59 protein-coding genes and 1 tRNA gene (2 of these 60 cut by a window edge) are annotated in these 54979 nt (G+C 63.2%); 22 read left to right on the forward strand and 38 right to left on the reverse strand.

Translation table 11 applies throughout. The features are described 5' to 3' along the window. From cysG to mnmA, 12 genes are all read right to left on the reverse strand, one after another. Positions 1-108, reverse strand: partial view of a siroheme synthase CysG gene (cysG, locus tag AC1RRE_RS12585; protein WP_492981528.1) — the start only. It extends 1260 nt beyond the left edge of the window; only the first 108 of its 1368 coding nucleotides appear in the window; it begins with the start codon at positions 106-108; its stop codon lies beyond the left edge, outside the window. Then, positions 80-2752: a nitrate reductase gene (locus AC1RRE_RS12590; protein ID WP_492981529.1), complete on the reverse strand. Its 2673-nt coding sequence runs from the start codon at positions 2750-2752 to the stop codon at positions 80-82. Before AC1RRE_RS12590 ends, cysG begins: the two co-directional genes overlap by 29 nt. A 1-nt stretch (position 2753) precedes the next feature. Further along, positions 2754-3089: a nitrite reductase small subunit NirD gene (gene nirD, locus AC1RRE_RS12595; RefSeq protein WP_492981530.1), complete on the reverse strand. Its 336-nt coding sequence runs from the start codon at positions 3087-3089 to the stop codon at positions 2754-2756. 19 nt (positions 3090-3108) lie between these two features. Continuing rightward, positions 3109-5556, reverse strand: coding sequence for a nitrite reductase large subunit NirB (gene nirB, locus AC1RRE_RS12600; protein WP_492981531.1), 2448 nt, complete (start codon positions 5554-5556; stop codon positions 3109-3111). Positions 5557-5601: 45 nt separating this feature from the next. Then, positions 5602-6402: an ABC transporter ATP-binding protein gene (locus tag AC1RRE_RS12605; protein ID WP_492981532.1), complete on the reverse strand. Its 801-nt coding sequence runs from the start codon at positions 6400-6402 to the stop codon at positions 5602-5604. 18 nt (positions 6403-6420) lie between these two features. Continuing rightward, the gene (locus AC1RRE_RS12610; RefSeq protein ID WP_492981533.1) at positions 6421-7755 is read right to left on the reverse strand and encodes a CmpA/NrtA family ABC transporter substrate-binding protein; all 1335 of its coding nucleotides are present in this window, start codon (positions 7753-7755) and stop codon (positions 6421-6423) included. Between the two features lie 10 nt (positions 7756-7765). Next, positions 7766-8629: a nitrate ABC transporter permease gene (gene ntrB, locus AC1RRE_RS12615; protein WP_492981534.1), complete on the reverse strand. Its 864-nt coding sequence runs from the start codon at positions 8627-8629 to the stop codon at positions 7766-7768. A 29-nt stretch (positions 8630-8658) separates the two neighbouring features. Beyond that, positions 8659-9957: a CmpA/NrtA family ABC transporter substrate-binding protein gene (locus AC1RRE_RS12620; protein WP_492981535.1), complete on the reverse strand. Its 1299-nt coding sequence runs from the start codon at positions 9955-9957 to the stop codon at positions 8659-8661. 372 nt (positions 9958-10329) lie between these two features. Then, a complete protein-coding gene (locus AC1RRE_RS12625; RefSeq protein ID WP_492981536.1) occupies positions 10330-10917 on the reverse strand; it encodes an ANTAR domain-containing response regulator in 588 nt (195 codons plus the stop codon). Positions 10918-11018: 101 nt separating this feature from the next. Continuing rightward, positions 11019-11435, reverse strand: a complete 417-nt coding sequence (locus AC1RRE_RS12630; protein ID WP_492981537.1) for a DUF3830 family protein — start codon at positions 11433-11435, stop codon at positions 11019-11021. A gap of 28 nt (positions 11436-11463) precedes the next feature. Continuing rightward, a tRNA-Met gene (locus AC1RRE_RS12635) sits at positions 11464-11539 on the reverse strand. A gap of 83 nt (positions 11540-11622) precedes the next feature. Further along, positions 11623-12792 (reverse strand): tRNA 2-thiouridine(34) synthase MnmA, encoded by a 1170-nt coding sequence (mnmA, locus tag AC1RRE_RS12640; RefSeq protein ID WP_492981538.1) that lies wholly within the window; start codon positions 12790-12792, stop codon positions 11623-11625. Between the two features lie 342 nt (positions 12793-13134). Here mnmA and AC1RRE_RS12645 point away from each other — a divergent pair, with 342 nt between their 5' ends. Both AC1RRE_RS12645 and AC1RRE_RS12650 read left to right on the forward strand, forming a co-directional pair. Further along, on the forward strand, positions 13135-13707 hold the full coding sequence (locus tag AC1RRE_RS12645; RefSeq protein WP_492981539.1) for a hypothetical protein: 573 nt from the start codon (positions 13135-13137) through the stop codon (positions 13705-13707). A gap of 14 nt (positions 13708-13721) precedes the next feature. After that, positions 13722-14807: a hypothetical protein gene (locus AC1RRE_RS12650; protein ID WP_492981540.1), complete on the forward strand. Its 1086-nt coding sequence runs from the start codon at positions 13722-13724 to the stop codon at positions 14805-14807. A 39-nt stretch (positions 14808-14846) separates the two neighbouring features. On the opposite strand, the gene AC1RRE_RS12655 is transcribed toward AC1RRE_RS12650, so the two are convergent. Continuing rightward, a complete protein-coding gene (locus tag AC1RRE_RS12655; RefSeq protein WP_492981541.1) occupies positions 14847-17696 on the reverse strand; it encodes a bifunctional diguanylate cyclase/phosphodiesterase in 2850 nt (949 codons plus the stop codon). A gap of 422 nt (positions 17697-18118) precedes the next feature. Between AC1RRE_RS12655 and AC1RRE_RS12660 the strand changes: the two genes are divergently transcribed. Then, positions 18119-18712: a PAS domain-containing protein gene (locus tag AC1RRE_RS12660; RefSeq protein ID WP_492981542.1), complete on the forward strand. Its 594-nt coding sequence runs from the start codon at positions 18119-18121 to the stop codon at positions 18710-18712. A 5-nt stretch (positions 18713-18717) separates the two neighbouring features. Here the strand turns inward: AC1RRE_RS12660 and AC1RRE_RS12665 are convergent, their stop codons facing one another. Together AC1RRE_RS12665 and AC1RRE_RS12670 are read right to left on the reverse strand one after the other, a co-directional pair. Next, the gene (locus tag AC1RRE_RS12665; protein WP_492981543.1) at positions 18718-20715 is read right to left on the reverse strand and encodes a hybrid sensor histidine kinase/response regulator; all 1998 of its coding nucleotides are present in this window, start codon (positions 20713-20715) and stop codon (positions 18718-18720) included. A 203-nt stretch (positions 20716-20918) separates the two neighbouring features. Beyond that, the gene (locus AC1RRE_RS12670; protein WP_492981544.1) at positions 20919-21320 is read right to left on the reverse strand and encodes a VOC family protein; all 402 of its coding nucleotides are present in this window, start codon (positions 21318-21320) and stop codon (positions 20919-20921) included. A 233-nt stretch (positions 21321-21553) separates the two neighbouring features. On the opposite strand from AC1RRE_RS12670, the gene AC1RRE_RS12675 reads away from it, so the two are divergent. Next, positions 21554-22792, forward strand: a complete 1239-nt coding sequence (locus tag AC1RRE_RS12675; RefSeq protein WP_492981545.1) for an MFS transporter — start codon at positions 21554-21556, stop codon at positions 22790-22792. Here the strand turns inward: AC1RRE_RS12675 and AC1RRE_RS12680 are convergent. Then, the gene (locus AC1RRE_RS12680) at positions 22773-23132 is read right to left on the reverse strand and encodes a DUF1304 domain-containing protein (RefSeq protein ID WP_492981546.1); all 360 of its coding nucleotides are present in this window, start codon (positions 23130-23132) and stop codon (positions 22773-22775) included. The genes AC1RRE_RS12675 and AC1RRE_RS12680 overlap by 20 nt on opposite strands. A gap of 184 nt (positions 23133-23316) precedes the next feature. On the opposite strand from AC1RRE_RS12680, the gene AC1RRE_RS12685 reads away from it, so the two are divergent. Then, positions 23317-23640, forward strand: a complete 324-nt coding sequence (locus AC1RRE_RS12685; protein WP_492981547.1) for a hypothetical protein — start codon at positions 23317-23319, stop codon at positions 23638-23640. A gap of 104 nt (positions 23641-23744) precedes the next feature. After that, positions 23745-24116, forward strand: coding sequence for a DUF3606 domain-containing protein (locus AC1RRE_RS12690; protein WP_492981548.1), 372 nt, complete (start codon positions 23745-23747; stop codon positions 24114-24116). Positions 24117-24140: 24 nt separating this feature from the next. On the opposite strand, the gene AC1RRE_RS12695 is transcribed toward AC1RRE_RS12690, so the two are convergent. After that, positions 24141-24890 carry a sulfite exporter TauE/SafE family protein gene (locus AC1RRE_RS12695; protein WP_492981549.1) on the reverse strand — a complete coding sequence of 250 codons (750 nt, stop codon included), beginning with the start codon at positions 24888-24890 and terminating at the stop codon, positions 24141-24143. A 123-nt stretch (positions 24891-25013) separates the two neighbouring features. On the opposite strand from AC1RRE_RS12695, the gene AC1RRE_RS12700 reads away from it, so the two are divergent. Then, the gene (locus tag AC1RRE_RS12700; RefSeq protein WP_492981550.1) at positions 25014-25640 is read left to right on the forward strand and encodes a glutathione S-transferase family protein; all 627 of its coding nucleotides are present in this window, start codon (positions 25014-25016) and stop codon (positions 25638-25640) included. A gap of 2 nt (positions 25641-25642) precedes the next feature. On the opposite strand, the gene AC1RRE_RS12705 is transcribed toward AC1RRE_RS12700, so the two are convergent. Continuing rightward, on the reverse strand, positions 25643-27019 hold the full coding sequence (locus tag AC1RRE_RS12705) for a serine hydrolase domain-containing protein (RefSeq protein WP_492981551.1): 1377 nt from the start codon (positions 27017-27019) through the stop codon (positions 25643-25645). Between the two features lie 211 nt (positions 27020-27230). Here AC1RRE_RS12705 and AC1RRE_RS12710 point away from each other — a divergent pair, with 211 nt between their 5' ends. Then, positions 27231-28028 (forward strand): fumarylacetoacetate hydrolase family protein, encoded by a 798-nt coding sequence (locus tag AC1RRE_RS12710; RefSeq protein ID WP_492981552.1) that lies wholly within the window; start codon positions 27231-27233, stop codon positions 28026-28028. A 60-nt stretch (positions 28029-28088) separates the two neighbouring features. Here the strand turns inward: AC1RRE_RS12710 and der are convergent, their stop codons facing one another. From der to AC1RRE_RS12725, 3 genes are read right to left on the reverse strand one after another with little or no spacing between them, the layout of a single operon-like run. Beyond that, on the reverse strand, positions 28089-29501 hold the full coding sequence (gene der, locus AC1RRE_RS12715) for a ribosome biogenesis GTPase Der (protein ID WP_492981553.1): 1413 nt from the start codon (positions 29499-29501) through the stop codon (positions 28089-28091). Between the two features lie 8 nt (positions 29502-29509). Continuing rightward, positions 29510-30844, reverse strand: a complete 1335-nt coding sequence (locus tag AC1RRE_RS12720; RefSeq protein ID WP_492981554.1) for a PQQ-like beta-propeller repeat protein — start codon at positions 30842-30844, stop codon at positions 29510-29512. Between the two features lie 15 nt (positions 30845-30859). Then, complete coding sequence (locus AC1RRE_RS12725; protein ID WP_492981555.1) at positions 30860-31510, reverse strand: tetratricopeptide repeat protein; 651 nt, start codon at positions 31508-31510, stop codon at positions 30860-30862. 250 nt (positions 31511-31760) lie between these two features. Between AC1RRE_RS12725 and AC1RRE_RS12730 the strand changes: the two genes are divergently transcribed. From AC1RRE_RS12730 to AC1RRE_RS12745, 4 genes are all read left to right on the forward strand, one after another. Beyond that, a complete protein-coding gene (locus tag AC1RRE_RS12730) occupies positions 31761-32426 on the forward strand; it encodes a hypothetical protein (RefSeq protein WP_492981556.1) in 666 nt (221 codons plus the stop codon). A 39-nt stretch (positions 32427-32465) separates the two neighbouring features. Then, the gene (locus tag AC1RRE_RS12735; protein ID WP_492981557.1) at positions 32466-32633 is read left to right on the forward strand and encodes a hypothetical protein; all 168 of its coding nucleotides are present in this window, start codon (positions 32466-32468) and stop codon (positions 32631-32633) included. Between the two features lie 121 nt (positions 32634-32754). Further along, positions 32755-33651, forward strand: coding sequence for a hypothetical protein (locus tag AC1RRE_RS12740; RefSeq protein ID WP_492981558.1), 897 nt, complete (start codon positions 32755-32757; stop codon positions 33649-33651). Positions 33652-33787: 136 nt separating this feature from the next. Further along, on the forward strand, positions 33788-34645 hold the full coding sequence (locus AC1RRE_RS12745; RefSeq protein ID WP_492981559.1) for a dienelactone hydrolase family protein: 858 nt from the start codon (positions 33788-33790) through the stop codon (positions 34643-34645). Between the two features lie 71 nt (positions 34646-34716). Here AC1RRE_RS12745 and AC1RRE_RS12750 read toward each other — a convergent pair whose 3' ends face one another. Together AC1RRE_RS12750 and hutH are read right to left on the reverse strand one after the other, a co-directional pair. After that, on the reverse strand, positions 34717-34986 hold the full coding sequence (locus AC1RRE_RS12750; RefSeq protein WP_492981560.1) for an HU family DNA-binding protein: 270 nt from the start codon (positions 34984-34986) through the stop codon (positions 34717-34719). 157 nt (positions 34987-35143) lie between these two features. Further along, the gene (gene hutH, locus AC1RRE_RS12755; protein ID WP_492981561.1) at positions 35144-36676 is read right to left on the reverse strand and encodes a histidine ammonia-lyase; all 1533 of its coding nucleotides are present in this window, start codon (positions 36674-36676) and stop codon (positions 35144-35146) included. A 181-nt stretch (positions 36677-36857) separates the two neighbouring features. Here hutH and AC1RRE_RS12760 point away from each other — a divergent pair, with 181 nt between their 5' ends. From AC1RRE_RS12760 to AC1RRE_RS12785, 6 genes are all read left to right on the forward strand, one after another. Then, positions 36858-37811 (forward strand): ABC transporter substrate-binding protein, encoded by a 954-nt coding sequence (locus tag AC1RRE_RS12760; protein ID WP_492981562.1) that lies wholly within the window; start codon positions 36858-36860, stop codon positions 37809-37811. A gap of 89 nt (positions 37812-37900) precedes the next feature. Then, entirely contained in the window at positions 37901-38617 is a 717-nt protein-coding gene (locus AC1RRE_RS12765) for an ABC transporter permease (protein WP_492981563.1), read from the forward strand. Next, entirely contained in the window at positions 38614-39402 is a 789-nt protein-coding gene (locus AC1RRE_RS12770) for an ABC transporter ATP-binding protein (protein ID WP_492981564.1), read from the forward strand. Before AC1RRE_RS12765 ends, AC1RRE_RS12770 begins: the two co-directional genes overlap by 4 nt. Before the next feature lie 149 nt (positions 39403-39551). Beyond that, positions 39552-39761: a dodecin family protein gene (locus AC1RRE_RS12775; protein ID WP_492981565.1), complete on the forward strand. Its 210-nt coding sequence runs from the start codon at positions 39552-39554 to the stop codon at positions 39759-39761. Positions 39762-39801: 40 nt separating this feature from the next. Then, positions 39802-40221: a GNAT family acetyltransferase gene (locus AC1RRE_RS12780; protein ID WP_492981566.1), complete on the forward strand. Its 420-nt coding sequence runs from the start codon at positions 39802-39804 to the stop codon at positions 40219-40221. 75 nt (positions 40222-40296) lie between these two features. Further along, a complete protein-coding gene (locus AC1RRE_RS12785; RefSeq protein WP_492981567.1) occupies positions 40297-41169 on the forward strand; it encodes an NAD-dependent epimerase/dehydratase family protein in 873 nt (290 codons plus the stop codon). On the opposite strand, the gene AC1RRE_RS12790 is transcribed toward AC1RRE_RS12785, so the two are convergent. From AC1RRE_RS12790 to AC1RRE_RS12820, 7 genes are all read right to left on the reverse strand, one after another. After that, on the reverse strand, positions 41166-41678 hold the full coding sequence (locus AC1RRE_RS12790; RefSeq protein ID WP_492981568.1) for a DUF1993 domain-containing protein: 513 nt from the start codon (positions 41676-41678) through the stop codon (positions 41166-41168). The two genes, AC1RRE_RS12785 and AC1RRE_RS12790, sit on opposite strands and share 4 nt — an antisense overlap. 107 nt (positions 41679-41785) lie before the next feature. Continuing rightward, entirely contained in the window at positions 41786-42139 is a 354-nt protein-coding gene (locus AC1RRE_RS12795) for an ArsC family reductase (RefSeq protein ID WP_492981569.1), read from the reverse strand. A gap of 33 nt (positions 42140-42172) precedes the next feature. Then, complete coding sequence (locus tag AC1RRE_RS12800; protein WP_492981570.1) at positions 42173-42613, reverse strand: MaoC family dehydratase; 441 nt, start codon at positions 42611-42613, stop codon at positions 42173-42175. Positions 42614-42746: 133 nt separating this feature from the next. Beyond that, positions 42747-43244: an SRPBCC family protein gene (locus AC1RRE_RS12805; protein WP_492981571.1), complete on the reverse strand. Its 498-nt coding sequence runs from the start codon at positions 43242-43244 to the stop codon at positions 42747-42749. 10 nt (positions 43245-43254) lie between these two features. Beyond that, positions 43255-43788 carry an SRPBCC family protein gene (locus AC1RRE_RS12810; protein WP_492981572.1) on the reverse strand — a complete coding sequence of 178 codons (534 nt, stop codon included), beginning with the start codon at positions 43786-43788 and terminating at the stop codon, positions 43255-43257. Positions 43789-43817: 29 nt separating this feature from the next. Further along, positions 43818-44315: an SRPBCC family protein gene (locus tag AC1RRE_RS12815; protein WP_492981573.1), complete on the reverse strand. Its 498-nt coding sequence runs from the start codon at positions 44313-44315 to the stop codon at positions 43818-43820. Next, a complete protein-coding gene (locus AC1RRE_RS12820; RefSeq protein WP_492981574.1) occupies positions 44312-44650 on the reverse strand; it encodes an ArsR/SmtB family transcription factor in 339 nt (112 codons plus the stop codon). The genes AC1RRE_RS12815 and AC1RRE_RS12820 overlap by 4 nt, the downstream gene beginning before the upstream one ends. 136 nt (positions 44651-44786) lie before the next feature. Between AC1RRE_RS12820 and AC1RRE_RS12825 the strand changes: the two genes are divergently transcribed. After that, a complete protein-coding gene (locus AC1RRE_RS12825; protein WP_492981575.1) occupies positions 44787-45566 on the forward strand; it encodes a potassium channel family protein in 780 nt (259 codons plus the stop codon). 6 nt (positions 45567-45572) lie between these two features. On the opposite strand, the gene AC1RRE_RS12830 is transcribed toward AC1RRE_RS12825, so the two are convergent. Then, on the reverse strand, positions 45573-46205 hold the full coding sequence (locus tag AC1RRE_RS12830; RefSeq protein WP_492981576.1) for a PadR family transcriptional regulator: 633 nt from the start codon (positions 46203-46205) through the stop codon (positions 45573-45575). Between the two features lie 80 nt (positions 46206-46285). On the opposite strand from AC1RRE_RS12830, the gene AC1RRE_RS12835 reads away from it, so the two are divergent. Together AC1RRE_RS12835 and AC1RRE_RS12840 are read left to right on the forward strand one after the other, a co-directional pair. Beyond that, complete coding sequence (locus AC1RRE_RS12835; protein ID WP_492981577.1) at positions 46286-46822, forward strand: GNAT family N-acetyltransferase; 537 nt, start codon at positions 46286-46288, stop codon at positions 46820-46822. Beyond that, positions 46819-47277 carry an anthrone oxygenase family protein gene (locus tag AC1RRE_RS12840; protein WP_492981578.1) on the forward strand — a complete coding sequence of 153 codons (459 nt, stop codon included), beginning with the start codon at positions 46819-46821 and terminating at the stop codon, positions 47275-47277. The genes AC1RRE_RS12835 and AC1RRE_RS12840 overlap by 4 nt, the downstream gene beginning before the upstream one ends. A 3-nt stretch (positions 47278-47280) precedes the next feature. On the opposite strand, the gene AC1RRE_RS12845 is transcribed toward AC1RRE_RS12840, so the two are convergent. After that, on the reverse strand, positions 47281-47679 hold the full coding sequence (locus tag AC1RRE_RS12845) for a RidA family protein (protein ID WP_492981579.1): 399 nt from the start codon (positions 47677-47679) through the stop codon (positions 47281-47283). Positions 47680-47690: 11 nt separating this feature from the next. Next, a complete protein-coding gene (gene purT, locus AC1RRE_RS12850) occupies positions 47691-48875 on the reverse strand; it encodes a formate-dependent phosphoribosylglycinamide formyltransferase (RefSeq protein ID WP_492981580.1) in 1185 nt (394 codons plus the stop codon). 173 nt (positions 48876-49048) lie between these two features. On the opposite strand from purT, the gene AC1RRE_RS12855 reads away from it, so the two are divergent. After that, the gene (locus AC1RRE_RS12855; RefSeq protein WP_492981581.1) at positions 49049-49519 is read left to right on the forward strand and encodes a VOC family protein; all 471 of its coding nucleotides are present in this window, start codon (positions 49049-49051) and stop codon (positions 49517-49519) included. Between the two features lie 37 nt (positions 49520-49556). Here AC1RRE_RS12855 and AC1RRE_RS12860 read toward each other — a convergent pair whose 3' ends face one another. From AC1RRE_RS12860 to AC1RRE_RS12880, 5 genes are all read right to left on the reverse strand, one after another. Continuing rightward, positions 49557-51185, reverse strand: a complete 1629-nt coding sequence (locus tag AC1RRE_RS12860; RefSeq protein WP_492981582.1) for an ABC-F family ATP-binding cassette domain-containing protein — start codon at positions 51183-51185, stop codon at positions 49557-49559. Positions 51186-51195: 10 nt separating this feature from the next. Next, positions 51196-52755, reverse strand: coding sequence for a glutamine-hydrolyzing GMP synthase (guaA, locus tag AC1RRE_RS12865; protein WP_492981583.1), 1560 nt, complete (start codon positions 52753-52755; stop codon positions 51196-51198). 52 nt (positions 52756-52807) lie between these two features. Beyond that, positions 52808-53305: a tetratricopeptide repeat protein gene (locus AC1RRE_RS12870; protein WP_492981584.1), complete on the reverse strand. Its 498-nt coding sequence runs from the start codon at positions 53303-53305 to the stop codon at positions 52808-52810. 105 nt (positions 53306-53410) lie between these two features. Then, positions 53411-53887, reverse strand: coding sequence for a tetratricopeptide repeat protein (locus AC1RRE_RS12875; protein WP_492981585.1), 477 nt, complete (start codon positions 53885-53887; stop codon positions 53411-53413). A 36-nt stretch (positions 53888-53923) separates the two neighbouring features. Further along, positions 53924-54979 carry the 3' portion of an RsmB/NOP family class I SAM-dependent RNA methyltransferase gene (locus AC1RRE_RS12880; RefSeq protein WP_492981586.1) on the reverse strand. Its footprint extends 225 nt past the window's final position, so the window shows 1056 of its 1281 coding nt (coding positions 226-1281); its start codon lies beyond the right edge, outside the window; it ends in the stop codon at positions 53924-53926.

Here is a 54979-nt window from a genome sequence, read left to right on the forward strand (position 1 = left end):
GACGACAACCGCGCGCTTGCCCTGCAGGTCGAGGAAGACCGGCAGCTTGGCCAGTTGGCCGATCCGCTGTGTTCCGGCCTCAGCCGGCTTTCTGGATGCGGGCTGCATCAATGATCCTCCGGATTTCGCTGCGGCAGGACCCGCAATTCGTGCCGGCCTGCGTCGCTGCGCCGACCGCTTCGACCGTGCGGCAACCATCGGCGGCGGCGCGGGCGATCTGGTTGCTGCCAATATCGAAGCAGGCGCAGACGATGGCCCCGCGATCAGGTTGCGACGCGCCGGCACGACCGGCCAGCAGCCGCAGGCGGTCGGACGGCCCGTTCATCTGCAAGCGAAGCTGCTCAACCGCCCAGGCGCGCGACACGGCAACCGGCGCAGGCCCGGTGAATAGCGCACCGACCAGCTGACTGTCGCGGAAGGCGGCAAAGCGGCTTAAGCCCGCTGCCGCATCGTGATAGGCTAGCAGCTCGACCGAACTGTCGTCGCCGATGCGGAACAGCTTGCGTGCATAGGCCGCCCAGTCCTCGGGCAGCACCTCATCGGCCAGCTCCAGCCGCCAGCCGTCTTTCGCGCGCGCCAGCGCCCAGTAGCCGGCATCGATATCGGCGGGCTTGGCGGTCATCACCGCAAAGCCGTACCAGGCCGCAGCAAAGGACCGCAGCGCAACGGCAGAAAATTTCAATTCCGGCTGGCCGGAGACCGGATCGGTGGCCGGATTGACCAGTACGTCGACACGGCCTTGCGAGGCGAACTGGTCGGTCCAGTGTAGCGGCGCGAAGATTGTGCCGCGCTTCTGGTCCGGCGTCACCAGCACGCGCGCCACCATGCGGCCGCGCGGATTCTCGATCACGGCAAGGCCCGCAGCCGATACGCCATAGCGCGTGGCATCGTCGGGATGCACTTCCACAAACGGCTCGGCGATATGGCCCATCAGGCGCGGCGACAAGGCCGTGCGCGTCATGGTGTGCCACTGGTCGCGCACGCGGCCGGTATTGAGCACCAGCGGCAGCCCACCCGTCACCTGCTCCATCGGCGGCTTCCAGGCCGTGGCGATGAAACGCGCCCGGCGATCCGGTGTATAGAAACGACCATCGGCGAAGAAGCGCTGCTCACGCGTCCCCGCCCCGGCCGCACGCGGCCACTGGAACGGCGGCATGGCATCATAGGCGGCAGCCGAGACATCGCTGAGCGCCGAGATATCAAAGTCCCGGCTGCCATCGTTTTCCGCGCCGCTGAGCTGCGCATATTCACGGAAGATGTCGGCTGGCGTCTCGTAACGGAAGAAATCCTTCCAGCCCATGCGATGCGCCACCTGGGTATAAATCCACCAGTCCGGCTTCACATCGCCGGGCAGCGGCAGGAAACTGCGCTGGCGCGAGATGCGGCGTTCGGAATTGGTCACCGTGCCATCCTTCTCGCCCCAGGCGGCGGCCGGCAGCAGCACATGGGCATGGCGCGCCGTATCGGTGACCGCCATGACATCGGAGACGACCACGAACGGGCAGGCTTTCAGGGCCTCCTGCACATCATCGGCCTCGGGCAGGCTGTCGACCGGATTGGTGCCAGCGATCCACACAGCCTTGATGCGGCCATCCTTCACGGCGCGGAACAGATCGACGGCCTTCAGGCCCGGCCTGTCGGCGATGGCAGGGGAATGCCAAAAGCCCTGAACGATGCGGCGATGATCCGCGTTGGCCAGTTCCATATGGCAGGCAAGCTGGTTGGCCAGGCCGCCCACCTCGCGGCCACCCATGGCATTAGGCTGACCGGTGATCGAGAACGGACCGGTGCCGGGATAGCCGATGCGGCCGGTAAACAGGTGGCAGTTCAGAATCGCGTTGACCTTGTCGCTGCCGCTACTCGACTGGTTCACGCCCTGCGAAAACCCGGTAACGACGCGGTCGGTGCGCGCAAACAGATCGTAGAAACGACGCAGTTCACTTTGGCTCAGGCCGGTAATCTCGGCCACCTCCGACAACGAAAGCCCACGTGCCGTCGACAGTGCCAGATCGGCGCCGGTGGTATGAGCCCTGACGAAAGCGGCATCGATCTTGCCGGCATCCTGCAGATGAGCGAGCAGGCCGTTGAACAGCGCCACATCCGACCCCGGATTGAGCGCCAGATGCAGATCGGCCGAACGCGCCGTCATGGTGCGGCGCGGATCGATCACCACCACCATCATTTCCGGACGCGCAGCCTTGGCGGCCGACAGGCGCTGGAACAGCACCGGATGACACCAGGCCAGATTGGAGCCGACCAGAACCACCAGATCGGCCTGCTCGAAATCCTCGTACAACCCCGGCACGGTATCGGTGCCGAAGGCGCGCTTGTGGCCGGCCACGGCCGAAGCCATGCAAAGCCGCGAGTTGGTGTCGATGTTGCCCGAGCCGATGAAGCCCTTCATCAGCTTGTTGGCGACGTAATAATCTTCGGTCAGCAGCTGGCCCGAAACATAGAAGGCAACCGAATCCGGACCATGCCGGGCAATCGTCTCGGCAAACACCGCAGCGACGCGATCCAGTGCGGTGTTCCAGTCAGCCTGGCGGCCATCGACCACAGGATGCAACAGCCGCTCGTCCAGCTGCAGCGTTTCGGCCAGCGCCGAGCCCTTGGAACAGGTGCGGCCGAAATTGGCCGGGTGATCGGCATCGCCCTTCACCGTCACCGCGCCGGCCGTGTCACGCGTCACCTTCAGACCGCAGCCCACCCCGCAGTAGGGACAGGTGGTGCGCGTTTCGGTGATCGCGTTCATGTCAGGCTGCCTGCACGGCCATACCGGGCCATGACAACAGGATGCGGCCGTCCTTGAGCTGGACAGCGATGGTTCGCGTGCACCCCTCGTCCGCGCCCTGGGCCTGACCGGTCTTCAGGTCGATCAGCCAGTTATGCAGCGGGCATGTGACCGCATCGCCCTGAACAATGCCCTGCGACAGCGGGCCGCCCTTGTGCGGGCATTTGTCATCCAGCGCGAACAGCCTGTCATCAGCGGTACGGAACACGGCGATGTCGCCACGCGATGTCTTTACCACGCGGGCACCGCGCGGGGGCACATCGTCCAGCATCCCGATATCTAGCCAGTCGTTGCTCATTTTCATCACCGCCCCTTCCCTACTCGGCTGCCTGCGCGACGCGCAGATCGGCGAGCGGCTTGAACTCATGCGCGAACTCGCCCTGCACACGCTGCGCCCAAGGGTCGACCTGGGCGAAGACCTGCGAATGGTCGAAGCGCGCCGCCAGTGCCTTGCGGCGTTCCACATCCTCGATTATCTGCTGCTTCACTGTGTCGAGACCGACGCGATGCAGCCATTTGTGGATGCGGTCCAGGTAATGCGCCTGTTCGCGATAGAGCTGCATGATAGCGCCGGTGAATTCCATCACCTCGGCCTCGGTCTCCACCTTGTGGAACAGGATGGTCTGCTTCACCTCGAGACCGGCGGCGCCGGCGATATGCAGCTCGTAGCCGGAATCGACGCAGATGATGCCGATATCCTTGACGGTCGCTTCGGCGCAGTTGCGCGGACAGCCCGAGACACCGAGCTTCACCTTGTGCGGCGTCCAGCTGCCCCAGGTGTATTTCTCCAGCTTGATGCCAAGGCCGGTGGAATCCTGGGTGCCGAAGCGGCACCATTCCGTGCCCACGCAGGTCTTCACCGTGCGCAGCCCCTTGGCATAGGCATGGCCTGACACCATGCCGGCGGCATTGAGATCGGCCCAGACACCGGGCAGGTCTTCCTTCTTCACACCCAGCAGATCGATGCGCTGGCCGCCGGTCACCTTCACGGTGGGAATATTGAACTTGTCGGCGACATCGGCGATCGCGCGCAATTCCTTGGCGCTGGTTACGCCGCCCCACATGCGCGGCACAACCGAATACGTACCGTCCTTCTGGATGTTGGCATGGGCGCGCTCGTTGATGAACCGCGACTGGTTGTCATCCACATATTCGCCAGGCCAGGTGGCGATCAGGTAGAAGTTCAGCGCCGGACGGCATTTGGTGCAGCCGCAGGAGGTTTTCCACTCCAGCTCCTGCATCACGGCCGGAATCGACTTCAGTTCTTTGGCGATGATCAGGCGACGCACGTCGTCATGACCAAGGTCGGTACAGCCGCACATGCTTTTGACTTCGGCCGGCTTGTAGCTGTCGCCCAGCGTGAAGCCGATCAGCTTTTCCACCAGTCCGGTGCAGGAACCGCAGGAGGCCGAGGCCTTGGTGGTGGCGCGCACTTCGTCCAGGCTGGTCAGGCCCTGGCTGGTGATGGCCGAAACGATCTTGCCCTTGCACACGCCGTTGCAACCGCAGATCTCTGCCTCATCCGGCAAGGCTGCAACGGCCGCCATAGGGTCCAGGGGGGACCCTCCGGCGTAGCCCTGACCGAAGATCAGGGTTTCTCGCAGATCGCTGATATCCTTCTGTTCGCGCAGCAGCTGGAAGAACCAGGCACCATCCTCGGTATCGCCGTAGAGCACTGCGCCGATGATCTGCTGGTCCTTGATCACCAGCCGCTTGTAGACGCCGCGGCTGGCGTCGCGCAGCACGATCTCCTCGCGATCCTTGGCCTCGCCGAAATCACCGGCCGAGTAGAGGTTGATGCCGGTGACCTTCAGCTTGGTGGCGGTAACCGAGCCGTTATAGGCAGCCGGTTCGCCGATCAGGGTCTTGGCCAGCACGCCGGCCATGTCATACAGCGGCGCGACCAGACCATAGGTGGCGCCGCGATGTTCGGCGCATTCGCCCAGCGCGAAGATGTCGGGATCGGAGGTGCGCATCTGGTCATCGACCACAATGCCACGATTGATGGTCAGGCCGGCATCCTTGCCGATGGTGGCATTGGGCTTGATGCCCACGGCCATGACGACCAGATCGGCGGGGATCACCGTGCCGTCCTTCAGCTCCACGCCCTCGACCTTCTTCTCGCCCAGGATGGCCTTGGTATCAGCGCCGGTCATCACCTTGATGCCACGCTCCTCGATAGCCTTCTTCAGCAGGTAGCCAGCGGCAGGATCGAGTTGGCGCTCCATCAGCGTCGGCATCAGATGCAGCACCGTAACCTGCATGCCCTGCTCGGCCAGGCCGGCTGCTGCTTCCAGACCCAGCAGGCCGCCGCCGATCACCACGGCATTGCCGCGCGCCTTCGAAGCCAGGATCATCGCATCGACGTCATCGAGATCGCGGTAGGACAGCACGCCCGGCAGCTTGTGGCCCGGCACCGGAATGATGAAAGGCACCGAACCCGTGGCGATTACCAGCTTGTCGTAGGGCTCGGTCAGGCCGTTATCGGTGGTGATGGTCTTGGCCGCGCGGTCGATGCCGGTGACGCGGGTGCCCTTGTGCAGGGTGATGCCGTTCTTGATGTACCAGCCGTCGCCATGAATGACGATCTGTTCGTAGGTCTTCTCGCCCGACAGCACCGGCGACAGCATGATGCGGTCGTAATTGACGCGTGGTTCGGCGTTGAAGATCGTCACGTCGTAGCGACCCGGCGCCTTCTCGAACAGGTTTTCCAGCATGCGCCCGGGCGCCATGCCGTTGCCGATAATCAGGAGTCTCTCAGCCATTGTCTTCACTCCGTCGCTACTGACGACGTCCTCTGTTACGCGTGATCAGGCTGCGTGCACGGCCGGGGCACGGTGGCGCGCATACAGGAATTCCATGATCTGCTTGCGGCAACGTGCATATTCCGGATCGGTGGCCAGCGTCAGCCGGTTGCGCGGGCGCTCCAGCTTCACGTCCATGATCTCGCCGATGGTGGCGGCGGGGCCGTTGGTCATCATCACCACGCGGTCGGACAGCAGCACGGCCTCGTCCACGTCATGGGTGATCATGATCACGGTATTCTTCAGCTTGGCGTGCAGCTCCATGACCGTGTCCTGCAGGGTCGCACGGGTCAGCGCGTCCAGCGCACCGAAGGGTTCGTCCAGCAGCAAAACCTTGGGCTCCATGGCCAGGGCACGGGCGATGCCGACGCGCTGCTTCATGCCGCCCGAGATTTCCTGCGGGCGCTTGTCCAGCGCGTGATCCATGCCGACCAGCGCCAGGTTATGGCGGGTCCAGTCGTCGCGCTCGGCCTTCGACTTGGTCCTGGAATGCACCTTGTCGACCGCCAGGCGCACGTTGTCGTAAACCGTCAGCCAGGGCAGCAGCGAGTGATTCTGGAACACCACCGCGCGATCCGGACCGGGATCGGCCACTTCTTTTCCCTGCAGCAGCACGCCGCCGGTGGTAGCGCGCTGCAGGCCGGCCACGATGTTGAGCAGCGTCGACTTTCCGCAACCCGAATGGCCGATCAGGGCGATGTATTCACCGCTGTCGATCTGCAGCTGGATATCGCGCAGCGCGACGAACGGTCCGTTGGCGCCCTGGAAGGTCATGCCGATGTTTTCAAAGCTGAGATAGGCGGACATGGGGACTCTCCTGCTGGTCTACTGATTGGCGGTGGCGCGACGCGGGGCCGGCTGTTTCGGCTGGCCGTCGTGAACAATGGCGGGGGCTGCGGCGCGTGCCGAAGACACATAGCTGCCGTCGAAAAACAGGTCCGGTCCCATCTCGATCGGCGCGCTGGCCTGCGCCAGCGTCCACGGGCCGGCATGCAGGCCCTCCGGCTTGCGGTCGATCAGCGGGAACGGACGATCCAGTGCGGCGGCGGCCTCGCGATACAGATCGGTGCGATAGACCGCATCAGCCACGGCGGCGATGTCGGTGGTGGGATCAATCAGCTTCCAGCGCCGCATTTCGCTCAGATACCATTCGGCCTGGTTGCGCCAGGGGAAGTTGGCAGCATAACGGCTGAAGACGTGGAAGTCGGGCATATGCTCAGGATTGACGTCCAGGCCGTAGCGCACGATGCCCAGCATGCCCATACGGATCGCTTCGGCAGCCTGCGGGCCGATATATTCCGGCCGCGCCATGATCTCGACGCCCTCGAGACGGTTCTCGGGGCGGTCCAACCATTCCGCCGCCTCAATCAGGGCCATCAGCATCGCCTTGTGAATGAGTGGATTGCGCTCGACCCAGTCGCGGTTGCAGACGATCACCTTTTCCATGCGGTTGTTCCAGATCTCGTAGCCCGAGATCAGTATGCGGCCCACGCCGCGCAGCACAGCGAGCGAATTCCAGGGATCGCCGACACAGAAGCCATCGATCTCACCCGCCGCCAGACGGTCGGTCATCTGTGGCGGTGGCACCACCACCAGGTTGACGTCACGATCCGGATCAATGCCGGCCGAGGCCAGCCAGTAGCGCAGCTGGATCTGGTGCGAGGAATAATTGAACACAGTGGCGAAGGTCAGTGGCGCGCGACCGGCCTTGCGGTCAGCGGCAATCAGGCGGCGCAGCACATTGCCGGCTTCCTGGCGCATCTCCGGCAGCGCCGGCTCGATCTCCAGCAGGCGGTTCCACAGCTTCGACGAAATCGTGACGGCGTTGCCATTCAGCGCCAGCACGAAGGACGTGACCTGCGGCTTCTTCCAGCCGCCGGCGCCCACGGTGGAGGCCAGCGGCATCGGTGCCAGCATATGCGCGGCATCCAATGCCCCGAGCGCCACCTTGTCGCGCATGTTGGCCCAGGAGGGCTCACGCATCAGTGTGACGTAGAGGCCATGGCGTTCGAAAAAGCCCTTCTCGCGGGCAACGATCAGCGGCGCGCAATCGGTCAGTGCAATGAAACCGACCCGCAAGGCAGCCAGTCTTGGGCCAAGATGGGGGGCCGCCGAACTGGCGGCCCCGCCTGCCTTGGTCTTTCCCGGGCTGCGCGCCATCCCCCTGCTCCTAGTGCGAAGAATAGCCGCCGATGCGGCTGCCGATGAAGCCGATCATGCGGTCGAGCATGAAGCCGACCAGACCGACATAGATAAGCGCCAGGATGATCTCGCTGATCAACGAGCTGTTCCAGGCATCCCAGATGAAGAAGCCGATCCCGACGCCGCCGATCAGCATTTCGGCGGCAACGATGGCGAGCCAGCTCAGGCCGATGCCGATCTTCAGGCCGGTGAACATGAACGGCACGGTGGCCGGCAGCATGACCTTGAAGAAGAACTCGAAACCGTTAAGCCGCAGCACCCGCGCGACGTTGCGGTAATCCTGCGGAATGTTGCGGATGCCGACCGCCGTATTAAGGATGATCGGCCAGATCGCCGTGATGGTGATGACGAAGATGGCCGATGGATCGGCATGGCGGAAAGCGGCCAGCGACAGCGGCAGCCAGGCCAGCGGCGGCACCGTGCGCAGCACCTGGAAGATCGGGTCGAGACCGCGGAAGGCCAGCGTCGACTGTCCGATCAGCACGCCCAGCCCGATGCCGATGACGGCGGCAAGCGCGAACCCGATGGCGACGCGCTTCAGGCTGGAGGCGATATGCCAGAACATGCCCTTGTTGAGGCCGCCCTTGTCGAAGAACGGATCGATGATCAGTTCCCAGGTATCAGCCACCACCTTGGACGGCGGCGGCAGCGTGGCCTTCGGGCTGGAACAGGCGATTTCCCAGACGGCCAGCGCCAGGGCCAGGAACAGCAAGGGCGGCAGCACGCGGGTGGCGAAGAGCTTCAGCGCGCTCATCGCACGCGGGCCCCAGGTGGCGAGAAAACTCTCGCCACCCAGATCCGCCTTGCTCAGTACGTCGGTTTTGACTGCCATGGACAGCTCCTTGTCGTGGGCTGACATCATCAGACCCGCGTGATCGCCAGGCTCTTCAGATAGCCGGCCGGATCAGCCGGATCGAAGACCTTGCCATCGAAGAAGGTTTCCTTGCCGCGCGAGGTCGACTTCGGAATATCCGCATCGGCCACACCGATCGCCTTGGCGGCGTCACGCCACAGGTCCTCGCGGTTCACTTCCTTGATCAGCGCCTTGACGTCGGTATCGCCTGGCAGATAGCCCCAGCGCATGTTCTCGGTGAGGAACCACAGCTCGTGGCTCTGGAAGGGATAGGAGGCGAAGTCGCGCCAGAACTTCATCACCAGCGGGCTTTCCGGACCCACGGTGACCTTGCGGCCATCGCCATAATCGATGCGGCCCATCTGGCGATCAAGGATGTCCTCCACCGGCACCTTGAACCAGTCGCGGCCGCCGACGATCTTGCACAGCTCGGCCTTGTTCTCGGTCTTGTCGCACCACTGCTGGGCTTCCAGCACGGCCATCAGCATGGCCTTGGCCGCCTTCGGATTCTTCTCGACCCAGTCGGCGCGCACGCCGAGCGACTTTTCCGGATGATCCTTCCACAGTTCGCCGGTGGTCAGCGCGGTGAAACCGATATCCTGGTTCACGAGCTGTGACGGCCAGGGCTCGCCCACGCAGAAGGCCTCCATGGTGTTGACCTTCATGTTCGCCACCATCTGCGGCGGCGGCACGGTGATGGTCGAGACATCCTTCTCGGGATCGATGCCGTTGGCCGCGAGCCAGTAGCGGATCCACATGTCATGCGTGCCGCCGGGGAAGGTCATCGCGCATTTGATGTCCTTGCCTTCGGCCTTGGCCTTGCGGAAAGCGGCGCCCAGCGCCTTTGCATCAGAGGTGATGCCGAGCTTGGCGTAGGTCTTGGAGACCGAGATGGCCTGGCCGTTGGTGTTCAGGCGCGCCAGCATCGCCATCGGCACCTTGGACTTGGTGATCTTGCCCGCCGCGATCAGATAGGGCATGGGAGTGAGGATATGCGCGCCGGTGATGCCGCCGCCCGCCTCGCCGAGCTCGATGTTGTCGCGCGTCGCGCCCCAGGAAGCCTGCTTGTCGACCACCATGTCGGGCAGGCCGTATTTGGCGAAGATGCCCTTCTCCTTGGCGATGATCAGCGGCGATGAATCAGTGAGCGCGATGTAGCCGAGCTTGGTGCCCTTGACCTCGGGGCCTGCAGCCTGCGCGAACGCGCCGCCGGGAAACTGGATACGGGCTGCAGCCAGCAGCGCGGCGGTGCCTGCTGCACCCTTGAAGAGCTGACGACGATTAAAGCCTTTGGACTTCGTGACCATGGACCCCTCCGTTTTTGTTTCACCGCGCCCTGTTGATCGCGGCGGCCATAAAAAAAGCGCCCAGCAACGGAGGCCTCGAAAACCGAGACCGCATTGCCGGACGCCTTTGTCCGTTCACGACCGAAGCAGCACTGCCTGGGGAGGCTTAAGCTGGGAGGTCGCTACACCCGGATGCGCCATTGCACCCGGTATCCGGGTTGATCAAAGCAGGAAGTGTGCCAGTGCGAAGGCGCCAGAGATTTCCCGATTTTCCATGGCGATACAGGCCGCTACCGAGTCGGGCCTTGGATGGTGCATTGCACAAATTTCAGGCGACAAAAACTGCATGCCGCAAAAAAGGGCAGCAGCGCTGTCTCAAGAGATGTCCCGGGACTATTTGCTTTTCAGGATGTCGGCAAAGGCCAGAAGGGCTTCGGCCACGTCCACCAGGCGCTGCTGGCGATCCATGGCGAGCTTGCGCAAGGCCGCATAGGCCTCGTCTTCGCTGATCCCGCGTTCACGCATCAACAAACCCTTGGCCCGGTCGATGGTCTTACGGTCATGTAGCGTGGCCTTGGTCTTTTTCAACTCGTCGCGCAGCGCCTGGAATTCACGAAACCGCGCGATGGCGACATCGACGATGGGCTTCACGCGGTTCACGTTGAGCCCGTCGATGATATAGGCCGAAACCCCGGCCTGCATGGCTTCATTGATCATCGTCTCGTCCGACTGGTCGACGAACATGACGATCGGCCGCGGCTGGTCGGCATTGATCTGGCGCATGCTTTCGATGGTGTCGCGCGACGGGCTTTCCATGTCGACGATGATCACGTCAGGGCCGATTTCCTGCACGCGTTTGGCGCTGAGTTCGCGCGGCGCAAGCTGGGCGATCAGGTCGTAGCCCTGCCCCTGCAGCGCCTCGGCCAGCACCACGGACCGCTCCGGGTCCTCGTCGATCAAAAGAATGCGTACGCCGGCCACACCATCACCTCTGCCGGTATACTAAGCAAAACACGTACCGGTTCGGCAGGTTGCTTTATGACAACCTGCTCAGGCCATAACCCATTGGTAGGGCGTAGAACTCAGGCCAGCTCGAAGCGGATCGGCTGCGCGCCCTTGAGCAGCGTGGAGCGGCCCATCGCCACCAGGTTTTCCAGCCCGTCGGTAATGGTGATGAAGTGGTTGCCGGCCAGCTGGCCGACCTTGGAGGCGAAATGCACGGCGCCATAGGCGACGAGGATTTCGGTTTCCGAGATGCCGCCGGGATACAGGATGATCTGGCCGGGCGCGGGATAGCTGGTGTGGTTCTCGTACTCCAGACCGAAGTCGTAGTCGCCGAGCGGAATCCAGCAGCCCTCACCGCTCCAGCGCACATGGATGATCTTTTCCACATAGGGCAGGACGGCGCGGAAGGCGGCCACCGTCTTGGGCGCGAGGGCGGTTTCGAAACGCGCCCCGAAGGTGAAGTCGCCGGCGGTGATCTTGAGCTTGTCGGACATGGGAGGCTCCCCTCGAAGAGAGGGGAAATGGTGGCTGGAGGCGGATTTGAACCGCCGACCCAGGGCTTATGAGTCCCTTGCTCTACCAACTGAGCTATCCAGCCACACCACGTCCCCGTGGGTCACGGAGGCCGCATGGAATACGGGGGCGGCCCAAAGATGTCAAGCGCGCCGCAAGCCTATGATATCAGGCGGCTAATTCCTTGCCGCCGGCCCGCGCGATCCAGCCCCCGCCGAGCAGGCGTTCGCCGGCATAGACCACGCCGGCCTGGCCCGGCGCGACGCCGAATTCCGGCGCGCTGAGCTCCAGCCGGGCGACACCATTCCCGGCATCGAAAATCGTGGCGGCGACGGCGGGCTGCGCCGAGCGCAGCTTCACGGTCACGTCCAGCCCCCCGGCCGGGATCGCCTCGCCCAGCCAGTTCAGCTCGCGCAGCATCACGGTGCTGCGCGCCAGCGCCTGCTTAGGCCCGACGACGACGCGGCGCTTGCCCGCATCGATGCGGATGACATACAGCGGCTCGGCCGCCGAGATGCCGATGCCCTTGCGCTGGCCGACGGTGAAATGAATCACGCCGTCGTGCTTGCCAAGCACATTGCCCTGCACATCCACGATCTCGCCGGCATCCATCGCCTCGGGGCGCAGCTTCGCGACGACCGAGGCATAATCGCCATTGGGCACGAAGCAGATATCCTGGCTGTCCGGCTTGTCGGCGACAATGAGTCCGAACTCTTCGGCCAGTGCGCGCACGGCGGGCTTCTCCAGATCGCCCAGCGGGAAGCGCAGGTAATCGAGCTGCGCCTGCGTTGTCGTATACAGGAAATAGCTCTGGTCGCGGCGCGGATCGTGGCCGCGCTGCAGTTCAGCCTTGCCCGTCTCCACGCTGACGACGCGCTTCACGTAATGGCCGGTGGCGAGGCAATCGGCACCGAGATCGCGCGCGGTTTCCAGCAGGTCGCGGAACTTGACGCGCTGGTTACAGCGGATGCAGGGGATCGGCGTCTCGCCCTGCACATAGCTTTCGGCGAATTCATCCATCACCGACTGGCGGAAGCGGCTTTCGTAATCCAGCACGTAATGCGGAATGCCGAGGCGATCCGACACCATGCGCGCATCATGGATATCCTGGCCGGCGCAGCAGGCGCCCTTTTTCGCTATCGCAGCGCCATGATCGTAAAGCTGCAGCGTGATGCCGATGACCTCGAAACCTTCCCGCTTCAACATGGCGGCGACCACGGAGGAATCGACCCCGCCCGACATCGCCACCACGACGCGCGTTTCCGCAGCCGGCTTGGCGAAGCCCAGGCTGTTAAGAGGCTGGCTGTTCAGCGCGGAAGTATTAACGGCGGCCGTCATGCGGCGGGACTATAGCGCCCGCCGGCCGCCCGGCAAGCCGATTGCTGCGGGCCCGCTGCGGGCCATTCCGGTCCGCTGGCGCCCACTGGCGCCCGTTGCGGTTCACTGGGGCCCACGGGAGCCCATTGCGGTTCATTCGGGTTCACTGGCGTTCATTCCGGTTCGTTTGGCTTCATTCGCGTTCGTTTGGCTTCGTTTGCGTTCGTTTGCGTTCGTTTGCGTTCGTTTGGCTTCGTTCGGCTTCGTTTTGGTTCGTTTCGCTTCGTATGACGTCCCCGCCCAATAATCAGCCAACGGATCATTTCTGACTTGAATCTAGTCAAAGAGAACATATAATGAACAATGCAAACTTTCAAGGGCACTATGTCAGACAAGCCTCGTCATCAAACCGCCCGCTTCAGATTTAAAGGGCCGACAGATTTGCTCCAGAAGCTCGACCACGACAGAGAGCGCTTACAGGAAGCAAGTAAAATTAGTCGTGAAGTTTCAGCCTACGCTGCATTCGACTGCGCGGTCAGTGGATGGAGTTTAGTGGACTGGACGTATGAGTATCTTATGGACATTGATCCAATAAAACTCGAAAGGCTTTGCCCAAGCAAAACACTGGCTGACTTCATCCAAGTGATGAAGCAACTCATTCCACAACTTGAGGCTTGCCGTTTAATTGCTACAGGAGCCAAGCATTTTGTTGTGAATTCATCGAACGACAAAACGCTCTATACATCGATCTCTTCCGCAGGTAGCTCCGCGTTTACAGCAGGGCACTCTACGGCTGGCGATCCTCTCAAAACATACGAACACTGGCCTTCGATAATTTCAAACGGTGAACCACAATTCGCCGACGAGCTATTCGCTGATGTCTGGCTTGGTTGGAGCAACTTTCTGTTGATTCACCAAATCGATCAACGCGATTAGGAGAATCGTACAGTATGCTTTTATTACCCTGCCGCCATCTCAGTATATCTGTCAGCCGCCCGGCCTCAAGCGTCTATGCCTTCCTGGCCGATCCGGCGAACTGGCCGAAATGGGCCGCCGGCCTTGGCCGGCTGCACCAGCTCGATGATGGCCGCTGGGTGACCGAGCAGGCGGAAGGTTTGATGAGGGTGCAGTTCAGCCCGCGCAATCCCTTCGGCATCCTCGACCACACAGTCATCACGCCGGACGGCATACAGATTTATGTGCCACTGCGCGTGATCGAGAATGGCGACGGCGCAGAAGTGATCCTGACGCTGTTTCGCCTGCCCGGGATGGACGATGCGAAGTATGCGGCGGATGCGGAGATGGTGATGAAGGATTTGGAGAAACTTATGTACCGCCAAGAATTACCGCATATCTACGAGTTATACGATCTTCTGCCCCAACCCCTGACACCAGAGACGTACTTCCAAAACCTCGAAGAGAGCCTTTCTAGAATCCCGCAGAAGCTACGGCAATACAGAGATCTTGAGAAAGACCTGGCCAACCTCGATCAGACCGCATGGAATTTTCTGAAGTCAGAAGTGAAGCCTCTTCTTCAAAGAAAACATGAAAGACGTGGCTGGTATCAATTGTTCGATAAGCTCAATCAAGCAAAAGCATATAGCTATCTAAAGTTCACCGGCCACGAAAATATTAAGTTCATTCCACCATCACCCAGAGATGGCAAAAAAACACCAGACTTGGACGCTACCAAAGGCGCTGATCGCGTCTTGTGTGAAGTAAAGACGATAAACGTGTCTGATATTGAGGCTAATCGCAGACACTCTGGCGGCGTCTCTACCGTAGAAGATCAATTGAGCATAAATTTTTTCAACAAACTTACAGACAACTTAAATAAAGCTGAAATGCAAATAGCAGAATTCGACTCCGCGCATGCACTGAGACTTATTTATGTCATTGTCAATTTCGATGACTTGCTACACGAGTATTCTGATCGTTATCGCGAGCAGATCAACGAACACATGGCTAAGAATCAAAAATCCGGCCTAACAATCGTTTTCGACTGGAGGCCGCCTTTCGGCAATGCCGTCATTTAGAAAAGCTTATCGAAGCGACCAGAATAGCACTCCTCTCATTCACCCCTTCAAAAACTTCCCTTCATAATCCCCGGCCGGCTGCGGTTTCGCGAACAGGTAGCCCTGCGCCTCGTCGCAGCCCAGCGCCTTCAGCATCTCGACATCCTCCTGCGTCTCCACGCCTTCGGCCACGACGCGCAGGCCGAGGTTATGCGCCATCGAGATAATCGAGGCGACGACCGAATGCGCCTCGCGGCTCTTGCCCATCTGGTGCACAAACGAGCGATCGATCTTCAGCGCATGCACCGGCAGCGTCACCAGATAGTTCAGTGAGGAATAGCCGGTGCCGAAATCGTCGATATAAATCTTGCAGCCGAGCTGGCGCAGGCGGTCGAGCACGCGCTTGGCCGCTTCCGGGTCATCCACCAGCGCGCTCTCGGTCAGTTCGATCTCGATCAGCCTGGGTTCCACGCCCCAGGTTTCCAGCAGCGCCTGGAAGGTATCGAGGAAACGCGGATCGTAGAGATTGCTGGCCGAGAGATTGACCGCCACCGGCAGCACACGGCCGTCTTTCGCCCAGCTATGCTGCTGACGGATCGCAATCGCGATCACCAGCTCTGTCATTGAACGGATCAGGCCGGTCTCCTCGGCCAGCGGCACGAATTTCACCGGCGGCAGGAAGCCGCGCTTGGGGTGGTTCCAGCGGATCAGCGCCTCGGCGCCGCTCAAATTCCCCGTCTGCAGGTCGATCTTGGGCTGATAATGCAGTTCGAGTTCGCGTCGGGTGATCGCGGTGCGCAACTCGGCCGCGATGGCCAGGCGTTCGGGGTTCTCGCGCTCGGTGGCCCCTTCATAGATGAAGATGCCGGAATCCTTGCGCGCGCCGCCGCGTGCCGCAATCGCCGCGCGGCGCAGCAGCGCATCGGCATCGTCGCCATGGCCGGGGAAATAGCTGATGCCGATGGAGGCCGCGATGTCGAGCTCGGCCTCCGCCACCATCACCGGGTCCTGGAACACGCCAAGCGCCGTGCGCGCCAGTTTCATGGTCTGCTCCGGGCTCACATGATCCACGGCCAGGCCGAATTCGTTGGGCGCCAGCCGCGTCAGATACGGCTTGACCTCGGGGATGGCCGAGAGGCGGTCGGCGATCTGCTTCACCGCCGCCAGGCTGGGATTGTAGCCAAAGCCGTCGAACACCTCCTGCAGGCGCGGCATATGGATCACCATGATGGCCAGCGGCTCGTTGCGCTCGGTAGCCGACTGAATCCGTTCGGACAGGCTGCGCAGGAAGGACACGCGATTGGGCAACCCGGTAAAGCGGTCATGGGTCAGCACGTAATCGGCGACGCGCTCGCTTTCCTTCTGCTTCACGGCGGCGCGCGCGATCTGGATGCCGAAGGAAAGATCGGCGGCCATTTCATCCAGCAGGTTCACTTCCGACTCATCGAAAGCATCTTCCTCGGCCGCGATCAGCGTAAACGTCCCGATGACGGCATCCTCCACCTTCAGGGGCAGCGAGATGATCGAGCCGAACTGGCGTTCCACGGCGGCCGCGCGCCAGGGTGCGAAACGCTCGTCCTTGGCCATGCTGCGGATGATGTTGTGAGTCTCGTCGCGGATGGCGCCGCCGACCGAGCCGCGGCCGCGGTCGGTATCGGCCCAGGTCAGCTTCAGCGATTCGATGAAGCCGCGATCCTCGCCATAGCGCGCCACCGTGTCGATGGTCTTGCTCTCGTCATGGCGCATGTAGTTCACGAAGGCCAGACGGTAGCCGCCCTGCGTCACCGCCACCTTGCACATCGCTTCCAGCAGCGAGGGCTCGTCGGGCTCACGCAAAAGAGTGCGGTTGCCCGCACTCAGCGTGCGGAAGGCGCGCGTGAGGCGCTGGCCGTAATTGGCAAGCTCGTCCAGCTTGGCCGCCAGCCGGCCGATCACCTGGCTGCCATGACCGATGCCGGTGCGCGCGGCCCAGTTGCCCTGGCCGATCATCTCGGCTGCCGTCACCAACTGGCCGATGGGCTGGATGATCAGGCGGCGCGAGCCGAGCCAGCCGAACAGCGCGGTGACCAGCACGGTGGCGATCAGGGCGACCAGGCCGGCCTGCAGCGCCGTGTAGCCGGCCGTCTCCACCTCGGCGGTGGGAATGCCGACGCGGACATAGAGATTGGCATCGGGCACCTGGGCATAGGCGACCATGCGCGCCACGCCATCCAGCCCGGCAGACTCCATGAAGCCCTTCGGCTGCCTGGCAATCGTGGCGCGGAAGGCCGCGGCTTCCAGGATTTCGCGCCCAACGTATTTCTCGGGCTCGGGCACGCGGGCCAGCATGCGGCCATTGGAATCCGACAGGCTGACCACCGAATTCGCCGGCAGATGCAGGCCGCTCAGCAGCGCCTGCGCCCATTGGATGTCCAGCGTGGCGATCAGCATCGCCTGCATGAGGTTGTCGCGCACCACCGGCTGGGCCGCGATGACGGTCCAGCGCTGGGTCGTGCGCGTCATCAGCACATCGCTGATCGAGAAGACGCCGCTGCTGGAGGCCGCCTTGAAATAGGCGCGGTCGTTGACCTTGACGTTGATGCTGCCCGGTTCGGTGGCGCAGATGATGGTGCCGGCGGAATCGGCCACGGCGATCTGGAAATACTGCGGATCGAAGCGCTGCAGGTTCTGCAGTCTGGCATTGCATCCGTCATCCCGCAGGGCCTGGGGATCGCGCGTGAGCTGCGCAAGCTGGCCGCGCACCTTGTCGATCACCTGGCCCTGCTGGATGGCGATGGACTGCGCGAGCATCATCGCCTCGGAACGGATATGCTCCAGCTCCTGCGCCCGGCGCGTATCGGCCAGATGCAGCGCGAGCAGGAAGGACGGAATGCAGATCAGCGCGATCAACGCGCCGAGGCGGAAAGACAAGGCATACGTCCCGGTTCTGGACATTGCTTCCCCCATGAGTTCGCTTGCGTAACCCAACGGGCCTATCCAATCACACCGAGGCGTTGTTTTGCAAAGCCTCGCTTCGCACGGAGGCTGGCCGGTTTTCCGCAAAACCACTCGCGCACTTACAAGTGTATGCGAAATGCGCCGGGCACTGATTTTTTCCGGCATGGCTGCCGCAACGCACTATGACGCCCGTGATCACGTAAAGAATTGTAAGCCGGTTTTAACAAGTGGGCGGCACGGCGCGCGGCAATCCGCAGAAAACGCCGAGACGGCCCTTACACACTGCGCAGGCGCAGCAATCACGTTTCCGGAAAGTTAGAGGGCGCGCCGCAAAGCCGCGCTTAAGGTCGGCGGCGACAAAACACACCTGCGTGATTTTTTTCGCCAGAGACACCATGACGCCGCATCTCGACATCGCATTTCCGGACACCGCATCGCATGTGGCGATGCCGGAGTCATTCGTCGAGCGCCTGACGAACGACGGCATGCGGCAGTTGCTGCAATACTGGATCATCTGTCGCGGCACGGCGCGCATGCCCTGGCGGCCGATGTTCGATCCGCTGCGCTTCCGCAAGCTGCTGCCGCATATGCAGCTGCACGAGCGCAAGGACAACGGCCGCTATCTGTGCCGGGTGTCGGGCACCGCCGTGGTGGAAGCCTATGGCTTCGAGAGCACCAACCGCTATATCGGCGAGGTGATCAATCCGGCGCATCTGAGAAGCCGCATCGCCATCCTGAATGACACGCTGGATACCGGCCGGCCGGTTTTCTATGCCGGGTCGCTGGCGCTGGCCGGCCGCGAGTGGCAGGGCCTGCATCGCCTGTCGCTGCCGGTCGCCGATGCCGAGGGCGTGCCGCGCTTCATCTTCAGCCTGCTGGATTTCAGCCGCCGGCCGCCGCGCAACGAACCGATCCCCGGCCTTGCCGATGCCGACCGCCATGGCCTCGCCTTCAAGACCGTGGCGGGCGACGACGACCTCGTCCTATAAAACTCTTATGCGACCGGGAACATCCGGCCGATGATCTGCGCCAGTTCGCCCTGGTCATAGGGCTTGGCCAGACGCGGCAGACTGGTCTCGACGCCGCGCGGCAGTTCGGCATACCCCGAAGCCAGCACGATCGGCAGGCCCGGCCGCACGGCCTGGATCGCCTCGGCCAGCTGGGTGCCGGTCATCTGCGGCATGGCGTGATCGGTGATCACCAGGTCGATCGGGTCGCCGGCCTGCACGATCTCCATGGCCTGCCGGCCCGAATGCGCCTTCAGCACGCTGTGGCCCAGCTCTTCCAGCATCGCGGCGGTGTTCATCAGCACCAGCCCGTCGTCATCCACCGCCAGCACGGCAAGCCTGCGCGTGGCGACTGCCGTCTCTTCGACCGCCACGTCCTTCGGCGGCGCCGCGACATTGTCTTCGGCGCCTGGGTCTTCGGCGCCCGGCAGCCAGAGTTCAGCCGTGGTGCCGACACCGGCACTGCTTTTCAGGATCAGGCGGCCGCCCGACTGCTCGGCCAGGCCCAGCACCATCGGCAGACCCAGGCCGGTGCCCTTGCCCACGCCCTTGGTGGTGAAGAAAGGTTCGGTGGCGCGCGACAGCGTCACCGCGTCCATGCCCTCACCCTCATCGGTGATGGTGAGGCAGACATAGGGGCCGGGCTTCAGGTTGCGCTCCAGACCCAGATCGTCGGTGCTGTGGATCGTCTCGTTGCGCGCCGAAATCAGGATGTTGCCGCCGGTGGGCATGGCATCGCGCGCATTCACGGCGAGATTGAGCAGGGCGGATTCAAGCTGGTTTGCGTCGACGCGTGCCGGCCGCAGGCCGATCGGGAAACGGCTTTCGATCATCACCGCAGGCCCGATCGAGCGCTGCAGCAGGCCCGACATGCCATGCACCAGTGCCGGAAGCTTCACCGCTTCGGGCTTGAGGTCCTGGCGGCGCGCGAAGGACAGCAGCCGCTTGGTCAGCGCCGCGCCGCGCTGGGCGCCGAGCACGGCATTCTCGATGAAGGGCGTGACGCGCGGATCGGGCACCATGCGCTTGCGCACCAGATCGAGGCTGCCCAGCACCGCCATCAGCAGGTTGTTGAAGTCATGCGCGATGCCGCCGGTGAGCTGGCCCAGCGCTTCCATCTTCTGCGACTGGAACAGCGCCTCGCGCGCCAGCTCCAGCTCGCGCTGCACTTCTTTCCGTTCGGTGATGTCGCGCGTCACCTTGGCAAAGCCCATGATCTCGCCGGCATCGTTGCGGATCGGGTCGATCACCACGCTGGCCCAGAAGCGCGTGCCGTCCTTGCGCAGGCGCCAGCCTTCCTTCTCGAAGCGGCCGGCCATCACCGCCGTCTGCAGCGCCTTCTCCGGCTCGTTGTTGGCGCGGTCTTCGGGCGTGTAGAAGGTGGAGAAATGCTTGCCGACGATGTCTTCGGGTGCATAGCCCTTGATGCGTTGGGCGCCGACATTCCAGTTGCTGACATGGCCGGTGGGATCGAGCATGTAGATGGCGTAGTCGGTGACGCCCTGCACCAGCAGGCGGAAGCGCTCCTCGCTTTCGCGCAGCGCGTCCTGCGCCGACTTGCGTTCGGTCAGGTCGCGCGTGATCTTGGCAAAGCCGATCAACTCGCCGGCATCGTTGCGGATCGCGTCGATGATGACATGGGCCCAGAAGCGTGTGCCATCCTTGCGGATGCGCCAACCTTCATTCTCGAAACTGCCGGTCTCGCGTGCGGTCTTCAGCGCGCGCGTCGGCAGACCGCTGGTGCGGTCTTCGTCGGTATAGAAGGTGGAAAAATGCCGCCCGATGATTTCCTCGGGCGTATAGCCCTTGAAGCGCTGGGCACCGCGGTTCCAGCTCTGGATCACGCCCTCGGGGCTGAGCATGTAGATGGCATAGTCAAGAACCGCGTCGACGAGCAGGCGGTAGCGCCCCTCGTCGGTCAGCGAGGCGCTGAACCGGTCGGCGCTTTTCACCAGCGCCGCGTCTTCCCTTTTTTCACCGGCCACGTCTGACTTCCCCGCCCCGCGCCGGCCATCCTGAGCCACCGCACCCTTGTTCCACTGTCCCGCATGATGGGGGCTCTCGGCTGTTTTGACCATCATTTTGCCGGCAAACCGCCCCCAAACTACGTCTCACCATTCTGCGAAGGCAGGTGGTGGCGTTGAACAACGGATGCGCCAGCGCGAAGTTCCTGACCGGGGTAAATCCGTCATGGCAATTCGCCCGCATGGACGAAACAGAGCTTGTTGCCTTCTGGATCGCGGCAATACGCGCCGTAATAATCCGCGCTGTAGTTGGGCCGCAGACCGGGCGCGCCTTCATCAGTGCCGCCGGACGCCAGTGCGATCTCCCAGGCCGCGCGCACGGCCTGCTGCGATGGCGCGGCAAACGAGACCTGCCAGCCATTGCCCCAGGTCGCCGGCAGGCCGTTGAAGGGCAACTGCACCACGAATTGCGGCCAGCGCTGGCCCGGCCGCTGCCAGATCACACCGTCCGGGCCGCCATCGGGTTCGAAGGGCTGACGCTGCAGGCCGAAAGGTGCCAGCACCTTGTCGTAGAAAGCGGTCATACGGTCGAGATCGCGTGCGCCGATCTGGATATGGCTGAACATGCAGACCTCTTTTCTCTGCCGCCGCTTTCCTCTGCCGCTGCGGTTTCGTCAGCCCACCAACCACCCCTTTGGGCGAAAGTTCCGCCTATACGCCCGGCCTGAAGTCCCTGGTATGCACGCCTCAACGGGAGCAGAGGGAAGAGGCTTCGCGGCCCGGTTGCGGCTGGAAAGCGGCCGGCGTACAAACCGGTTCGCTTCCTTTCCCATCACCGGCCCGGCCCGTTTCCCGTCCCATGCTTCTGTTCCGCCCCCTGCGCGATCGCAACATGACCCTGCTGTGGCTTGGCGCCAGCATCGCCGGACTGGGTCTGCAGATTTACGATGCCACCATCATCTGGTTCATGGTCGAGGCGCTGGGCACCCATGCCACTGTCGTCGTCGCCATCACGGCCTTCATCTCGCTGGTCTTCGCGCTGTTCGGCGGCGCGCTGGTCGACCGCTTCGACGAATTCACCGGCCTGGCCTGGATCGACCTGCTACGCGGTCTGCTGGTGCTGCTGCCGGTCGGCTGGCTCGTCTTCTCGCCTGACGACATGTGGGTCCTGATTCCGGCCGTACTGCTGATGGCGGTGCTGCGCCCCCTGCCCCTGCCGCTGGCCTATGGCGCGCTGCCGCGCCTGAGCGCGGAAAGCGGCGTCCTGCATGCCATGAACGCACTGGTCGACAGTTCGCAGCGGCTGGCGCGCATCATGGGTCCGATGCTGATCGGCGTGCTGCAGGTGGCCCTGCAGCAGGTGTGGATTCTCGGCCTGGCCGCGCTCTGCTTCCTGTTGTCGTCCGCCTGCGCGACCACGGTGCGACGGCAACTGGATGGCACGATGGCGGCGGCGAAGATCGAGATGCCGACACCGCCCTTCGCCAAGACACGGCCGATCGACGATGTGCTGGACGCGTTTCGCGTAGCCAAAGCACGCGCCGATGTCTTCTATGCCATCGTCACCAACATGATCAGCAACGGCGGCTGGCAGCTTGGCCTGATCCTGGGCACGGCCCTGTTGCTGCATGGCGAGAAGATCGACGATATCGGTGGCTATGCGTCCATTCTGGCGGCCTATGGCTGCGGCAACGTGTTGTCGAGCCTGATCAGCGGCAACCTCGCCATCCGTAATCCGCCGCGCTGGACGCTGACCGGCCACTGCATCGCAGGCTGCGGCTACATGATGATGGCCTGGGCGCCCGATCTGGAGATGCTGATGCTGGCCGCGGCAATCACCGCATCGGGCCCGCCCATCGCCGACCTGTCATTCCTCAGCATGATCCAGAAAGACAATGGACATGGGGGCACCAAGACGGTGGCGCGGCTCTATCGCCTCAAGCTGGTCGGCTCGTGGATCGGTGGTCTGGGGTCGGTGCTGGCCGGCAGCCTGCTGTTCCAGCTCTTCGGCGTCCGCCCGGTGATCTTCGCCTGCGGCTTCGCGCTCGCGGCATCGGCGGTGATCGGCTACCGCTGGTTTAAAGCCAGACCAGAATAAGGGCGACCACCGCCGGCAGCGCCTGCACATAGAGGATGCGGCGGCTGACCGTCGCCGCGCCGTAGACGCCGGCCACGATCACGCAGAGCAGGAAGAAGGTCTTCACCTGCAGCGCCACGGCCGGATCGGGATGCACAAGGCCCCAGACCAGACCGGCGACGAGGAAGCCGTTATACAGGCCCTGATTGGCGGCAAGGATTCTGGTGGTCTCGGCCTTCTCCGGCGTGTTGCGGAAGACGCGCAGGCCGGTCGGTTTGGTCCACAGCACCATTTCCAGCAACATGAAATACAGATGCAGCAGCGCCACAATGGCGACCAGGATATTCGCAGCGAGACTCATGACATTCCCCCAGGACGGTTCTGCGTTGCAGTCTAGCATTTCCGGCGCCGGCTGAATATGGCGCATCCCCGCGGTTCACAGACCGCTGGCTGCATACCGAAAGCGAATTCGGGCGACTTTGATCCATGGACATGGTCTACTGACCGCACAAATCGAGCCTCCTGCTCCTTTTGCAAGGAGCATGATGACCGACCTTATCCTGCCGACCGATGATGCTTTCGCCAAGCTGGACAAGGCCGAGCAGAAACGGACTCTCGTCAGCCTGCTCGACAATTTCCTCGACCATGCCGCTGCCGTCAATCGCACGCCCGACGACTGGGAGCGTGCCGCCTTCCGCTATGCCGTCACCTGCCTGCGCCATAACCTGATCTCAGCCGCGATGCCGGAACTGAAGCGGCTGGTGACACCGGCCCTGCAGCGTCCCGACGGCCGTGTGCCGAAGGACAAATATCCACAGACTGTCGCCGCGCTGCGCGCTGAATTGCTGGATCTCCTCGACGAACGCTGAGGCTGCGAATCGTTTCACGATTTCGCCATGATTGATGCCGCCGCCAGCGGGAACCGCATGGCAGACGCGCCGTTAATGTTCTGTTCCCAGAACAGGAGGCCGCCATGGCCAGCAGTCGTCATCCGTCCGAAATGAACAAGCCGTCCAAAGAACAGGTCAAGGAAGCCAAGCGCGAGGGTCGCGACGAAGACGCCGAACTCGACGCGGCGCTGCGCGACAGTTTCCCGGCCAGCGATCCAGTGGCGATCAGCCAGCCGACCGCCTCCAGCGGTTCGCTCGCCGGTCACCGCGACGATAACGCCGCCGGCGACAAAACCCGTCGCAAGCTGCATGAACGCGTCAATGTCGCCGACAAGCAGGAACTGGAATACTGGACTGACCGCCTTGGCGTGTCGGAAGCCAAACTGAAGGAAGCCGTCAAATCAGTCGGCTTCTTCCCGCAGGAAGTCGCCCACTATCTGGGCAAGACTCTCTGACGCCGCATCCAGTCGTCGGGCGGGTCAGAGCATGAACCGCCCGACGATATAAAGACCCAGCAGCAGCAGCGCGACGAAGAACAGGCGACGGAAGGCCGCTTCCGAAAGCCGGTCGCGCATTTTCTGCCCGGCCACCATGCCGAGCACCGCCGGCACCACGCCCGCCGCCGATATCCACAACAGATTGCCGCCGATCATGTCGCGGCCGCCCAGCGCCACCGCTAGCGCCAGGGTGGACGCCATGAACAGAAGACCCATTGCCTGCACGAGCTGGTCGCGCGTCAGCCCCAGCGATTGCAGATAGAGCACACCCGGCACCACGAACGAACCGGTGAGCCCGGTCAGCACACCATTGATGATGCCGACAACAGGCCCGGCCCAGATTTCATGCCGGGCCGGAATGGCCACCGGCGGACGCGCCAAGCCGATCACCGCATAGATGATCAGCAGCAGGCCGAGCAGCACCGAGAGCAGTTTGGTGTCGACGCTGTCGAGCGCCGCGGCCCCGAACCAGATGGCGACGGCGGCGGTGAGCAGGAAGGGCCAGAGCCGCCGCATCAGCAGGCGGAAATGGCCGCCGACACAGGCCTGCCAGATATTGGTGGCGAAGTTGGGCACCAGCAGCACGATCATCGCCATGCGCAGGTCCATGGTCGCGGCCAGCAGGCCCAGCGAGATGCTGGGCAACCCCAGACCCATCACCCCCTTCACGGCGCCGGCGAGCAGAAAGACAACGGCGATCCAGACCAGGGCAGACACATCGAAACCAAGCACGGGGTAATCCTCTTGAAGGGACGGGAGACGGTCTTATCGCAGATTGCAGGGATGCAATGTTTCGGTCGTGGCCGAAGTATTTTCGGCTACAGTTCCGCCGCATTTCCAGCCGCGAGAGCCATCATGCTGACCATTCTGGGCAAACCGGAATCCATCAATGTCCGCAAGGTGCTGTGGACCTGCGCCGAGATCGGCCTGGACTACAGCCACGATCCGAACTGGGGCGGCGCCGGCCGCTCGACCCGCGAAGCGGACTTTCTCGGCCTCAATCCGCATGGTCTCGTGCCGGTGCTGCAGGATGACGATGTGACGCTGTGGGAATCGAACAGCATCGTGCGCTATCTGGCCGCCAGGCATGGCCGCCATGACCTGCTGCCCGCCGATGCCGTCGGGCGCGCCCGCGTCGAGATGTGGATGGACTGGCAGGTCGGCGATTTCAACGGCTCGTGGCGGCATGCCTTCCTCGGACTGGTGCGCAAGAACCCCGCCTTCCAGAACCAGGCCGAGATCGAGCGCTCGATCCGCGAATGGACCGCGCATATGGCGAGCCTGGACCAGCAGCTTGCCCGCACTAAAGCCTTTGTCACCGGCGACAGCTTCACGGCGGCCGACATCGTCATCGGGCTGTCGGTCAACCGCTGGTTCATGACGCCCATCACGCATCAGGACTTCCCGGCGGTGACGACCTATTACGACCGCCTGAGCCAGCGTCCGGCCTTCATGCAGCATGGCCGCAACGGGCTACCGTAAGATCAGCGCTTCTTCTTCTCGTAGCGGTCAGTCAACGCCTTCGCCGCCTTCGCCTCGCTCTGCAGCCGCCAGCCGGCGAAGATCACGTCGCTTACCCGGCCGCGCGCATTGCGCTTGAGCACCACATCCTCGCCATAGCTGGCAAAGGCGCCGGCCTGACTGATGCGCGCGCGGTCCCTGCCGGTGATGGTCAGCTCACTGGCATCCATGAAGGGATTGAAGGCCACCGGATTGGCCGCCAATACCTTGGTCGCCATCGGCACCAGATCGCTGCAGCCCCCAAAGCCCCACCAGCGCCCGCGCCAGTCGGCGGTGCGGCGGGTTGGCGCACCGTTGCGCAGGAAGCCGCGCAGGATATGCACGATACCATCCAGCCATGGCCCGGCCAGGCCGTCGCCGGAATTGGTCAGCACCGCAATCGCGATCTCCTGATCGGGGAAGAACGCCGTGCGGGTGATGAAGCCGGGGAAGCCGCCGCCATGGCCGTACCAGGTCCAATCGCCGATCGGGCCGCTGGCAATGCCCAGGCCATAATGCTGCTCCATCGACGAATGCGGATCGCGCCATTGCCGCCGCATCATCTCGCGCCGGCTGGCGGCCGAGATCGGGCTGCGTTTCGCGTTGGGAGCAAGCTGCGCGAAAAAGCGCGCCAGATCGGCCGCCGTACTGACAAAGCCGGTGGCCGGCGCCATCGCCTGCGTGGGCATGATGGCTGGAATGGTGACGCGGCGATCCAGCAGCAGCTTGCCGCTATAGCCTGTCGCCATCTTTGGGCGCAGACGGGGCAGCATGTCCGGCGTGGTCTCGCTCAGCCCAGCCGCCTGCACGATCTCGCGCTGCATCCAGTCGGCATAGCGCTCGCCCGTTACCGCCTCGATCACCAGGCCGAGCAGGCCATAGCCGTGATTGGAGTATTTGAGCCGCGTTGACCCTGCGATCACCGGCGGCGATGCCAGCGCTCCGCGCAGGGTCTTGGCATCGGGGAACGGGCGCGCTTCGGCCCAGTGGCTGGGATCGGCGCTGTCGCGGGTGATGCCCGCGCCATGGGACAGCAGCTGCTGGATGGTGGCATCGGCGATCTTCGGATGCAGGTTATCGACATACTCGCCGACCGGATCGTCCAGCCGCAGCGCGCGCTGCTCGCGCAGCTTCATGATGCCGGCCGCCGTGAAGCTCTTGGAATGCGAGGCGACGCGGAACAGATGGCGCGGCGTCATCGGCGTTTTCTTCTGTACATCGGCATAGCCATAGGCCGCCTCGAAGACGATCCGTCCGCGATGGGTGATGGCGACCGTGCAGCCCGGCCGCTGGAACACACGCATCTGGAAGCCCAGCCAGTCGGGGATGTAATCCAGCGCCGCCTTCATTGCCTTGTCCATGCAGGCACTCCCCTTCTGATTTCACTGGCTGATTTCACTGGCTGATTTCACTGGCTGATTTCACTGGCTGATTTCACCGGTGCGATTTCGCTGGTATGCGGCAGGCCGCGATCCAACCAGCAGTTATTGATGGAAAAGTTATGCCGATGCCACGACTGCCACGCCGTCGAATCGTGTAGACTGGCAGCAACCATAAAACAGGAGGAACCCGATGAACCAGACCCGTCGCGACCATCTAAAAACCGCCGCGCTAGGCGCAGCAGGCCTGGCGCTGGCCGGCACGGCTGCATCCACGGCCGAAGCCGCCGCCACGCCGAAGCCCGCCTTCACGGTGCGGCAGACCACCATCCCCATCGTCGGCTCGGACCAGGTATTTCCGGTGCGCCGCATCTACTGCATCGGCCGCAACTATGCCGCCCATGCGCGCGAGATGGGCTCCGATCCCAACCGCGAGCCGCCCTTCTTCTTCCAGAAGCCGACCGATGCGATCCAGCTGGTGCCGGCCGGCGGCAGCGCCGACCATCCCTATCCGACGCTGACCAAGAACTATCATCACGAGGTGGAGCTGGTGGCGGCGCTGAAATCCGGCGGCCGCAACATCCCCACCGACAAGGCGCTGCAGCATGTCTACGGCTATGCGCTCGGCCTCGACATGACGCGGCGCGACCTGCAGCGCGCCATGGGCGACGAAAAGAAACCCTGGGAGATCGGCAAGAGCTTCGACATGTCGGCGCCCATCGGGCCGATCCATCCCGTCGCCAAGACCGGGCATTTCACCAAGGGCGACATCTCGCTCGCCGTGAACGGCACGGTGCGGCAGAAGTCCGATCTGGCCAACATGATCTGGAGCGTGGCCGAGCAGATTTCAAAACTCTCGGAAGCCTTCGAGCTGAAGGCGGGCGACATCATCTATTCCGGCACGCCGGAAAATGTCGGTCCGGTGGTGAAGGGCGACGTGCTGCTGTGCAAGATCGCCGGCCTGCCTGATCTGTCGATCAAGATCACCTGACACCAGTCCCTTTCGCCGGAATGCAAAACGGGCAGCCTTATCAGGCTGCCCGTTTCAGTTTCACTCCTCGTCGACGAAGGGATTTTTGCCCTTGCGCAGATGCATGCGGATCGGCACGCCCTGTAGGTCGAAGATTTCGCGCAGGCCGTTGATCAGGTAGCGCAGGTAGGATTCCGGAATGAACTCGGCGCGCGGCGCGAACAGCGCAATGGTCGGCGGACGCGCCTTGACCTGGGTGGCATAGCGGATGCGCACGGTGCGGCCGCCGGCCAGCGGCGGCGCGTTGCGCTGGGTCGCTTCGTCGAGCCAGCGATTGAGCTGCGCGGTGCGGATGCGGGTGTTCCAGCGCTGGTACTGCGCCATCACGGCAGGTAGCAGGCGATCCAGATGGCGGCCGGTGAGCGCCGAGAAAGTGATGACGGGAACGCCGCGCGCCTGCGGCAGCGAGCGCTCCAGCCGGTCCTCGATATCCTTCAAGGTCAGCGCGCGATCCTCGACGGCATCCCACTTGTTCACCGCGAGGACCAGCGCGCGCCCTTCGGACAGCACATGGTCGGCGATGGTGAGGTCCTGCTTGTCGAAGCCAAGCGCGCCGTCCAGCACCAGCACCACGACCTGCGCCATGCGGATGGTGCGCAAGCTGTCGGCGACCGACAGCTTTTCCAGCTTCTGCTCGACGCGTGCCTTGCGCCGCATGCCGGCGGTATCCACCAGGCGAATCTCGCGGCCTTCGTATTCCCACTTGATGGCGATGGCGTCGCGGGTCAGGCCCGGCTCGGGGCCCGTGAGCAGGCGGTCGCTGCCGATCAGCTTGTTGATCAGGGTCGACTTGCCGGCATTGGGCCGGCCGACGATGGCAAGCTGGATCGGGCGCGAGGTATCGTCAATCGGCGTCTCGGCATCGGGGTCGATGTCGATATCGGCCTGCACGTCATCGAGCAGGTCGGTTTCATCGCCGGGAACGGCATCGCTGCCGCCATGGCCGATATGCTTGAGCAGCGCGATGGCCAGGTCGTACAGCCCCTCGCCATGCTCGGCCGAGACCGGCAGCGGATCGCCGAAGCCAAGACCGTAGGCCTCGCCCACGCCGGTCTTGCCCGCCCCGCCTTCGCATTTGTTGGCGAGCAGCAGCACCGGTGTCTTCTGCTTGCGCAGCCAGTTGGCGAAATGCTTGTCGTCCGGCGTGACGCCGGCGCGGCCGTCGATCACGAACAGCACCGCGTCGGCCTCGCGCACCGCTACCTCGGTCTGCAGCCGCATGCGGCCGGCCATGGTCTCGCTATCGGCATCTTCCAGGCCGGCGGTGTCGACGGCGGTGAATTCCAGGTCGCCCAGGCGCGCAGCACCCTCGCGCCGGTCGCGCGTCACGCCGGGTGTGTCGTCGACAATAGCAAGCCGCTTGCCCACCAGACGGTTGAACAGCGTCGACTTGCCGACATTGGGTCGGCCGACAATGGCAATCTTGGCAGGCATTGGTGTCCTTAACGCAGCGCGATCAGCTTCGCGTCGTCGGTTACGATATAGACCGTGCCATCGGCGACCACCGGCGGCTGCGCCGCCTTGTCGGAGAGCGACATCGCGCCGATCAGGTCGCCGGTATAGGGCGACAGCGACAGCACGCGCTCATCGGTGGAGGCCACCAGCAGACGATCGCCGGCCAGAACCGGGCCGTACCAGTTGATGATGCCCTTGTTGGTCTTGGCCTTGGGGTCTTCATAGCGACGCAGCTGACGGATCCATTTCACCTTGCCGTCGCGGCGCGACATGCACAGGATTTCCGCGTCGATGGTGATGGCGTAGATGTAGTCGCCGGCAACCCAGGGCGTCTGCACGCTGGGGATGACGCGTTCCCAGACACGCTCGCCGGTGCGCAGGTCGATGGCGACGAAGCGGCCCGACTGGCTGACGGCGTAAACGCGACCGCGATCGATCACCGGACGGCCGTTGATGTCGTTCAGCGCGCCGGCCTGGCTGATGCGGGCCGAGGTGCGGACCAGCTGTTCCGACCAGGCAACGACGCCGGTATCGCCGCGCAGCGCCAGCAGTTCGCCCGAAGAGTACGGCGTGATGACGATGTTGTTCTCGATCGCCGGATTGGCAGCGCCGAGGAAACCAGCCGCTTCGGTGATGCCGGTATGGGTCCAGAGTTCCTCGCCGCGCTCGATATCCAGCGCATGCATCTGGTTGTCATAGGTGATGACGAACACGCGGCTGCCGTCGGCCGACGGCGCGCCGCGGATCGGCTGCTTCAGCGTGGCGACCCAGAAGGCGCGGCCGCTGCTGGGTTCCAGCGCGATCACGTCGCCATAGCCGGTGGTCACGAACAGCTTACCCATATGATAGGCCAGGCCGCCGCCGAGTGCGCCTTCGTCTTCGCGCTTCGGCGTCAGTTCGATGCGCCACAGCCGGCGGCCGTTGGCGACATCGAAGGCACTGACACGGGCCGCAGCATCCATGGTGAAGACGCGGCCTTCGGCCACGACCGGCTGGGCCAGAATCTTCTGCGCGTCATCGGCGGCCGTGCCGATATCGGCGCTCCAGGCGCGGCGCAGGCTGTCACCGACTGCCAGATGCTGCATCGCATGGCCGGGATAGCCGCCGGCCTGCGGCCAGTCAGGGTTCTTCCACGGCTTGGGCAGGCTGACTGGTGTATCGGCCAGCTGCGGATCGGGATCGAGCTGGCTGTCGAAGGCCAGCACCGAGATACGCTCGCCGACGATGGCCTGCGGTTTCTCGCTGGCACCGAACCAATCCTCCACCGTATCGCAGGCGGCAAGGCTGAAAGCGGCAAGAACCAGAACGGCGAAGCGCTTCATGGACGAGCTTTCTGTTTACTGGACGGGGCCGCCGAGCGCGGCGAGCAGTTCTGCCGCACGGCCACGCAGGCCGGTCGGCACCAGCGGATCGTCAGCCAGCGCGGTCAGCTGCTTGCGCGCGCCCTCGCTGTTGCCGGCCTTGAGATCGACCATCGCCTGCATCTCGCGCGCATTCGCCGACCACGGGCTGTCGCCCTTGATCACGGCGAGCCGGCCACGCAGCTGATCGGCGTCCAGCGTGTCGAAGCCATGGAAGGCGGCAAGATAGCGGGCGAGATCGCGGAAGCCGGCGTCAAAGCTGCTGTCGGCGGCGATGGCATCATAAACGGCGATGGCGCCGGTCATATCCTTGGCTTCGATCAGCATCGCAGCTTGCTGGAAGCGCGCGATCTGCGCATAGCCCTTCGGCGCGGTCTTGGCCAGATCGGCCAGCGCCTGCGCGGCCTCGGCCGGCTTGCCGGCCTGTGCCTGGGTCAGCGCAGCGGTGAAGGCCGTGCCGGCGGCGTTGGCCTTGTCGGTTTCCCAGCTCTTCCATACCTGATGACCGGCCACGGCCAGCAGCAGAAGGACGACAGCGCCGATGGCAACGGGGCTGTAGCGCTTCCACAGCGCCTCCATCCGGTCGCGCCGGACATCCTCGTCAACTTCCTCAATGAAATTGGCCACGCCACACTCCTCAAGCGACAACAGGCCGGCCCGGTAAACAGGTCGGCCTGAAAAGCGGCCGTACCTTACCCGGATCGCCCGGCGATGGCAAAGCCCGGAAGACTCCCAATTTTTCCAGTAACCATTTGATAACTAATAGACTCTTGGCAGGAATCGCAAAAACGGCTAGGCTCGCGCTACATTAGGGAAAAACAAGGGCGACTGTCGCCCGACTCGCCAGTCAGGCGATCCGCTTCGAGGGGGGACCTTCATGCGTCGACTTTGGATTGCGGCAGCAGCCGCATCTGCTGCTTTTGTCGTCGGCTTCGCGCCGCTCACCGCTCAGGCCCAGGGCAAGCGGGACAAGCCAACCGCACCGGTGCCTTTCGAGGTCGAGCGGGCCAAAGATCGCGGCAATGACCGCGGCATGATCCGCCTCAACGAAGACGTCACCCGCCTGCCCAGCTATCGCGTGATCGAACTGCCGGTGGTGGATGGCCGCCTGGGCGAGCATGCCCGCCTCGACGATGTCGAAATCTTCTTCCCCTATGGCAGCATTGTCGTTGCCACCGCCGAATTCCACAAATACCGCCCGGCCCTGATCGCCAGCAGCGCGGGCAGCGATGTACCCGATGGCGTCGCCGATCCGAAATACGACCGGGTGAAGAGCTTCGACCGCTATCTGGGCAAGGTCTGCGCCAGCGAGAAGAGCGTCGATGGCGGCAAGATCGAAATGCGCATCAGCCCCGAGCGCGTGCTGTCGGTGGTTCATACCCTGCCGGCGAAGTATCAGGGCCCGACTGCGACCGAACATCCGTCCTACAAGGTAGTCAGCGGCCTGGAGATGCGCTTCCTCTCCTTCAAGGAGCCCGGTGCGGATTCACTCTATCGCCAGTGCCAGCGTCCGGGCGGCACCAAGGTGTCCTCGGCTGACTGACCTCATCGTCATTCAGGCCATTCGCTTCAGGGCGGCGAGATGAGTCAGGCAAACTGGCTGCAACTCGCCGCCCTTCTCATGTGCGTGCTGCTGATCCTGCCGGCCGCGCTGCGCTTGCCCTGGAAGAGTGGCAGAATTCTGCTGTTCGTCGCGATCTGGCTGGCGATCTTCGCCGTGGTCAGCTTCGGCTACGAGCTGCTGCGCTAAGCAGCATACGGGTGTCGCTCCCCACATCGTGAATTGCTCCGGTTACTGAGCGGGCAGTAGTTTCTGCGCTGTTATCGCGTGGCAAGAAAGCCATGCAGAAACCGCTCAGAAGGAGCTTGCCATGGCTGTTGCTGCAACAACGTCTGCTGCCTCGCCTGCACAGGTTGCCCCGATCTCCGACGGGCAGAAGCAGGCCCTCAGGGACCAGATCGCCCAACTGCTGGAACGCCTCAAGGGCAATCCGGATGACAAGGCCAGCTTCGACGACAAGTTGGATGCCTCAGCCACTCTGCACGGTCTGCTCGCGTACGGCGGCGAGATACACAAAGCATTCGGCCTGGATGGTCCCGACGGCCTGCAAGCTGTAAAGCGGGCAAGCGCGGAAACGGATTTCGGACGGTACTCGGAACAGCTTGCTGAAAAGTACTATCAACTGCAGGGCCAACTGGCGCGCAGAGACGCAAACAAGGGCTGGGAAGCCGGCTATCAGCGTTACCTCGACATCTTCAACAGCTTCAATGAAAACGAACAGAAGCTGCTGTTCGGTGGCGGCAAGCTCCATATCGAGGCCGGCGGCATCTGGGAAACCATTACTACGCCTTATACCGGCATTGAAGGCGTGAAGGCCAACCTCGCCAATTATAAAGAGCAGTTAGAAAAAGCCGTGGCGGATGCACGGCGCCTGTATGGTCCCGAGACCGGCCACGAACCAGACGACAAGGTCGAACTGTCCGACGAGGCGAAGAAGGAACTCGCCGAGAAGGCCGAGGATGCCTCCGACGCCGCCGAGACCGAGGCAGCACTCGCCGTTACCTACACTTCGAAGGCAGAGATCGCTCTGCAGCTGCTGAAGACAGCGGCAGGTAGGAAGGACGACGACAAGGATGACGAAGACAAGGTGTGGCTGCGAGATCGCAATCCAATTGAAAGCCCCACGGACGGCACCAATAAAGGCAATGGTTCGGCTGTCATATCCCTGCCACCGAAGCCCGGCGAGAGCCTGAACAAGACGATCTGAGGACGGGATCAGCCGATCGTCGGACATTTCGTCCGATATCTGCTGATTCTCACATCTTTTTTATCGACAGGATATGGGGCCTCCCCTCTATCCTGTCGCGTCTGTTTTGCCGGCTATTTCCTGAGGAGGAAAATCCATGAATGCCGATCTGCTGAGCCTGATGCCGAAAGTCGACTTCAACCGCCGCAGCTTCATGGCGACCAGCCTGATCACCGGCTTCACTGTGGCCGCCGGCCCGGTGATGGGTCAGACCGCCATCAAGACCGATGACACCGGGCTGACCGCGGGCGAAGTGAACATCCCCGTGCCGGGCGGCACCATGAAGGCCTATCGCGCCCAGCCGGCCGGTGCCGGTCCCTTCCCCACCATCCTGGTGGTGCAGGAAATCTTTGGCGTGCACGAATACATCAAGGACACCTGCCGCCGCTTTGCCAAGCAGGGCTTCCAGGCGATCGCCGGCGATCTCTATGCCCGCCAGGCCGACATGAGCAAGGTGACCGACATGGCCGGCGCGCAGGCTGCCGCCGCCAAGGTGCCGGATGCGCAGGTGATGGCCGATCTGGACGCCACTGCCGCCTGGGCCGCCAAGAACGGCGGCAACGCCAACAAGCTGGGCATCACCGGCTTCTGCTGGGGCGGCCGCATCACCTGGCTCTATGCCGCGCATAACCCGAAGGTGAAGGCCGGCGTGGCCTGGTACGGCCGTCTGGTCGGCCAGTCGACCGACCTGACGCCGAAGCATCCGATCGATCTGGTCAAGCAGCTGAAGGCCCCTGTGCTGGGCCTGTATGGCGGCGCCGACCAGGGCATCCCGAACGACACCGTCGACCGCATGAAGGCGGCGCTGGAAGCCGAGAAGAAGTTCGCCGTCTTCTACGTCTATCCCGACACGCCGCATGCCTTCCATGCCGACTATCGCCCGAGCTACCGCAAGGAGCAGGCCGAAGACGGCTTCGGCAAGGCGGTGGCCTTCTTCAAGATGCGCATGGGCTGAAGCCCTCACATCAGGAATAAAAAAAGCCCGCAGGAAACTGCGGGCTTTTTCATGCCTTGACGGCGAAGACTTTAGAGACGGCCCTTCAGGCTCGTCGAGGCCTTGAAGCGCACCGACTTCGATGCAGCGATCTTGATCGTCTCGCCGGTCTGCGGATTGCGGCCCTTGCGGGCGGCGCGCTTGGACACCTTGAAGGTGCCGAAACCGACGATGGTGAAGCTGCCGTCCTTCTTCAGCGACTTTGCCATCGCCTCGAAAATGGCATCCACCGCTTCACCGGCCGCAGCCTTGGTGCTGCCAGCGGTGTCGCGCACGATCTCGATCAAATCAGCCTTGTTCATGACCCTCTCCCAAATCTGCGGATATATACGCCCGCCAAACAGAATCGGACGATCCGCAGCGGGTACCCCGAGGTAGCATATCCGCCGGGCCATACAAGCCGCACCAAGGTGGCAAAAACCCTTGTGCAGTGCGGTGAATCGGTGGTTGCGCGATTCGTCAATCCTGGGTCAGCAGATCGTGACCAAGTAGCTCGCGCAACGTGCCGGCCTGCAGCAGGCTTTTCGCCGCTGCCAGATCGGGCGCGAGATAGCGATCCTCGGGCATGAAGGCGACGCGGTCGCGCAGGATTTTGTGCGCCGCCAGCAGGCGCGGCGATGTGGCCAACGGCTTGCGCAGATCGACGCCCTGCGCCGCCGACAGCCATTCGACGGCGAGAATGCCGGCGAGATTCTCCGCCATGGCCAGCAGGCGATAGCCGGCATGCGCCGCCATCGAGACATGATCTTCCTGGTTGGCCGAGGTCGGGATGGTGTCGATGCTGGCCGGATGGGCGCGCTGCTTGTTCTCCGACGCCAGCGCCGCCGCCGTTACCTGCGCGATCATGAAGCCCGAGTTGATGCCCGGGTTCGGCGCCAGAAACGCCGGCAGGCCACTCAGCACCGGATCGACCAGCAGCGAGATGCGGCGTTCGGCGATATTGCCGATCTCGGTCAGCGCAATCGCGATGATGTCCGCGGCAAAAGCCACGGGTTCGGCATGGAAGTTGCCGCCGGACAGAATCTCGCCCTCGCCGAAAACCAGCGGATTGTCGGACACGCCATTGGCCTCGCGGCCCAGCGTGACAGCGGCGTTGCGCAGGATATCGAGTACCGCACCCATCACCTGCGGCTGGCAGCGCAGGCAATACGGGTCCTGCACGCGCTCGTCACCGGTGCGGTGCGAAGCGCGAATCTGCGAGCCTTCCAGCAGATGCAGCAGCAGGTCGGCCACCACGATCTGGCCCGGCTGGCCACGCGCGGCATGGATGCGCGGATCAAACGGCGTGTCGCTGCCAGCGGCTGCATCGGTGCTGAGCGCGCCGGTGACCAATGCAGACGCCGTCATGTCCTCGGCCGCAAACAAGCCGGCCAGGGCGAGCGCCGTCGAGACCTGTGTGCCGTTCAGCAGCGCCAGGCCCTCCTTAGGCCCGAGCGTCAGCGGCTGCAACCCGGCTTTCTTCAGGCCATCCGCGGCAGAGTGTTCGACGCCATCGATGCGCACAGTCCCTTCACCGATCAGCGGCAGCACCAGATGCGCCAGCGGCGCGAGATCGCCGGACGCGCCGACCGACCCTTGCGCCGGCACGCAGGGCAGCACATCGGCATTCAGCAAGGCGCAAAGCGCGGCGATCGTCTCCCAGCGCACGCCCGACAGGCCCTGCGCGAGGCTGTTGATCTTCAGCAGCAGGATCAATCGTACGACGGCATCAGGCAGCAGTGGACCGGTGCCCACGGCATGACTGAGCACCAGACGGCGCTGCAGTTCAGCGACCTGATCAGGCGCGATGCGCACTTTTGCCAGTTTGCCGAAACCGGTGTTGATGCCGTAGACCGGTGCATCGCCATTCGCCGCCTGCGTCACCAGCCGCGCCGCGTTATCCACAGGCGCACGTGCCGCATTATCGAGCACAACGCTGATCGCGCCAGGCGCGCGATACAGCGCGGCGATGTCCGTCAGCGGTAGTTTTCCGGGCACCAGTGAGTAGCGCATGGCGAGTCTCCGCTGCATCCGATAGAGGCAGGGTAAGGCCGGCCGGGCTCACTTGTCTATACATGATTATTTGTCTTGCCGTCCTTACCCGCCCGGTCTTTAATTGTGCATCCGCGTTGTGGCCATGAGGGCCGCAGCGCCCCCATTTTGGGGACATGACATAGAGCGGGGGTTCTGGGACATGACGAAGACTTGGATGATGACTGCTGCCGCCACCGCGGCCCTTCTGGCTGCCGCGCCGGCAATGGCGCAGGACATGCCGAAGATCGTGCTGGGCATGAGCGGCTGGACTGGCTTCGCGCCGCTGACGCTCGCCGCCGAGGCCGGCCTGTTCAAGAAGAACGGCGTCGATGTCGAGATCAAGTTCATCCCGCAGAAGGAACGTCACCTCACCGTCGCGGCCGGCGCCACCCAGGCGGTCGCCACCACGGTCGACACCTTCATCTCCTACTCGGCCGCCGGCATCCCGCTGGCCCAGGTGCTGCTGCTCGACAAGTCGAAGGGCGGCGACGGCCTGGCTGTCCGCAGCAACATCAACAAGATCACCGACCTGAAGGGCAAGACCATCGCCGTCGACGGCGCCGGCACCACGCCCTATTTCACGCTGATCGCCTTCATGAAGCGCAACGGCATGAGCGCCAAGGACGTGCAGTTCGCAACGCTCGGCCCGCAGCCGGCCGCCCAGGCCTTCATCGCCGGCCAGTATGACGCGGCGCTGACCTATGAGCCGTATCTATCGTCGGTGCGCAATGCCCCGAACGCCGGCAAGATCCTGCTGACCACGCTGGACTATCCGGTCGTCGTCGACATGGTCGCCTTCCAGCCCGACTACATCAAGAAGAACCCGAAGGTCGTGCAGGGCGTGGTCAACGGCTTCTTCGACGCGCTGGACATGATCAAGAAGGAACCGGCCAAGTCGAACGAGATCATGGGCGCCAAGGTGAAGCAGACGGCGGAACAGTTCGCCGGTTCGGCCGCCAACATCGCCTGGCAGGACAAGGCCGCCAACCAGGCCTATTTCAAGGGCGACCTGCAGGCTTTCATGAAGGAAGCGGCCGATATCCAGCTCGAAGCCGGCGTGATCAAGGCGATCCCCGACCTCAAGCCGATGGTTGACGACAGCTTCATCAAGTAAGCCCTCTTATCGCGTAAAGGCGTTTCGTGTTCGAACCATTGAAACCCGTGTCCCCGGGGCGGCGTACCGCCCTGGGGATTCTCTTTTTCGTGCTGTTCTTCGCTCTGTGGGGCGGCGTGACCTTCGGCGGCATCGTGCCGCCGCTGTTCCTCGCCGATCCGCTGAAAGCCGCGAAGTCCGGCGTCGAACTGTTCACCCAGTATAATTTCCACGCCGATATTGGCGTCACCATCTGGCGCGTGATCGGCGGCTTCATCATTGCTGCGGTCTTTGCCGTGCCGCTGGGCATCATGATGGGCGCCTTCAAGAGCGTGGAGGCCTTTTTCGAACCCTTCATCTCGTTTGCCCGCTACCTGCCGGCTTCCGCCTTCATTCCGCTGCTGATCCTGTGGGCCGGCGTGGGCGAGGCGCAGAAGCTTTCCGTCATCGTCATCGGCTCCTTCTTCCAGATCGTACTGATGGTCGCCGTGATCGTCGGCGGCAGCCGCATGGACCTGGTTGAAGCCTCCAAGACGCTGGGGGCCAAACGCTGGGGTATCGTGCTGCGCGTGCTGCTGCCCGGCGCCGCGCCGCAGATCGCCGAGACGCTGCGCCTGGTGCTGGGCTGGGCCTGGACCTATGTGATCGTCGCCGAGCTGATCGGCGCGCAGAGCGGCATCGGCCATATGATCATGGACAGCCAGCGCCTGCTGGATACCGGACAGATGATCTTCGGCATCTTCATCATCGGCCTGATCGGACTGGTCTCCGACTTCCTGTTCAAGCAGGCCAACCAGCGCCTCTATCCCTGGTATTTCATCAAGTGAGCAAGCTTCGCATCGAAAACGTCAGTCGCGTTTTCCCCGGCGTGCGCGGTGGAGAACCGACCCGCGCGCTGGAACCGACCACGCTGTCGGTCGAGGACAACGACTTCATCACCGTTCTGGGCCCCTCGGGCTGCGGCAAGAGCACGATGCTGCGCATCGTCGCGGGCCTCGACCAGCCGACCACTGGCCAGGTGCTGCTGGACGGCGCCGTGGTCAGCCAGCCCGGCCCGGATCGCGGCATGGTGTTCCAGTCCTACACCCTCTTCCCCTGGCTGACCGTGCGGCAGAACATCTGCTTCGGCCTGCGCGAAAAAGGCGTGGCCGAGAAACGGCAGGACGAGATCGCCGACCACTATATCAACCAGGTCGGCCTCAAGGGTTTCGAGAACCACTTCCCCAAGATGCTGTCGGGCGGCATGCAGCAGCGCACGGCGCTGGCGCGTGCACTGGCCAACGACCCGAAGATCCTGCTGCTGGACGAACCCTTCGGTGCGCTGGACAACCAGACCCGCGCACTGATGCAGGAGCTGCTGCTCGGCATCTGGGAAGCCGACAAGAAGACCGTGCTGTTCGTCACCCACGACATCGACGAGGCCATCTTCATGGCCAACCGCGTGCTGGTGATGACCGCCCGTCCCGGCAAGGTGAAATGCGACATCGGCATCGACCTGCCGCATCCGCGCCATTACACGGTGAAGACCACGCCGGAATTCGCCGCCTACAAGGCACGGCTGACCGAGGAAATCCGCGTGGAGTCCATCCGTGCCGCCCAAAGCGAGCACTAACCCTCCCGGTTCGTCCTACATTCCGCTTCCGGGTTCCAGATAACCGGTCTAGGCTTGCCATGGCCCGTCAAAGAAACGGGTTCACATGCTGCGCATCGTCGCGGCGGTTCGCGATGACCCGCAGCCCAACAGGCAACCGGGAGAACGTCATGGCCGATAGCGTCTACAAAGTCATCGAAATCGTCGGCACCAACAAGGAGTCCTGGGAAAAGGCAGCCAAGGCCGCCGTCGACCGTGCCTCCAAATCGCTGCGCGATTTACGTGTAGCCGAAGTGGTGCAGCTTGATATGCAGATGAATAACGGCAAGATCGAAGCCTACCGCGCGAAACTCAAGGTCTCGTTCAAATACGAAGGCTGATATCGGAGATCACGGCATTGCGGCCGGACCTGTTCCAAGAATGAATATACGCTCTTATTTCTCCACCGACCGCGATGCCGTGATTGCCCTGTGGGAGACCTGCGGCCTGACGCGGCCGTGGAATGACCCGGGCAGCGACATCGATACCTGCGTGTCGAAACCGGAATCGACCATTCTTGTCGGCGCCGACAAGGGCGGCGCCGTGATTGCGACAGTGATGGTCGGCCATGACGGCCATCGTGGCTGGCTCTATTACCTTGCCGTCTCACCCAGCCAGCAGAAAGCCGGCCTCGGCCGCCAGATGGTGGCCGCCGCCGAGGACTGGGTGAAAGCCCGCGGCATCCCGAAGGTGATGCTGATGGTGCGGCCCGAGAACGACAAGGTGCGCGCCTTCTATGATGCGCTCGGCTATACCGAAGAACCACGCGTGATCTTCAGCCGGCGTTTCGACGACAAATAGCCTTCCGTTACGTCGGGCTTGAGCGAGACCCGTGCATCAGCCTAGGCTTCTGCCCCGTTCCGGGAGGGAGCCGTCATGAAAGAAGCGATTGCCGTCCTCGGCGCCAACGGCGTCTATGCCCGCCACCTGATCCCGCGGCTGAGCGCTGCCGGATATCCGGTCACCGCCATTGTCCGCCGCCCCGAAGCCGCCGGCGTCGCGCGTGCCTGCGGCGCCACGGTGAAGACGGGTGATATTTTTGATACCGACAGCATGGCGGCGGCCTTCAAGGGCTGCGCCATCGCGATCAACCTGGCGACCACCCTGCCCGGCCCCAGCGGTCGCGGCGACTTTGCCGCCAATGACAAGCTGCGTATCGAAGGCGCGCCGAATTTCATCGCCGCCTGCCGCAAGGCCGGCGTCGGTCGCATCATCCAGCAGAGCATCAGCTTCGTGAATGCCTCGGGCAGCGATGCCTGGACGGATGAGGACCATATCTACAAGCCAGCAACCGACACCATCGCCACGCGCGCCATCACCGCGGCGCTGGAGATGGAAGCGACCATCACGGCCTCGGGGCTGGACTGGGCCATCCTGCGCGGTGGGTTATTCTATGGTCCCGGCACCGGCTTCGACGATCGCTGGTTCGGCAGTGCGGCGGCCGGCAAGCTGCGCATCCCGGGCGACGGCACGGATTATGTCTCGCTGGTGCATATCGCCGACATGGCGGCCGCCACCGTCGCCGCCGTGCAGCGCTGGCCGTCGCGCCAGACCCTGATCGTCTGCGACGATGGTCCAGCGCAATGGGGCGATGTATTCCGCTTCATCGCCGACAGCCTCAACCTGCCCGCACCCGAGACTGGCGCGCCGGCCGGCTTCCCGTCCTTCCGACTGAAGAATGCGCGCGCCAGGGCTGCCCTGAACTGGCAGCCCTTTTACGCGACCTTCCGGCAGGGTTTCGGACGTTAACTTGTGAACGCGCCGAGATAGTCGCGCTTCACCAGCGGCAGTCCTTTGTGCCGCAGGATGTCGTAGGCCGTCACGACATGGAAATAGAAATTGGGCAGCGCGAAGGCCAGCAGGTAATTCTGGCCGGTGAAGCTCAACTCTCCGGCCTGGGTCTTCATGCTCACCGGGCGCGTCGCCGCCTCGGTGAAAGCACTGGCATCGACACCCTGAATGAAGTCGCGCGTCTTCTTGATGCGCGCCTGCAGCTCGGCGAAGGTCTGCTCGGTATCGGGATCGCTCGGCGGCGTCACACCGGCCGGACGCGCCACACCGAACTTGGCCGCATCACAGGCAGCCTGAATCTGGCGGGTCAGCGGAAACATGTCCGGCGCCAGCCGCGCGTCCAGAATCTCGCCGGCCTTCAGGCCCTTCTCGGCCGCATAGGCCTCGCCCTTGGTGAGCAACGCCGACAGCACATCGAGCGCACGGGTAAACGCCGGCACTGAGGCCTGCTGCATGGACAATGACATTTGAAATCTCCCAGATAAGACTGGCAGCCCTTCCCTCCGGGACTGGAGGGCCCTCCGCTGCCAGGTCCGTCCCCAGTTAGGGGACGGATGCCGAATGGCAAGAGGGGTCAGGCCTTCAGCGCGGCCACGTAAGCGTCCGGCTTGAAGCCGGCCAGCAATTTGCCGCGCCCCAGGGCGAGGATCGGGCGCTTGATCATCGAAGGCTGCGCCACCATCAGCGCGACAGCCTTCTTTTCGGTCAGGCCCTCGCGATCCTTGTCTGGCAGCTTGCGAAACGTCGTGCCGGCGCGGTTGAGCACGGTTTCCCAGCCCAGCGTCGCGCACCAGCCTTCCAGCGTGGCGCGGTCGATGCCTTCCACCTTGTAGTCGTGGAAGTCATAGGCAACGCCGCGGCTGTCGAGCCAGGTACGCGCCTTCTTCATGGTGTCGCAGTTCTTGATGCCGTAGATGGTGATCGCCACGGGACTCGTCCTGTAATGGGTTACGCCCCATTATCATGCAGGACGGACTGGCACCACAACGCGCACGGCAAAGGTTTGCAGGATTTCGTCGCGCTGGTTCTTCGTTTCGATGCGCATCTTGATCGAACCGCGGTCGGGACGCCTGGACGGGAAGATTTCGATGATCTCGGCCTCGACCCGCAGCACGTCGCCCGGACGGGTCGGCTGCGGCCAGCTGATCTCGCCGCCCGCACCCAGAATGCCGCCGGCCAGCGGCGTGCATTGCACCAGCAGCTTCATGGTGAGCGCCGCTGTATGCCAGCCGCTGCCGGCCAGTCCGCCAAAGATGGTGTCTTTCGCCGCCTCGTTGTCGAGATGAAAAGGCTGCGGATCGAAATCGCGCGCGAAGGCCTTGATCTGGGCCTCGTCCAAAGCATGGCCGGGGCTGACGAAGCGCTGGCCGACGCTCAGATCCTCGAAATACAGCTTGTCCATTCTTCGCAGTCCTCCCTGTCTGGCAGGATTATGGAAGCGGACCGGCGGGTCCGGCTACTCCACAAAATGAACCTGGCAAAAAAATAATGGCGGCGACTCGCGAGTCGCCGCCATCTGCCGTCCGGGGAGACGTTTACTTCGCCTGAGGCAGGTAGGATTCAAGGCGTTCCAGCGTGCCGGTCCAGCCCTGCTGCATGCTGTCCTTGCCGTCCTGGAAAGCCTTGTGGCCGGTGGGCGTCGCTTCATGCGGCGCCCAGCGCACGGTCAACCGGGTCTTGCCGCCGGGCTCTTCATCGAAGGTGAAGGTACTCAGCATCTCTTTCGGCCACTCGGCGCTCCAGGGATGCTGCGCGATATTGCCCTGCGCGTCGGCAAAGCTGGTCAGCACCACCAGCTTTGCGGGCGCTTCGATCTCGCGGAATATCCAGCGGCCCCAGATCTGGAAGCCGCCCGGCATCTTCAGGCCGTAATGGAACACGCCGCCCACACGCAGGTCGATGCTGCACACGGTGACATCAGACCCCGCCGGGCCCCACCAGTGCTTCAGGTGCTCTTCCCTGGTATGCGCATCCCAGACCAGCTGGCGCGGCGCATTGAAGACGCGGGTGATGGTAAAATCGTCATAAGTCATGATCGGCCTCTTACTTTTCAGCCAGGATTTTCAGGTCGGCAAGGCCCTGGTTGAAGGCATCGCCGCACATCTTTTCCGCATCCACGAACACATGCATGATCTTGGCCCAATAGGGAGTGATGCCATGCATCGCCCAGGTGACCTCGGTGGCGTCGCCCTTCGGCTCGAAGGTGAAGACAACGAAGTTGTTGCTCTTGAACGGTCGGGTAAAGTCGAGGTTCATCTTGGTCTGGGCCGCCGTGATGTCGGTGATATGCAGGCTGCCGGCGCCCACCTCCTTCTTGCTGTCCCAGTCGTAATGCTGGCCCACCCCGGCCGGCGAGCCGCTGTAGCTGCGGGTCATGCCGGGATCCATCTTTTCCCAGGGCGACCATTCGATATGGCGGCGCAGGTCATTGATGTAGGGCGCGATCTTCTCCGGGGGCGCCTTGATGCTGGTGCTGCGGGTGACGCGGAACTCGTCCGGCTTGGTGGCGGCATAGATCAGGAGGACGGCGAGGACGAGCACCAGCACGCCCGCCACGATGGCAAGGATCTTCAACATGGGGATGTCTTTCTGTTCTGAGGGTGGGATCAGGTACGCATGACGACGGTTTCCAGGCGTTCGAGGCTTTGGGTGAAGCCCTCGCGATGGCCGTTCTTGTCCATGAATTCGCGGTCGGCCACGGTAGACAGCCGGGTGACCACGGTCAGCTTGGTCTTGTTATCAGGTGCATCCTCGAAGCGGATGGCATGCACGGCGTTGGGCACGCGAAACTCGTCCCAGGCGCCGGTGCTGTTGTCGATCATCATGGTGTAGACCAGATGCTCGTTCTCGACGATCTCGCGGATTTCACCCTTCAGCGGATGCTCGGTGCCCTGGGGCGAGCGCATGACGATGCGGAGCGCGCCGCCGACGCGCGGCTCGATGCTGCAGACCGGATTGGTGAAACCATGCGGCCCCCACCACTGCGCAAGCTGCCCGGCATCCACCCAGGCGCGGAAGACGCGGTCGCGGGGCGCATTGATCAGGCGGGTGATGACGATCTCGCGGTCGGTGGCGGCAGTTGCTGATGTGACGGTTGCGGTCATTTGCCGTCCTCCTCTGTCTGCATCGCGGTCAGATAGGCATCCAGCCGGTCGAGGCTGGCATCCCAGAACTTGCGGTATTCCTCCAGCCAGCCGGCAACATCGCGCAGCGGACCGGCTTCCAGCTTGCAGGGGCGCCACTGGGCTTCCCGTCCCCTGCTGATCAAGCCGGCGCGCTCCAGCACCTTCAGATGCTTGGAGACTGCCGGCATGCTCATCTCGAAAGGCTCGGCCAACTCGCCCACGCTCGCCTCGCCCAGCGCCAGACGGGCCAGGATGGCGCGCCGGGTGGGATCGGCGAGAGCGGCGAGCGTTGTGCTAAGATGGTCAGCGGTCATGGTGAATTAAACCATTCAGTTAAATAACCTGACGGTTTAATACGAAATTCCCCCGCTTGCGTCAACCGGGAAAATTGTCCATTGAATTCAGAGCGATGCGCCAGATCGGCGGCATAGCCATACCAGAGGAAGCCCCGTGACCCGTCCCAATACCTTCCGCGATCGGCTCCGGGCGCTCTATTTCGGCGACAGCCGCCTGGCGCGCAACTTCCGTTACGGGCTGGTCGGCTTCGACATCCTGACCATTGCCGTTTTCATTGTTGAAGCTTCCGTCGTCGAGCCGGCCTGGCGCATGCCGCTCGACTTCACGCTGGGCGCGCTGCTGACCATCGAACTGCTGGCGCGGCTCTATGCCGAGAACGAGCGCCGCAAATACCTGCTGAGCTTTGCCACCGCGACCGACATCGCCGTGATTGCCTCCCTCTTCCTGCCGGTGCTGCTGGAGAATCTCGCCTTCCTGCGCGTCTTCCGCGCGCTGCGCCTGCTGCGCTCCTATCGCCTGCTGAAGGACCTGCGGGCCCACTCGCTGCGCTTCCGGCTCTATGAAGACGTGATCCAGCGCAGCCTGACGCTGGCCGTGTTCATCTTCATCGTCACGTCCTTCGTCTATGTGTCGCAGCACAACATCAACAGCGGCATCAAGACCTATATCGATGCGCTGTACTTCACCATCACGACACTGACCACCACGGGCTTTGGCGACATCACGCTGGTGGGACCGGGCGGCCGGCTGCTGGCGGTGCTGATCATGATCGTCGGCGTCAGCCTGTTCCTGCGCCTGCTGCAGGCGATCTTCCGGCCGCACAAGGTGCGGTTCGAATGCCCGGACTGCGCGCTGCAGATCCACGACATGGATGCCGTGCACTGCAAGCATTGCGGCCGCGTGCTGCCGATCCCGGATGAAGGCGCGGTCTGAGCCGCGTTAGCCCGCTGCACCAGACCTTGGCCGGAAGCTGAAGATGCCCGGCGGCCAGGGCGGCGTTTCGTGCGGACCCACGCCTCGCCAGCCTTTCACCGCCTTTGTCATGCGTCCCGCCCATGCAACCGTGACCTCAAGATGCTGCCAGATCAGCCCGATCGCCACGGCATTCACGGGCAGGCGATCCGGGAAGGGACCTTCACCGTCACGATAGGCCTGCGCCAGCTGCTGCAAGACCATCATCTTCTGCTCAGCCGTCTTGCCGATCGCATGAATGGTAGCCAACAGGTCCGCCTTCGATCCCTGGTCGGCGAAGAGGACCTTGAGCAAGGCCTCCGCTTCCAGATACAGGCTACCGTCAGGCTGCGACAACCAATCCCGCAGCGCACGCCGTCCCTTCGGCGTGATCGCATAGATCGTCCGCTGGCGTTTGCCGGTCTTTTCGTGACGTACAGCAGCATAGCCGCCGCCCACCAGCCGTTTGGGCTCGGCATAGAGATTGCTCTCTGCTCGCGGCCAAAAATGGCTGAAGCTGACGCGAATCTGCTTGGCCAGCTCGTAGGTCGCCCAAGACCGCAGGGCGAGCAGGCCGAGAATCGCAAAAGACGTAGTGGTGAGAGCCCGGGCGGCCGCCATGCTTCAACAATAGGTGAATTGACATACTCCTGTCGAGAGTATTTTATACTCCTATTGAGAGTAAATGAGAGAATCAGTTCATGTTGCCATCCATATCCATCCGCCTAGCCACGAAAAACGAAATCCCCGATATCGCCGACATCGTCAAAGCCGCCTTCACGCAATACCGAGGTATCGCACCCCGTCCGATCTTCGATGCCTATATCAATGATCTCAGAAACCTCGCCACGCATTGGAACGATGGTGAAACCATGGTTGCCGAGCTTGATGGCCGCATGGCAGGCACCGTGACTTTCTTTCCCGACGCTAGCGCCGAGGGACTGGGGCTACCCAGTGATTGGGCCGGTTTCCGACGCCTTGCCGTGCTGCCAGCCGCGCGCGGTCGTGGCGTCGGCCGGTACCTGGCCGAAGCATGTATTACGAATGCCCGTAAGATTCAGCGAAAGATGATTGGCATTCATACCGCCTCTTTCATGCAGGCGGCCTGTCATATCTATGAGCAGATCGGCTTCTGCCGGCGGCCGGACTATGATCTGCGGGCCGCCGAAATGCTGGCGACAGGCCAGGATGCGGGCGACGTTGCCATCATCGCCTATGAGCTGGATCTGGGGCGATGAGCATGACAATCATACTGCTCGGCCCGTCCCTGCTGCTGATGGGCATCGTTGCCGGCATCTATGCCTCCACCCTGATCCATGACCACAGGATCAGCGACCTCATGGCCAGCCAGTATGCGGCCCTGCACCAGATGCGGGACAAGAGCTTCGGCAAGGTGATGCCGGTTCTGGGTCTGGCCAATCTGGCACTGGTGCTGGCCTGCACGCTGCTGACCTTCGAAGATCAAGCGATGTGGCTGAGCGCTGCCGCCACAGCGCTGCTGGCGCTCGACATCCTGCTGACCGTGTGGCTGCAGCTGCCGCTCAACCGTGCCGTCCAGGGTTGGGCTGCCACCACAATTCCGGCCGACTGGGCGACCGTGCGGGACCGCTGGGCCACGCAGCATACGATCCGCACGGCGCTTGCGATCGCGGCTTATGCCTGCCTGATTGCGGCCGTGCTGCTGACGCTGTGAGCCTCAGTCGAGGGCGGCAATCACTTCGATTTCGATCAGGAAATCCGGATTGACCAGCGCGGTGACACCGACCAGCGTGCTGGCCGGATACGGGCCATCGCCCAGCACCTTGCCGCGCGCGCCACGCACGGCGGGCAGCTTGTCCGGCGTCAGGTCGACCACATAGGTGACCATCTTGAAGACCTTGGAGAAATCCGCACCGACCGAGGCCAGCGCCGCCTTCAGATTGGCGAAGACCTGTTCGGTCTGCGCCCCGAGATCGCCCTTGCCCACCAGATTGCCCGCTGCATCCAGCGCGACCTGACCCGAGATATGCACCTGCCGGCCGGCAGACACCACGGTGACATGCGTGTAACCGGTCGGCTTGGCCAGGCTGGCAGGATTGCTGCGGTCGATGGTCATGGGGCTCTCCGTTACTTTTGATAGCTGATCTTCACCTTGGCCGCCGCCGCACGCGCGACCTCGCGGGCCTTGTCGCTATCGCCGGTTTTCACCCGCGCCAAAGCCACGCCCATGCGGCGATAGGGCCGCGTCGTGGGCTTGTTGAAGATGCGCAGGTCGACATCCACTGCACCCGGCGCCGGCGACTGCAGAGCATCGGCAAGACCATCGACGGTGAATTCGGTTGAGTCACGGTCGGCCAGGATCACCGCCGAGGCGCTGGGGCCATACTGCGTGATCGACGGGATCGGCAGGCCGAGGATGGCGCGCGCATGCAGGTCGAACTGGGTCAGATTCTGCGAGATCATGGTCACCATGCCGGTGTCGTGCGGCCGCGGCGACAGCTCGGAGAAGATGACCTCGTCATTCTTCACAAAGAACTCGACGCCGAAGATGCCATAGCCGCCAAGATTATCGACCACGGCCTTGGCCTGGCGCTGGGCTTCTGTGACTGCCTTGTCCGACATCGGCGTCGGCTGCCAGCTTTCCTGGTAGTCGCCGCGTTCCTGCCGATGCCCGATCGGCGGGCAGAAAATCACGCCGTCGCGGGTGCGGATGGTGAGCAGCGTGATCTCATAGTCGAAATCGATGAAAGCCTCGACGATCACGCGCTTGCGGTCGCCGCGCATGCCGGCCACGGCATAGTCCCAGGCCTTATCAACATCGGCCTGCGCCTTCACTGTGCTCTGGCCCTTGCCCGAAGACGACATCACCGGCTTGACGACGCAGGGAATGCCGACCTTCGCCACAGCCTCGCGCATCTCCTCCAGACTCTCGGCATAGAGGAATTTCGAGGTCGGCAGGCCGAGCTCGTTGGCGGCGACATCGCGGATGCGGTCGCGGTTCATGGTCATCTGGGTCGCACGCGCCGAGGGCACGACATTGAAGCCGCGATCCTCGAAATCCTTCAGCACCTCGGTGCGGATGGCTTCCACTTCCGGCACGATGAAGTCGGGCTTGTGCTTCTCGATGGTGGCGCCCAACGCGGCGCCATCCAGCATGGAGAAGACTTCGAACTCATCGGCAACCTGCATGGCCGGCGCGCCGGCATAGGCGTCGCAGGCGACGACATGGGCGCCGAGCCTTTTTGCGGAAATGACGAATTCACGGCCAAGCTCGCCCGAGCCCAGCAGCAGGATTTTCTTGGTGGCAGCCATGGTCGATTCTTCTCAGTTAAGCGGTCCGCGATCCTACAACGCCGGGGCGCAGACCGGCCAGCTTCCCGGCCCCGGACGACGCTGTTATCCACAGCCCAGATGGCGGCGAATCCGGGACACCTTTCGTGGCGTCAGGCGTTCTGTAGGATGAACAGAAACGGGAGGACCGCAGCATGAAAGTGACCCAGAGCCTCTGGTTCGAGAAGGACATGGAAGCGGCGGTGAAATTCTACGTCTCGCTGATTCCGGGCTCGTCACTCGACTGGGACACCGCACTTGCAGCTGACTCGCCCAGTGGGCCGGGCGGCAGCGTGAAGATCATGGGCTTCACACTGGGTGACCAGCGCTACATGGCCTTCGAGGCCGGGAAACTCGATCCGTTCAATCACAGCATTTCGATCATGGTGGAATGCGACAGCCAGGCCGAGATCGACCACCTGTGGGACGCGCTGGGCAAGGATGGCCAGATCGAACAATGCGGCTGGCTGCGCGACCGCTGGGGCCTGTGCTGGCAGATCGCGCCCAAGCGGCTGATGGAGCTAACGATGGACCCGGACCGCGCCAAGGCGAAACGCGTGTCCGAGGCGATGCTCAAGATAGTGAAGCTGGATCTCGCCGGACTGGAAGCGGCGGCGAAGGGCTAGGCGCACCGGGTGTGGCCGCCCATCCCAATACGCCTTATCAACCGCCCGGATGCAGACCCGGCGCTTCCTGGCCTGTCCGCGTCACATATTCGGTATAGCCACCGGTGAACTGATGAACACCTTCGGGCGTCAGTTCCAGCACGCGGTTTGAAAGCGCTGCGAGGAAGTGGCGGTCATGCGACACGAACAGCATCGTGCCCTCGAAGTCCGCCAGCGCCGCGACCAGCATTTCTTTGGTCGCCATATCGAGATGGTTGGTCGGCTCGTCGAGTACCAGGAAGTTCGGCGGATCGTACAGCATCAAAGCCATGACCAGACGCGCCTTCTCACCGCCAGACAGCACGCGGCAGGTCTTCTCGATATCATCGCCAGAGAAGCCAAAGCAACCAGCCAGCGTGCGCAGCGCCGGTTGTCCGGCCTGCGGGAATGCCTTGTCGAGCGTTTCGAAAATCGTATCGTCACCGTCCAGCAGGTCCATCGAATGCTGGGCGAAATAGCCCATCTTCACGCTGCTGCCGAGGTTCACCGTGCCCTGGTCCGGTTTGGCATCGCCGGCGATCAGCTTCAGTAGCGTCGATTTGCCTGCGCCGTTGGCGCCCAGGATGCACCAGCGCTCCTTGCGGCGCACCTGGAAATCCAGCCCCGTGTAGATCGAGAGGCTGCCATAGGCCTTATGAACGTCCTTGAAGTTCGCCACGTCTTCGCCCGAGCGCGGCGGGGACCGGAATTCAAACTGGACTACCTGGCGCCGCCGCGGCGGCTCGATCTTTTCGATCTTGTCCAGCTTCTTCACCCGGCTCTGCACCTGGGCGGCATGCGAGGCGCGCGCCTTGAAGCGCTCGATGAACTTGATCTCCTTGGCCAGCATTGCCTGCTGACGCTCGAACTGCGCCTGGCGATGCTTCTCGTTCAGCGCGCGCTGCTGGTCGTAGAAATCGTAATTGCCTGAATAGGTGGTAAGCGAACCGCCGTCGATCTCGACGATCTTGCCGACAATGCGGTTCATGAACTCGCGATCATGCGAGGTCATCAGCAGCGCACCGTCATAATTCTTGAGGAAGGCCTCCAACCAGATCAGGCTTTCAAGGTCGAGATGGTTGCTCGGTTCGTCGAGCAGCATGCCATCGGGCCGCATCAGCAGGATACGGGCCAGCGCCACGCGCATCTTCCAGCCGCCAGACAACAGGCCGACGTCGCCGTCCATCCGCTCCTGGCTGAAGCTCAGGCCCGCGAGCACCTCGCGCGCCTTGGCCTCCAGCGCATAGCCATCCAGTTCCTGGAAGCGGGCCTGCACCTCGCCATAACGCTCGATATTGGCTTCCATGTTGTCGGCCTGGTCCGGATCGACCATCGCGGCCTCGAGCTGGGCCATTTCGGCGGCCAGCGCACTCACCGGTCCGACGCCATCCATCACGGCCGCGACAGCACTCTGACCGGACATCTCGCCGACATCCTGGTTGAAGTAGCCAATCGTCATGCCGCTATCGATGGCCACCTGGCCATCGTCGGGGCGTTCTTCGCCGACGATCATCCGGAACAGGGTCGACTTGCCGGCGCCGTTCGGCCCGACAAGCCCCGCCTTCTCCCCCTTCTGGAGGCCCATCGACGCGTCGATGAACAGAATCTGATGGCCGTGCTGCTTACTGACGTTATCGAGACGAATCATGACGCCCGTGTTACTCCCACTCGATCGTGCCGGGCGGCTTCGAGGTGATGTCGTAGGTCACGCGGTTGATGCCGCGCACCTCATTGATGATGCGGGTGGCGACGCGGCCGAGGAAATCATGCGGGAACGGGAAGTAATCCGCCGTCATGCCGTCGGTCGAAGTGACCGCACGCAGCGCGCAGGCCTGATCATAGGTACGGCCATCGCCCATCACGCCAACGGTACGCACCGGCAGCAGCACGGCGAAAGCCTGCCAGATCTGGTCATACAGCCCAGACTTGCGGATTTCGTCGAGATAGACAGCATCCACCTCGCGCAGCAGATCGAGCTTTTCCTTGGTGATATCGCCCGGAATACGGATGGCCAGGCCCGGTCCCGGGAAGGGATGACGGCCGACCAGGCTTTCCGGCAGGCCGAGCTCGCGGCCCAGCATGCGGACTTCGTCCTTAAACAGTTCGCGCAGCGGTTCGACCAGTTGCATGTTCATGCGGGCCGGCAGGCCGCCGACATTGTGATGCGACTTGATGGTGACGCTGGGGCCGCCAGAGAAGCTGATGCTCTCGATCACGTCCGGATACAGCGTGCCCTGGGCGAGGAACTGCGCGCCGCCGATCTTCTTGGCCTCGGCCTCGAACACGTCAATGAAGAGTCCGCCGATGGTCTTGCGCTTGGTTTCCGGATCGCTGATGCCGGCCAGCTTGCCCAGGAACAGGTCAGACGCGTCGTTATGAATCAGCGGGATGTTGTAATGGTCGCGGAACAGCCGCACCACCTCTTCAGCCTCGCCCTTGCGCAGCAGGCCGTGATCGACAAAGACGCAGGTCAGCTGGTCACCGATGGCCTCGTGGATCAGCACGGCGGCGACCGAACTGTCGACGCCGCCAGACAGGCCGCAGATCACCCGCCCCTTGCCCACCTGTTCGCGAATCTTGGCGATGGCTTCATTGCGGAAGCCCTTCATGGTCCATTCGCCGCTGCAGCCCGCCACCTTGCGCACGAAGTTGTGCAGCAGCCTGGCGCCATCCAGCGTGTGCATCACTTCGGGATGGAACTGCACGGCGTAAATCTTGCGCACGTCATCGGCGATGGCGGCGAACGGCGAGCCGTCGCTGACACCGACGGCGCGGAACCCGGTCGGGATCTCGGTGATCTTGTCACCATGGCTCATCCAGACCTGGTGCTTCTGTCCCTTGGCCCAGACGCCGTCGAACAGGTCGCAGTCATCCTTGATCTCGAGGAAGGCACGGCCGAACTCGCGATGATGGCCGGTTTCGACCTGGCCACCGAGCTGCATGCAGATGGTCTGCTCGCCGTAGCAGATGCCGAAGATCGGCAGACCGAGCTTGAAGGCGCCTTCGGGCGCACGCGGCGAAAATTCCTCGGTGGTCGAAGCCGGGCCGCCGGAAAAGATGATGCCTTTCAGCGTGCCATGCTCGTTCACGAGGTCCAGGCACTTATCCGCCTTCTGGAACGGAACGATCTCGCAATAGACACCCGCCTCACGAACACGCCGGGCGATCAGCTGGGTCACCTGCGACCCGAAATCGATAATAAGAATGCGCTCCGCCATCGGCCTTACCGAACTCCTCTGCTTTGTTGTGGTACCGGCTGGCGCGACAGCGTCAGCTCGGCTTGCTGGCCTTGTAGGCCGCGATCTTGGTTTTCAGTTCCGTCAATTCGGCGCAGCCGAAGGTGCACAGACTGTCGAGGCGCTTGAGATGCTCCTCGGCCTTCTCCGGCTGGTTCACTTTCAGATAGGCTTCGCCGACATACTCGTGCGCGCCGCGATGCTTGGGGTCGATCTCCAGCGCTTTCGCATAGGCGGCGAAGGCCTGGTCGTAATTGCCCTGGTTGCGCTGCGCATAGCCGAGCCAGTTGAAGGCATCGGCATTCTTGTCGTTCTTGATCACGACCTTCTGGAACAGCTCGATGGCGGCGCTCCAGTTCTTGGCGTCGATGGCCTTTTTGCCTTCGGCAAAATCAGGATCGGCGGCCTTGGGCATGCCAGAGCCGGGATCGTTGTTGCCCATCGCGAAGATGGATGCGGCCGGCATGGCCAGCAGCGCGGCAACAGAAAGAATGCGGAAAAGACGGGGGAAAACGCGACCCGGATTACCCATGGCAGAGCTCCTTGCTGGAGCGGCCAGTATATCCTGTCCGGGCCGTTCGGGGCCACCCTCCCGTAAGGGTCGGGGCGGCCCCGTCCGGATAAAACGTGACGTCGGTCAGCTCGGCTTGGAAGCCTTGTACTCGGCTATCTTCTTCTTCAGCTCGGTATACTCGCCGCAGCCGAAGGTGCACAGGCTGTCGAGACGCTTGAGGTGCTCTTCCGCCTTCTCGGGCTGGTTCACCTTCAGATAGGCCTCGCCGATATACTCGTGTGCACCGCGATGACGGGAATCCACAGCCAGTGCCTTGCCGTAATAGGCGAAGGCCTGATCGTAGTTGCCCTGGTTGCGCGAGGCATAACCGAGCCAGTTGTAGGCATCGGCATTCTTGTCGTCCTTGGCCACCACCAGCTCGAACAGCGGAATGGCCTTGGCCCAATCCTTGGCGTCGATCGCCTTGCGGCCCTCGGTGAAATTCGGATCGACCGGTGCGGCTTTCGGCGGATCGCTGCCCGCAGCAACAGCCGGCAGGGTCGAGCCGGCGATCAGCAGCGCGGCGGCCATGGACAGAGCAATAGTCATGAGACGAGACATAGGCAGGCTCCTCGTGAATGTGATGCTCCGGGCCAGTCATGCTGCCCTCTTCCGGAAGGCGGCGGCGAAGAAGCCGTCGGTACCGTGCCGGTAGGGGGTCAGACGCAACCGATCCCCGGAACATATACGCTGTTCGGTTATACCCGACGGCCATGCTTCGGCCAGAGGCAAAGGCGTAAACTCCACGTGATGCTTTACAAACCAGTCGGCCTGTTCGTCGTTTTCCGCGGGAAGGATGGAACAGGTCGCATAGACCAGACGTCCGCCCGGCCGCACCAGTTTTGCGCCATCGGTCAGCAGGCCGCGCTGCCGCCGTAACACCTCGTCCAGACTGGCCGGATCGTAACGCCACCGCCCCTCCGGGTTACGCCGCCAGGTGCCGCTGCCTGAACACGGAACATCCAGCAGCACGCGATCCGCGCGGCCTTCATAGGTCTGCAACAGTTGCGGCAATGCATCGGCGTCGTGCACGACAATGTTACGGGCACCAGCGCGATCCAGCCGCGGCGACAGCCGCTCCAGCCGGCGCTGGTCGTTATCGGCGGCATGCACCTCGCCCTGGTTACGCATGCAGGCAGACAGCAGCAGCGTCTTGCCGCCGGCGCCGGCACAGAGGTCGATCACTGTTTCGTCAGCGCGCGCATCCACCAGCAAGCCGGCAAGCTGGGCCGCCTCGTCCTGCGGCTCGATCAGGCCGTCGCGATATAAAGAATTCATATCCAGGCGCACGCGCTCAGGGATACGGATGCCCAACGGCGACAGCGGCGTGGCGGCCGCGGCCACGCCATCGGCACGCAGCTGTTCCAGCACCACTTCGCGATTGCTCTTCAGCAGGTTGACGCGCAGATCAAGCGGCGCGCGGCCGTTCAGGGCCGCCAGTTCCATCTCGGTATCCGCACCGAAGCTGGCCTGCACCATCTCGGCAATCGCCGGCGGCAGGTTGGCCCGCGCCCAGAGCGGCGCATCCTCATCAGACGGCAGCTTCGACAGCGCGGCGCTCTCGGCTTCGTCCAGCGGCGGCGGGCCATAGCCACCCGCGGCACAAAGTTCTTTCCACACATGGAGCGGCGTCGCCGCATCGGCGAAGACCAG

Source organism: Ferrovibrio sp. GW821-FHT12D07 (assembly GCF_058807275.1).

Coding starts and splice junctions, on each gene's coding strand:
- nirD (WP_492981530.1), bottom strand. CDS start 3,089: ATGAGCAACGACTGGCTAGATATCGGGATGCTGGACGATGTGCCCCCG.
- nirB (WP_492981531.1), bottom strand. CDS start 5,556: ATGGCTGAGAGACTCCTGATTATCGGCAACGGCATGGCGCCCGGGCGC.
- AC1RRE_RS12745 (WP_492981559.1), top strand. CDS start 33,788: ATGAATGCCGATCTGCTGAGCCTGATGCCGAAAGTCGACTTCAACCGC.
- AC1RRE_RS12670 (WP_492981544.1), bottom strand. CDS start 21,320: ATGTTCAGCCATATCCAGATCGGCGCACGCGATCTCGACCGTATGACC.
- AC1RRE_RS12740 (WP_492981558.1), top strand. CDS start 32,755: ATGGCTGTTGCTGCAACAACGTCTGCTGCCTCGCCTGCACAGGTTGCC.
- AC1RRE_RS12800 (WP_492981570.1), bottom strand. CDS start 42,613: ATGGACAAGCTGTATTTCGAGGATCTGAGCGTCGGCCAGCGCTTCGTC.
- AC1RRE_RS12720 (WP_492981554.1), bottom strand. CDS start 30,844: ATGAAGCGCTTCGCCGTTCTGGTTCTTGCCGCTTTCAGCCTTGCCGCC.
- AC1RRE_RS12790 (WP_492981568.1), bottom strand. CDS start 41,678: ATGTCATTGTCCATGCAGCAGGCCTCAGTGCCGGCGTTTACCCGTGCG.
- AC1RRE_RS12860 (WP_492981582.1), bottom strand. CDS start 51,185: ATGATTCGTCTCGATAACGTCAGTAAGCAGCACGGCCATCAGATTCTG.
- AC1RRE_RS12605 (WP_492981532.1), bottom strand. CDS start 6,402: ATGTCCGCCTATCTCAGCTTTGAAAACATCGGCATGACCTTCCAGGGC.
- AC1RRE_RS12690 (WP_492981548.1), top strand. CDS start 23,745: ATGGCCAGCAGTCGTCATCCGTCCGAAATGAACAAGCCGTCCAAAGAA.
- AC1RRE_RS12785 (WP_492981567.1), top strand. CDS start 40,297: ATGAAAGAAGCGATTGCCGTCCTCGGCGCCAACGGCGTCTATGCCCGC.
- AC1RRE_RS12630 (WP_492981537.1), bottom strand. CDS start 11,435: ATGTCCGACAAGCTCAAGATCACCGCCGGCGACTTCACCTTCGGGGCG.
- guaA (WP_492981583.1), bottom strand. CDS start 52,755: ATGGCGGAGCGCATTCTTATTATCGATTTCGGGTCGCAGGTGACCCAG.
- AC1RRE_RS12870 (WP_492981584.1), bottom strand. CDS start 53,305: ATGGGTAATCCGGGTCGCGTTTTCCCCCGTCTTTTCCGCATTCTTTCT.
- AC1RRE_RS12855 (WP_492981581.1), top strand. CDS start 49,049: ATGAAAGTGACCCAGAGCCTCTGGTTCGAGAAGGACATGGAAGCGGCG.
- AC1RRE_RS12815 (WP_492981573.1), bottom strand. CDS start 44,315: ATGACCGCAACCGTCACATCAGCAACTGCCGCCACCGACCGCGAGATC.
- AC1RRE_RS12680 (WP_492981546.1), bottom strand. CDS start 23,132: ATGAGTCTCGCTGCGAATATCCTGGTCGCCATTGTGGCGCTGCTGCAT.
- hutH (WP_492981561.1), bottom strand. CDS start 36,676: ATGCGCTACTCACTGGTGCCCGGAAAACTACCGCTGACGGACATCGCC.
- AC1RRE_RS12735 (WP_492981557.1), top strand. CDS start 32,466: ATGAGTCAGGCAAACTGGCTGCAACTCGCCGCCCTTCTCATGTGCGTG.
- AC1RRE_RS12820 (WP_492981574.1), bottom strand. CDS start 44,650: ATGACCGCTGACCATCTTAGCACAACGCTCGCCGCTCTCGCCGATCCC.
- AC1RRE_RS12780 (WP_492981566.1), top strand. CDS start 39,802: ATGAATATACGCTCTTATTTCTCCACCGACCGCGATGCCGTGATTGCC.
- AC1RRE_RS12875 (WP_492981585.1), bottom strand. CDS start 53,887: ATGTCTCGTCTCATGACTATTGCTCTGTCCATGGCCGCCGCGCTGCTG.
- AC1RRE_RS12750 (WP_492981560.1), bottom strand. CDS start 34,986: ATGAACAAGGCTGATTTGATCGAGATCGTGCGCGACACCGCTGGCAGC.
- AC1RRE_RS12705 (WP_492981551.1), bottom strand. CDS start 27,019: ATGGACAAGGCAATGAAGGCGGCGCTGGATTACATCCCCGACTGGCTG.
- AC1RRE_RS12730 (WP_492981556.1), top strand. CDS start 31,761: ATGCGTCGACTTTGGATTGCGGCAGCAGCCGCATCTGCTGCTTTTGTC.
- AC1RRE_RS12700 (WP_492981550.1), top strand. CDS start 25,014: ATGCTGACCATTCTGGGCAAACCGGAATCCATCAATGTCCGCAAGGTG.
- AC1RRE_RS12835 (WP_492981577.1), top strand. CDS start 46,286: ATGTTGCCATCCATATCCATCCGCCTAGCCACGAAAAACGAAATCCCC.
- ntrB (WP_492981534.1), bottom strand. CDS start 8,629: ATGGCAGTCAAAACCGACGTACTGAGCAAGGCGGATCTGGGTGGCGAG.
- AC1RRE_RS12760 (WP_492981562.1), top strand. CDS start 36,858: ATGACGAAGACTTGGATGATGACTGCTGCCGCCACCGCGGCCCTTCTG.
- der (WP_492981553.1), bottom strand. CDS start 29,501: ATGCCTGCCAAGATTGCCATTGTCGGCCGACCCAATGTCGGCAAGTCG.
- AC1RRE_RS12845 (WP_492981579.1), bottom strand. CDS start 47,679: ATGACCATCGACCGCAGCAATCCTGCCAGCCTGGCCAAGCCGACCGGT.
- mnmA (WP_492981538.1), bottom strand. CDS start 12,792: ATGACGGCCGCCGTTAATACTTCCGCGCTGAACAGCCAGCCTCTTAAC.
- AC1RRE_RS12830 (WP_492981576.1), bottom strand. CDS start 46,205: ATGGCGGCCGCCCGGGCTCTCACCACTACGTCTTTTGCGATTCTCGGC.
- AC1RRE_RS12610 (WP_492981533.1), bottom strand. CDS start 7,755: ATGGCGCGCAGCCCGGGAAAGACCAAGGCAGGCGGGGCCGCCAGTTCG.
- purT (WP_492981580.1), bottom strand. CDS start 48,875: ATGGCTGCCACCAAGAAAATCCTGCTGCTGGGCTCGGGCGAGCTTGGC.
- AC1RRE_RS12810 (WP_492981572.1), bottom strand. CDS start 43,788: ATGTTGAAGATCCTTGCCATCGTGGCGGGCGTGCTGGTGCTCGTCCTC.
- AC1RRE_RS12685 (WP_492981547.1), top strand. CDS start 23,317: ATGACCGACCTTATCCTGCCGACCGATGATGCTTTCGCCAAGCTGGAC.
- AC1RRE_RS12590 (WP_492981529.1), bottom strand. CDS start 2,752: ATGAACGCGATCACCGAAACGCGCACCACCTGTCCCTACTGCGGGGTG.
- AC1RRE_RS12620 (WP_492981535.1), bottom strand. CDS start 9,957: ATGGTCACGAAGTCCAAAGGCTTTAATCGTCGTCAGCTCTTCAAGGGT.
- AC1RRE_RS12710 (WP_492981552.1), top strand. CDS start 27,231: ATGAACCAGACCCGTCGCGACCATCTAAAAACCGCCGCGCTAGGCGCA.
- AC1RRE_RS12805 (WP_492981571.1), bottom strand. CDS start 43,244: ATGACTTATGACGATTTTACCATCACCCGCGTCTTCAATGCGCCGCGC.
- AC1RRE_RS12660 (WP_492981542.1), top strand. CDS start 18,119: ATGACGCCGCATCTCGACATCGCATTTCCGGACACCGCATCGCATGTG.
- AC1RRE_RS12775 (WP_492981565.1), top strand. CDS start 39,552: ATGGCCGATAGCGTCTACAAAGTCATCGAAATCGTCGGCACCAACAAG.
- AC1RRE_RS12650 (WP_492981540.1), top strand. CDS start 13,722: ATGCTTTTATTACCCTGCCGCCATCTCAGTATATCTGTCAGCCGCCCG.
- AC1RRE_RS12675 (WP_492981545.1), top strand. CDS start 21,554: ATGCTTCTGTTCCGCCCCCTGCGCGATCGCAACATGACCCTGCTGTGG.
- AC1RRE_RS12840 (WP_492981578.1), top strand. CDS start 46,819: ATGAGCATGACAATCATACTGCTCGGCCCGTCCCTGCTGCTGATGGGC.
- AC1RRE_RS12645 (WP_492981539.1), top strand. CDS start 13,135: ATGCAAACTTTCAAGGGCACTATGTCAGACAAGCCTCGTCATCAAACC.